The organism is Rathayibacter sp. AY1E3 (assembly GCF_002932235.1).
Classification (GTDB): domain Bacteria; phylum Actinomycetota; class Actinomycetes; order Actinomycetales; family Microbacteriaceae; genus Rathayibacter.
The window spans coordinates 1-55642 of the sequence record NZ_PSVN01000011.1; the positions used below are offsets into that span (position 1 = coordinate 1).

Below are 55642 nucleotides of genomic sequence, written 5' to 3' on the forward strand. Positions count from 1 at the left end.
CCGCTTCGACGCGGTCGTGCTCGCCGGCGGACGCGCTTCCCGCCTCGGCGGCGCGTGAGACCCCGCCGCTCCTCCGCCGCCCGCACCGCCACCCCCGTCCGCCCCACCCGAGAGGAGGCGACCGCATGTACGAAGGCATCGTCCAGGAGCTGATCGACGAGCTCGGCCGGCTCCCCGGCATCGGCCCGAAGTCCGCCCAGCGCATCGCGTTCCACATCCTGCAGACCGAGACGTTCGACGTCACCCGGCTCGCCGAGATCCTGCTCGAGCTGCGCGGCCGTGTGCACTTCTGCGACATCTGCGGGAACGTGGCGGAGGAGGCGACCTGCGGGATCTGCCGCGATCCGCGCCGCAGCCGCGCCGTCATCTGCGTCGTGGAGGAGGCGAAGGACGTCCCGGCGATCGAGCGCACCCGCGAGTTCCGTGGGCTCTACCACGTGCTCGGCGGCGCGATCAGCCCGATCGACGGCATCGGCCCGGATCAGCTCCGCATCCGCCAGCTGCTGCAGCGGCTCGCGGACGGCGAGGTGCAGGAGGTCATCATCGCGACCGACCCGAACCTCGAGGGCGAGGCGACGGCGACCTACCTCTCGCGCATGCTCAGCACCCTCGGCATCCGCATCACCCGCCTGGCCTCCGGGCTGCCCGTCGGCGGAGACCTCGAGTACGCCGACGAGATCACCCTCGGCCGCGCCTTCGAGGGCCGCCGGCTCGTCGAGAACTGACGCGGCCGCCGGAGTCGCATGACCGCTCCGGCATGCGGTCGACCGGTAGACTCGCCCGTCGGGTCGCGACGGCGGTCCAGCCACCGACACGGGAGCAGCACGTGAGCCTGATCGTCCAGAAGTTCGGCGGGTCCTCCGTCGCCGACGCGGAGAGCATCAAGCGGGTCGCGAAGCGGATCGTCGCCACCAAGCAGGCGGGCAACGACGTGGTCGTCGCCGTCTCGGCCATGGGCGACACCACCGACGACCTGCTCGAGCTCGCCCACCAGGTCACTCCCATCCCCGCCCCCCGCGAGCTCGACATGCTGCTCTCCTCGGGCGAGCGCATCTCGATGGCGCTGCTGGCGATGGCGATCAAGAGCATGGGCTTCGAGGCCCGCTCCTTCACCGGCAGCCAGGCCGGCATGATCACGGACGCGCAGCACGGCGCCGCCCGCATCGTCGACATCACCCCGGTCCGCCTCCGCGAGGCGCTCGACGAGAACGCCGTCGTCATCGTCGCGGGCTTCCAGGGCTTCAACCGCGACACGAAGGACATCACCACCCTCGGCCGCGGCGGCTCGGACACCACCGCCGTCGCGCTCGCCGCGGGACTCGGCGCCGACACCTGCGAGATCTACACCGACGTCGACGGCGTCTTCACCGCCGACCCGCGGGTCGTCAAGAAGGCCCGCAAGCTCGACCGCATCACCAGCGAGGAGATGCTCGAGCTGGCCGCCGCGGGCGCGAAGGTGCTGCACATCCGCGCCGTCGAGTTCGCCCGCCGCCACGGAGTCACGCTCCACGTGCGCTCCTCCTTCAGCCCCAACGAGGGCACCATCGTCTACAACGCCGAGACCGCCGGCGCCGAGCAGAACGGACAAGCCGTGGAAGAGCCCATCATCGCCGGAGTCGCCGCCGACCTGAACGAGGCGAAGATCACCGTCGTCGGAGTCCCCGACATCCCGGGCAAGGCCGCGCAGATCTTCACGATCGTGGCCAAGACCGGCTCGAACATCGACATGATCGTGCAGAACGTGTCGGCTGCGGCCACCGCCCGCACCGACATCTCGTTCACCCTGCCCAAGGCCGACGGCCAGACGGTCCTCATGGCTCTCAACGCCGAGAAGGACGAGGTCGGCTTCGAGTCCCTGCAGTACGACGACCAGATCGCCAAGCTCGCGCTCGTGGGCGCCGGGATGCGCACCAACGCCGGCGTGTCCGCGAAGCTGTTCCGCTCCCTCTACGAGGCCGGGATCAACATCGAGATGATCTCCACGAGCGAGATCCGCATCTCGGTCGTCACCCGCGCCGACACCGTGAACGAGGCCCTGCGCGTCGTGCACACCGCCTTCGGGCTCGACGCCGAGGACGAGGCCGTCGTCTACGCCGGCACCGGCCGCTGACGGCCGGACACCCTCGCGATCCGGCCGTTCCTCCCGAGCGGCCGGAGCGACCGGTACCCTCTCCCTCGATCCCCCCGCCACGAGCGGCCCGCGCGCCGCACGGACGAAAGAGCACAGCATGAGCAGCACCCCCCTCCACGTGGGCGTCGTCGGCGCGACCGGCCAGGTCGGGAAGGTGATGCGCCGCCTCCTCGAGGAGCGCGACTTCCCGATCGCGTCCATCCGCTTCTTCGCCACCGCCCGCTCGGCGGGCACGACGCTGCCGTTCCGCGGCGAGGACGTCGTGGTCGAGGACGTGGAGACCGCCGATCCGTCGGGGCTCGACATCGCCCTGTTCTCGGCCGGAGCCACGGGCTCGCGCGCGCAGGCGCCCCGCTTCGCCGCGGCCGGCGTCACCGTGATCGACAACTCCAGCGCGTGGCGGATGGACCCCGAGGTCCCGCTGGTCGTCAGCGAGGTGAATCCCCACGCCATCGACCAGGCGGTCAAGGGCATCATCGCCAACCCCAACTGCACCACGATGGCCGCGATGCCGATCCTCAAGGTCCTCGACCGCGAGGCGGGGCTCACGCGCCTGATCGTCAGCACCTACCAGGCCGTGTCCGGCAGCGGACTGGCCGGAGCGAACGAGCTGGCCGGCCAGGTCCGCGCCGCCGTCGCCGACGAGCACCTGCTCGACCTGGTGCACGACGGCTCGGCGGTCGACTTCCCCGCGCCGGACAAGTACGTCGCCCCGATCGCCTTCGACGTCATCCCCTTCGCGGGGAGCCTGGTCGAGGACGGCTCGAACGAGACCGACGAGGAGAAGAAGCTCCGCAACGAGAGCCGCCGCATCCTCGAGCTCCCGGAGCTGCTGGTCTCGGGCACCTGCGTGCGCGTCCCCGTGTTCACCGGCCACTCGCTCTCCGTCAACGCAGAGTTCGCCTCCGCCCTCAGCCCCGAGCGTGCTCGCGAGCTGCTGGCCGACGCGCCCGGCGTCGTGCTGCGCGAGGTGCCGACTCCGCTGGAGGCCGCGGGCAAGGACCCGAGCTTCGTCGGCCGCATCCGCGCCGACGAGGGTGCTCCGGAGGGACGCGGCCTCGCGCTCTTCATCAGCAACGACAACCTCCGCAAGGGCGCGGCACTGAACGCCGTGCAGATCGCCGAGCTCATCGCGGCGAAGCAGCCCGTGTCCTGACCGGCGTGGACGGGGCCGGCGCCGAGCGCTCCGGCCCCTTCCGGGTGGAAAAGCCGCGAATTTGATGGGGGAGCGGGGCCCCTCCCCGCCGCGGCGTGCTCGGGCGAGCGTAAACTCGACTCTCGTGAACTCCTCGGAACCGGTCGACGTCGCCCTCATCGGTGGGGGCATCATGAGCGCCACGCTCGGCGCCCTCATCACCCAGCTGCAGCCCGACTGGACGATCGCCGCCTACGAGCGCCTCGGCGACGTGGCGCAGGAGTCGTCGAACCCGTGGAACAACGCGGGCACCGGTCACGCGGCCCTCTGCGAGCTGAACTACATGCCCGAGGCGGCCGACGGCTCCGTCGACCCGGCCAAGGCGATCCAGATCAACGAGCAGTTCCAGATCTCGCGCCAGTTCTGGTCGAGCCTGGTGGAGTCCGGCGACATCCGCGAGCCCTCCAGCTTCATCAACCCGGCGCCGCACATGACCTTCGTGCACGGCGAGGCCAACGTCGAGTACCTCCGGAAGCGCTACGAGGCCCTCAAGGACCAGCCGCTGTTCGCCGGCATCGAGTTCACCGAGAGCGTCAAGACCATCCACGAGTGGGCGCCCCTGCTGATGGAGCAGCGTCCCGCCGGCGGCGGCCCCTACGCGGCGACGCGCATGCCGGCCGGCACCGACGTCGACTTCGGCTCGCTGACCCACCAGCTGTTCGACCACGTCGTCGCCCACGGCGGCACGCTCGACACCGGCCGCGAGGTCACCGACATCACCCGGCAGAAGGACGGCACCTGGCGCCTCGACCTCAAGCAGGTCGTCGGAGGCACGCCCCAGTCGGTGACCGCCCGCTTCGTCTTCGTCGGCGCCGGCGGCGGTGCGCTGCACCTCCTGCAGAAGTCGGGCATCCCCGAGATCAAGGGCTTCGGAGGCTTCCCGATCTCGGGCCAGTTCCTCCGCACCGACAACCCCGAGCTGGTCGCCCGGCACAAGGCGAAGGTCTACGGCAAGGCCGCGGTCGGCGCGCCCCCGATGTCGGTGCCGCACCTCGATGCGCGCGTCGTCGACGGCGAGTCGTCCCTCCTCTTCGGCCCCTACGCGGGCTTCACGCCCAAGTTCCTGAAGCGGGGCTCGTGGCTCGACCTGCCCCTGTCGATCCGGCCGCACAACATCGGCCCGATGCTCGCGGTCGCCCGCGACAACCTCGACCTGATGAAGTACCTGATCGGCGAGGTGCTCGCCGGCCGTGGCAAGAAGATGAAGGCCCTGCGCGAGTTCCTGCCCACCGCCCGCGACGAGGACTGGTACCTGATCACCGCCGGCCAGCGCGTCCAGGTGATGAAGAAGGACGAGAAGAAGGGCGGCGTGCTGCAGTTCGGCACCGAGGTCATCACCGGAGGGGACGGCACGATCGCCGGCCTGCTCGGCGCCTCGCCCGGAGCCTCGACCGCCGTGCCGATCATGCTCGACATCGTGCAGAAGTGCTTCCCCGACCGGATGAAGGCCTGGGAGCCGCGGATCCGCGCGCTGGTGCCGAGCTACGGCTCGACACTCAACGACGCGCCCGAGAAGGCCGAGCAGACGGTCACCGCGACCGCCGAGACGCTGGAGCTGTCCGCCTCGGTCTGATCGGCTGCGACCCGCTCGAACGTATGTTCTAATGGCTCCATGAGGTGGAGCGGGCAGTCGATCGGCACGGCCGACGAGGCCGCGCTGCCCGGGCTCGTCAAGCTCACCGACCTGGTGCGGACGGTGCGCACGCCGGAGTTCGAGGGCATCACCTTCTACGAGGTGCTCGCGAAGTCGGCGCTCAACCGCGTGCACACCTCCTCGAAGATGCCGTTCGGCTGGAGCATCAACCCGATGCGCGGCTGCACCCACGCCTGCACCTACTGCTTCGCCCGGCCCACGCACGAGTACCTCGAGTTCGACGGCGGCCGCGACTTCGACTCGCAGATCGTCGTGAAGGTGAACGTCGCCGAGGTCCTCACCCGGGAGCTCGCGAAGCCGAGCTGGGAGCGGCACCCCGTGGCACTCGGCACCAACACCGATCCGTACCAGCGCGCCGAGGGCCGCTACCGGCTGATGCCGGGCATCATCGCCGCGCTCGCCGCCTCGGGCACCCCGATCTCGATCCTCACGAAGGGCTCGCTGCTGCGGCGAGACCTGCCGCTGCTCCGCGAGGCCGCCGAGCACGTCCCGGTCGACCTCGGAGTCTCGATCGCCGTCTACGACGAGGGCCTCCAGCGCTCCGTCGAGCCGGGTGCGCCGACCGCGGCGGCCAGGCTGGCGACGGTGACGGCGGCACGGGAGGCCGGCTTCGACTGCTCGGTGTTCCTCATGCCGATCCTGCCGTTCCTCACCGACACACGGGCGCACCTCGACGAGTCGCTCCGGGCCTGCCGCGAGGCGGGCGCCAGCACGATCATGTACTCGACCCTCTACCTCAAGCCCGGGGTGAAGGAGTGGTTCCTGCAGTGGCTCGGGCAGGAGCACCCCGAGCTGGTCGACAAGTACCGAGCGCTCTACCCGGGCCGCGACGCCTACGCGCCTCTCGAGTACCGGCGCTGGCTCTCCGCGCGCATCCGCCCGCTGATGCGCGCGCACGGGCTCGAGCGCGGCGAGGAGGACCCGGCCACCGGCTCCGTCAAGTCCTCCGCCCTGAATTCGCTGGGGACGCTGCGGACCCTCGGCGGCGAGCGGCGCTCCCTCCAGCACGACGGGCTGCTGGTCGGGGAGCTCGGACCGGAGCGCGCCGCGATCCTGCCCGGCGTCGGGCAGCCGACGCTGTTCTGAGCCGGGGGCGGGCCCGGCCGCGGCTAGGATCGTCCGCATGGTCACCCGCTCCGGTGAGCCCTCGGGCTCCTCCGCCCGGAGCGCCCGCGACGCGGCACCCCGTGCGGTCCGGCTCGGCCTGCTCGACCCGCGCGAGGACCTGCTCGCGGCGACGAGCGCGTGGATCCGCACCCACGCCCCGGACTTCGAGGTCGTCGTGGCCGCCTCCACCTGGCACGACCTGGTGACGAGCGCTGTCTTCCCCACCCAGGTGGTCGTGATGGACGCCGAGCTGCGCGAGCCGATCTCGATCGAGGCGCGGATCCGGACCTGCCGGGCGGCCGGAGCCGCGGTCGTGGCGCTCTCCGCGAGCGAGGACGACGAGGTCCGCGAGCGCGCCCTGAAGGCCGGAGCCGTGCGGCACCTGGCGAAGTCGCGCCCGCTCGCCGAGGTGATGGAGCAGACCCGCGCCGCTCTCGAGATGCGCTCTGCCGACGTCTCGTCCGCGCAGTGGCGGCCCCTGCCGTCCGGAGTCGCGGCGCAGCAGCGCCCACGGCTCAGCGCCGGCGAGCTGGAGGCGCTGCGCCTCTACGCGTCCGGATCGAGCACCCCCGAGGTCGCCGCCAAGATGAACGTGCAGTTCGAGACCGCGAAGACCTATCTGCAGCGCGTGCGCCGCAAGTACGTCGCCGTCGGCAGGCCCGCGAGCCGCCGGGCCGATCTGATCCGCCGCGCCGGCGAGGACGGGTTCCTCCCGTGACCGGCCCCTGCTCACCCCGGGGGCCCCGCCTCCGGACCCGCCCCGAGGAGACCTGATGGCCAAGCTGTACTTCCGCTACGGAGCGATGAACAGCGGGAAGAGCACGTCGCTCCTGCAGGCCGCGCACAACTACGAGGAGCGCGGGCACCGGGTGCTGCTGGCCAAGCCGGCCGTCGACACGAAGGGCGAGGAGCTGATCGTGTCGCGGCTCGGCGTGACCCGTCCGGTGGACATCCTGTTCGAGCCCGACGGGGACCCGGTGGCCGTCTTCACCGCCGCCCGGGCCCGCGTGCTGGCCGAGTCGAAGCGCGACGTGAGCGCTCTGCTCGTCGACGAGGCGCAGTTCCTGCCGGAGTCGCACGTCGATGATCTGCTCCGGATCGCCATCCTCGAGAACGTGCCCGTCCTGGCGTACGGCATCCGCACGGACTTCCGCACCGCCGCGTTCCCGGGAAGCAGGCGGCTCCTGGAGATCGCCCACAGCCTCGAGGAGCTGAAGACGATCTGCCGGTGCGGGCGCAAAGCGATCTTCAACGGGCGCGTCGTGGACGGCCGCTTCGTCTTCGACGGCGATCAGGTCGCGATCGACGGAACGGCGGTCACCTACGAGTCGCTGTGCGGCGCGTGCTACCTCCAGGAGAGCCGCGGCCGGCTCCGCGGGTGACCGGTCGAGCGTTCCTCACCGGCGCGACACCCCTCCGAAACGAGGAAGTGGGTAGCCTGACGACGTGACAACACCGGAAACGGAATTACGCCTTTCGAAGCAGCAGGAAAGGTCGGGGGAAACGATGACGGCGCAAGGGGCACCGCTGAGGCGTCGGCCGTCGTGGGAGCAGGACTACCGGCGACGGCTGCTCATCACGGACGTCGTCGCGATCGTCCTCTCCGTCTTCGGCACGCAGCTCTTCTGGTTCGACCTGAACCTGAACTCTGATCTGGGGTTCAAGAATCCCGCCGACATCGCGGTCAGCTACACCTGGGTGTCCGTCGCCCTGTCGGTCGGCTGGCTCCTCGCCCTCCAGATCTTCGACACGCGCGACCGCCGGATCGTCGGCACCGGCTACGTCGAGTACCGACGCGTCGTCGACGCCTCCATCTGGCTCTTCGGCATCGTCGCGATCATCGCCTACCTGCTCCAGATCCTGCTCGCGCGCGGCTACATCATCACGGCGTTCCCCGCCGGGATCGTGCTGATCTGCGTCGGCCGCCTGGTCTGGCGCTCCTGGCTCACCCGGCAGCGCCGGGCGGGCCGCTTCTCGAGCCAGGTCGTGCTCCTCGGCTCCCGCGCGAGCGTCCTGCACACCGCGCGCGAGCTGCGTCGCGGCACCGAGGCCGGCTACAAGCTCGTCGGCGCCGTCTCGACCTCGGTCGGCGGTGCGGACGCGCTGCGGAGCGAGCAGGAGCTCTCGGGCCTCGCGGTCCACGGGTTCACCGGGATCGACGGCGTCCGCGCCGTAATGGACGCCACCGGTGCCGACACGGTGGTCGTCACGAGCTCCGACGAGCTGGCGCCGCAGCGGATCCGCGAGCTGAGCTGGACGCTCGAGCCCGGGCGCGAGCACCTCGTCGTGGCGCCGAGCCTCACCGACATCGGCGGTCCGCGCATCCACACCCGCCCCGTCGCGGGCCTTCCGCTGATCCACGTCGAGACCCCGCGCTTCGACGGCCGCCAGCGGTTCGCCAAGCGCCTCTTCGACATCCTGGCGTCGACCATGCTGATCATCCTCAGCGCGCCGGTGCTCGTCGTCATCGCCGTGCTGGTCAAGGTCACCAGCCCCGGGCCCGTGCTCTTCCGGCAGGAGCGCATCGGCCTGAACGGCGCGACCTTCGAGATGCTGAAGTTCCGCTCGATGGTCGTCGACGCGGAGGCGCGACTGGCGGCTCTCGCGTCGCAGCAGCGTGCGGAGGGGAACTCGATCCTCTTCAAGATGGCGAAGGACCCCCGCGTCACCCGGGTGGGTGCGATCCTCCGGCGCTTCAGCCTCGACGAGCTGCCCCAGTTCCTGAACGTCTTCCGCGGCGACATGTCCCTGATCGGCCCCCGCCCGCCGCTGGCCCGCGAGGTCGAGCAGTACGAGGAGCACGTGCACCGCCGCTTCCTGATGAAGCCGGGCATCACCGGGCTCTGGCAGGTCAGCGGACGCTCGAACCTCTCGTGGGAGGACACCGTCCGCCTCGACCTGTACTACGTCGAGAACTGGTCGATGACCGGCGACATCGTCATCCTCTTCAAGACCGCGCGCGCCGTCCTCGCCCGCGACGGGGCGTACTGATCGCCGGGGGGAGGGGCGCCGAGCCCCGCACCCTGTCCGTCTCGGTCCTCGAGACCCCGTTCCGCGTGGTCTTCGGACGCGGCGTCGGCGACGAGGACGCGGCGCGGATCGCCGACAGCTGGGCCGCCTGCGCGTCCGAGCCCGACGCGGGAGCACGCGACGTCCTCGCCGAGGTGGGGCACGATCCCTCCGTCCCGGTCGACGGCTCGCCCCGGGTCTCGAGCGCCACGCTCGCGCAGCTCGAGGAGTCCCTGACCTCGACCCTGACCCTCGAGGCGATCGGCGCCCGGCGCGCCGACCTGCTGATGCTCCACGCCTGCGGGATCTCCGACGAGTCCGGCCGCGTGCTGGCCTTCGTCGCCGCCTCCGGGACCGGCAAGACCACCATCGCCCGGACGCTCGGGTCCCGCTTCGGCTACGTCACCGACGAGACGGTCGGCGTGACCCCGGAGGGGCGCGTCCTGCCCTATCCCAAGCCGCTGTCGGTGAAGCCGCTGACCGGATCGGCGCCGAAGGCGCAGCTGGCCCCCGGGTCGCTCGCCCTCCGACCGGTCCCGGAGGCGCCCCTGCGTCTGGCGGGCGTCCTGCTGCTCGAGCGCCGCGACGGCGTCGGGACGCCCTTCCTCGAGCACGTCGACCCGGTCGACGCGATCGAGGATCTGGTGCCGCAGACCTCGTACCTCTCGGCCCGACCGCGGCCGATCGCCGATCTCGTCCGCACCCTCTCGGCGCTGGGCGGCGTCCGGCGACTGGTCTACTCCGAGGCCGCAAGCGTGGTGCACCTGGTCGAGGAGGTCTTCGCGTCCCTCGGCGCCGAGGCCCCGTCCGCCTGGTCCGAGGTGGTCTCCGTGCAGCTCGACCCTGTGGGCGAGGCCCTGCCCGGCACCGTCCTGCGCACCCCTGCGGACGACGCGGTGGAGCTCGCCGACGGCCAGCTGCTCGTGTTCTGCGGCGGCACCCTCGTGCGCCTGTCCGGCATCGGCCCGACGATCTGGCGCCACGCCGGCCGGGGCTCCGATCTGCCCGGTCTCGTCGCCGCGGTGCTCGAGGAGGCGGGCCCGCCGCCCGCCGGCGTCGATGCGGAGGCGGTCGTCGAGTCGGCGGTCGTCGAGCTCGAGGGCCGCGGAGTGATCACGAGAGGGACTCCGCCGCAGCCCACCCCCGACGGGTGGCACGGTTGACGCGCCTGGCGCCGAGGGCGCGGAAGCGCTGTGTCAGAATTCGGAAGAACCCGTCGCCGGCGCCCGCCGCGTGATCCGTACCAGCGAAGGAAATCTGACTCTGTGGAACTTCGAGACGTCCTCCGGCTGCTGCGCGACCACTGGATCCCGATCGTCGCGGCGATCCTCCTCGGCACTCTCGTCGCCTTCGGCTGGTCGCTGACGCAGAAGCCGCGGTACGTCGCCGACTCGCAGGGCCTGGTCTCCGTCGCCACCACCGGTGCCGACGACAGCCAGGCGATCTACACGCAGCAGATCGCGCAGTCCGTCGCCAAGTCGAGCCTCGCCACGTACGTCCCGATCGCCACCTCGCGCGACGTGGCGCAGATCGCGATCGACAGCCTCGGCCTCGACGTCTCGCCCGCCACGCTGATCTCGGCGATCACGGTGCAGGCCGACACGGTCGCCCCGGTGATGAAGGTCAGCGCCACCGCCTCCACCCCCGAGGGCGCGCAGAAGCTCGCCGACGCCTGGGTCGCGGCCATCGCCACCAAGGTGCAGCAGGTCAACCAGGAGACGGGCGTCGGCGACACGGTCTCCCTCACCGTCCTGCAGGCCGCGGCGCTCCCGTCCTCGCCGGCGTTCCCGAACCTGCGCCTCGTCCTCGCGGTCGGCGCGCTCGCGGGCCTCGTCCTCGGTCTCGTCTACGCGTTCGTCCGCAACACGCTGGACCGGCGCATCCGCACCGCCGAGATGGTCGAGCGCCTGTTCGACCTCCCCGTGGTCGGCACCCTCCCCGTCGACAAGCGCCTCAGCGAGACCAACCGCATCGTCCCCGAGGCCGACACGACCGACTACATCAAGGCCGACGGCAAGCACGCACTCGCCGAGGCGCTGCGCGAGCTCCGCACGAACCTGCAGTTCATGAACATCGACAGCCCGCCGCGCATCATCGTCGTGACGAGCCCGCTGCCCTCGGACGGCAAGTCGACGGTGACCGCGAACCTCGCGGTGACGCTCGCCGCCTCCGGCCAGCGGACCGTCGTCGTCGATGGCGACCTCCGCAAGCCCACCGTCGCCAAGTCGTTCGGCCTCGTTCCCGGCGTCGGCCTGACCGACCTGCTGATCGGCAAGGCGGAACTGCAGGACGTCCTGCAGCCGTGGGGCCCGTCCGGCAACCTCTGGGTGCTCGGAGCCGGGTCGATCCCGCCGAACCCGTCCGAGCTGCTCGGCTCCAACGGCATGGACATCCTCCTGCACGAGATCGCTCGCGAGGCCATCGTGCTCGTCGATGCGCCGCCGCTCCTGCCCGTCACGGACGGCGCCATCCTCACCGCCCGCACCGACGGCGCGCTCGTGGTCATCTCCGCGGGCAGGACGACGACCGACGAGCTGGGCAAGGCGATCCAGAACCTCGAGCGGGTCAGCGGCCACACCCTCGGCGTGATCCTCAACCGCGTGCCCGCGCGCGGCCAGGTCGGCCGGGGCTACGGCTACTACTACACGAGCTACTACGGCTCCGAGCGATCGGGTGCCCGCCCGGACACGGCCGTCGAGCCCGAGCCCGCGTCGACCTCGGCCTGAGCGCCCCGCGATGATCTTCCCGGGAGACGACTCCGCCCGCCCCGCCCGCCGGAGCTGGCGACCGGACGAACCGGTCGCCGCCTCCGCCGCCCCCGTCTTCACCGTGCTCTCGGTCTGCACCGGCAACATCTGCCGGTCGCCGATGGCGGAGCAGCTGCTGCGCGCCGCACTCGCCGACGCGACATCACCCGCGGGAGGTCCGCTCTTCGCGTTCACGAGCGCCGGAGTGAGGACGCGCGACGGACTGCCGATGGACCCGGTCTCGGCCCGCTTCTCGGCTCAGCACGGGGGAGACCCGGCCGCGCACACGAGCGCGGTGCTCGGCGACGCGATCGCCGGCGACGCCGACCTCCTGCTCACGATGACGCGCGACCACCTGGTCGACGCCTCCCGGCGCTTCCCGTCGCTCCTCCTCCGCGGCTTCACGCTGCTCGAGTTCGCCCGCGTGCTGCCGTTCGTGCTGCGGGAGGTGCCGCTGCCGACGGTCGAGGACCCCGCCGCGCGGCTCCGCGCCGTCGTGCGGCTCGCCGCCGCCCACCGCGGGCGCGCCCCGCGGGGCGAGGGCGGCGACGACATCGAGGACCCGATCGGCCGCAGCGAGGCCGTGCACGAGCGCGTGGCGGCGCAGATCGCGGCGGCTGTCGCCGACGTCTCCCGCGATCTGAGAGCATTGGCGCGGCGGTAGTCGCGCGTCCGCGGGCGCGCTGACGCCTCGCCGCATCGCATCGCTCCTCCTCACCGTCGCGACCGCGACACGAACCCGCCACGATTCGGAGAACCCCTGTGAAGCTTTCTGTCATCGGCTGCGGCTACCTCGGTGCCGTCCACGCTGCCGCCATGGCCGAGCTCGGCCACGACGTCATCGGCATCGACGTCGACCAGAAGAAGATCGACGCCCTGGCCGCCGGCACCGCGCCGTTCTTCGAGCCCGGCCTCCCGGAGCTGCTGTCCTCCGGCGTCGCCTCCGGGCGCCTGCGCTTCTCGACCGACATGGCCGACGCCGCCGGTGCGGCCGTGCACTTCGTCGCCGTCGGCACCCCGCAGAAGCCGGGGGAGAACGCTGCGGACATGACCTACGTCGACTCGGCGATCGACGGTCTCCTGCCCTACCTCGAGGCGGACTCCCTCGTCGTCGGCAAGTCGACCGTCCCCGTCGGCACCGCCGCCCGCCTGGCCGACCGCATCGCCTCCTCCGGTGCGACCCTCGCCTGGAACCCCGAGTTCCTCCGCGAGGGCTTCGCGGTCAAGGACACGATCAGCCCCGACCGGCTCGTCTACGGCGTGCCCGCGGGCGAGGCCGGAGCAGCGGCGAAGGCGACCCTCGACGAGGTCTACGCGACGGCGCTCGCGGCCGAGACCCCGCTCGTGGTCACCGACTACGCCACCGCCGAGCTGGTGAAGGTCTCGGCCAACGCCTTCCTCGCGACCAAGATCTCGTTCATCAACGCGATCGCCGAGATCGCGGAGGTCACCGGCGCGGACGTCACGCAGCTCGCCGACGCGATCGGCTACGACGTGCGGATCGGCCGCCGCTTCCTGAACGCGGGCATCGGCTTCGGAGGCGGCTGCCTCCCGAAGGACATCCGCGCCTTCTCGGCCCGCGCCGACGAGCTCGGCGTCGGCGAGTCCGTCGCCTTCCTCAAAGAGGTCGACGCGATCAACCTGCGTCGCCGGCAGCGCGTCGTCGACCTCGTCACCGAGGGCCTGGGCGGCTCCGTCGAGGGCCGCCGCATCGCGGTGCTCGGTCTGGCGTTCAAGCCGGAGTCGGACGACATCCGCGACTCGCCGTCGCTCGACGTCGCCGCTCGCCTGCACGACCTCGGTGCGACCGTGGTCGCGACCGACCCCGAGGCGATCGAGAACTCGCGCCGCCGCTACCCCGAGATCACCTACACGACCGACGTCGACGAGGCGCTGGCCGGTGCCGACGCCGTGGTCGTCGTGACGGAGTGGAAGCAGTTCCGCGCCCTCGACCCCGCGGCCACGGCGGCGAAGGTGGCCAACACCTTCCTCGTCGACGGTCGCAACTGCCTCGACCCCGCCGCCTGGCGTGCGGCCGGCTGGGAGTACCGCGGCCTCGGCCGCTGACGCGGCGGAGCCGTCGTCTCAGCGGACGCGGCTCGGCTGATCCGCCACGACGCCGGAGGTGCCGCGGAGGGGGATGTGCGCGAAGGCGTCGTCCCACTCCGCCGCCCTCCGGCGTCGTCGTGCGCGGACGACCATCCGGAGCAGGACGCCAGCGACCGCGCCGAGAAGCGCGCCGGAGGTGTTCATCACGACGTCGTCGACGGTCGCGAAGCGCGCCGAGAGGAAGAGCAGCTGGCCCGCCTCGATGAGCGAGCTCACGACGGCGCCGACGGCGACGGCGACCCACGCCCTCCGGAGCCGCAGGTTGAGGGCCAGGAGCAGCCCCAGGGGCACGAACAGGGCGATGTTGGCAGTCGACTCGATGAACGCGTAGTCGACCATCGGGAGGCCGTGCCGGGCGAACCAGGAGGTCACCCGGCCGAGATCCCCCCGCACTCCCGCATCGACGGGCGTCGGCCAGAAGGCGATCGCTGCGAGCGCGACCACGTAAGGCACGCCGATGGCGAGGGTGAGGCGGGTGAGCGACCGGGTCACGGTGCTCCTCTCGTCGGTCGTCGGGCGGGGGCGGCGACGACGGCGGAAGAACAGTCTCGCTCCCGGCTGCTGGGATCGGGCCGGGAGGCGCGGGGGAGTGGGCTGGAGGCACGCCCGTGCGCAGGACGCTCGGGACGCCGACAGGGGTGCTCGAGCCGGAGAGCGCGGGGCGGTGATCGCGCCGGCTCCGTCGTCGACCGGGCTCCGGCCCGGGCGAGCATCCGCCTGCGGGCGAGCCCCGCCACAGCAGAATTCCGAGAACGCCCCGGGAACGACGAAGCCCGGCCGGATCATCGATCCTGGCCGGGCTTCTCACCGGTCGGGGTAGCGGGATTCGAACCCACGACCTCCTCGTCCCGAACGAGGCGCGCTACCAAGCTGCGCCACACCCCGGTGTGCTCGTCACGGAGAACCGCTCACGAGCCTCGACAATAGTAGCCGATTTCCGGACCGCCGTCGGACACCCCTCGTCAGGCCGCCGGAGTGAGCGTGACGAGGGTCACCTCGGGCCGGCAGGCGAAGCGCACCGGTGCGTAGATCGAGGTGCCGACTCCGGCGGACACGTTGAGGTACGAGCTGCGCAGTCCGTTGTCCCACGTCGTCGAGCCGGCGACCTTGTCGCGCGGGATGTCGCAGTTGGTGACGAGGGCGCCGAAGCCCGGGACGCAGACCTGCCCGCCGTGCGTGTGCCCGGCGAGGATCACCTCGGCGCCGCGGGCGACGAAGTCGTCGAGGATGCGCTGGTAGGGCGCGTGCGCCACGCCGATGCTGACCCCGGCCGGTCCGTCCTCCGCGCCGCGCAGCTCGTCCACGGCTCCGGCGACGAGGTCGATGCGGTCGAGGCCGATGTGCGGGTCGTCGACGCCGAAGAACTCGATGCGCGTCCCCTTCACCGTGATGCTCTCGGCGCGGTTGTTGAGGTCCACCCACCCGAGCCCGTCCGAGAAGAAGCCGGTCAGCCCGTCGGTGTCGAGATCGGCCTCGTGCTGCTTGGGGTTCTTGGAGGGGCCGACGAAGTAGCGGAGCGGGTTCTTGATCCGAGGGCCGAAGTAGTCGTTGGATCCGTTGACGAAGGCGCCGGGGATCCCGGCGAAGGGCTCCAGAGCCCGGCGGATGCCGAGCACGCCGTCGCGGTGGCCGAGGTTGTCGCCGGTGTCGACCACGACGTCGGGGGCCAGGGCGAGGAGCGAGCGGATCCACTCCTGCTTCTTCGTCTGCCACGGGGCCATGTGCAGGTCAGACACGTGCAGGACGCGGATCGGCTCGGAACCCGCGGGCAGCACCGGGAACGACGTGCGCCGGACGGTGAACAGCGTCCGCTCGACGCCGATGCCCCAGGCCGCGGCGACGGCTCCGGCCGCGGCGACGGTCGCGAGGGCGGTGGTCAGGGGGCGACGGGTGCGTCCGGTCATGGGTCCTTCTCTCGCACGTCGGCCGCGAGCGCGGTCGCGTTCATTCTGCCGGACGCTCCCTCGGGAGCAGCCGGGGGTGCCGGGGCTCAGCCCGCGCGGGGCGGGGCGCCCGGTCCGGCACTGATCTTCAGGGTGATCTCCGCGCCCCGGGAGACGCGCGACCCGGCGGGCGGGTTCGTCTGCGCGACCGTCCCTGTCGGGCGGTCGGAGGGGACCGGAGAGGTGTCGACGCGGACCGTGAAGCCGACGGAGCGCAGGCGTGCGGCCGCCGCAGAGGGGCTCTGGCCGGTGACCTGGGGCACGGCCTCCTGCGGAGCGTCGACGAGCGAGCGGACCGGAGCCGGGAACGCCGTCCCGCCGTACTTCGCGTCGGCGACGCGCATGATGCGCGGCCAGATCTGGTGGCGCACCTGACCGGCGTTCACCCGGTTGAGACTGAACCCGCGCATGGAGGTGAAGCCGGTCACGTTGCCGACCCAGGTGGCGGTGGCGACCTCGGTGCTCGCGCCGACCATCCACGTGTGCAGCGCGTCGTCCGTGGTGCCGGTCTTGCCGATGTGCGGCACCCCGGTGCGGGGGTTGGAGGGGGCGCCGGTGCCGCCCGTCACCACCTGCTGCAGGGCGTAGCCGGCGGTCGCGGCCACCTCCTCGGACATCCCCTGGCTGCACTCGGAGGCGGGCGGCGCGACGTCCGCGCCCGTGCGGTCGACGATCCGGTCGATCGCGATGGGCGTGCAGACGGTGCCCTTGTTCGCGAAGCCGGCGAAGGCCGTGGCCATCGTGAGCGGAGCGATCTCGTTGGTGCCGAGGATGGTCGGCGCGAGCTTCTGCAGCTCGGTCCCGTCGGCACGGTGCACGCCCATCGCCAGCGCCGTGTTGCGGATGCCGCAGAGGTCCAGCTGCTGGGCCATGGCGGCGAACGAGGTGTTGATCGAGCCGGTCGTGGCCTGCAGGGCCGTGGTCACTCCTCCGTTGCCGCCCTCGTCGTTCCCGGGGTTCCAGGACTCGCCGTAGTAGACGCCGTCGGGCTCGCAGCTGTCACGGAAGGTCGTGTAGGCGCGGCGGGTGCCGTCGACGCTCTCGCCGAGCGAGTGCCCCTCCTGCAGCCACTCCGCGAGGGTGAACACCTTGTAGGTCGAGCCGACCTGGAATCCCGAGGAGCCGCCGTACCCGAAGTCGGTGTTGTAGTTGACGCTCGTGTAGTTGGGGCCCGTCAGGTCCGGATCGTTGGAGTAGTCCTTGTTCTGGGTCATCGCGAGGATGCGGCCGGTGCCGACCTCGACCGAGACGCTCGCGCTGCCGATGTTCACGTTCGCCATCGACTTGGGCACCCAGTCGTCGGTGGCCGAGACGGCGGCCTGCTGCAGGTCGGAGTCGAGGGTCGTGTAGATCCGGTAGCCGCCGCGCTTGAAGGTGGCGTCGCGCTCGTCCTGGCTCGCACCGAACGCGTCGTCGTTCTTGATGACCCAGGTGACGTAGTCGCAGAAGAAGGCCGCGACTCCGGCCGTCTGGCAGCCGGTGCTCGGCTCGGTGATGTTCGGCGTCACGGGCTCGGCGACGGCCGCCTGCGCCTGCTCGGACGTCACCTTCGACTCGAGGTCCATGCGGGTCACGATGTAGTCGCGCCGGTCCCGGGTCTGCGGGTAGCCCTCCGCGGCGGGGTTCGCCGGGTCGCCGGGCCGGTCGAAGCGGAACTTCTCGGGGTTGTTCACGATCGCGACGAGCGCGGCGGACTGCGCGAGCGAGAGGTCCTTCGCGCTCACTCCGAAGTAGTAGCGGGCAGCCGCCTCGACGCCGTAGACGGTGCCGCCGAACAGGGCGATGTTGAGGTAGCCCAGCAGGATGTCGTTCTTCGGATACTCCTTCTCGAGCCCGATGGCGAGCCGCATCTCCGCGACCTTGCGCTCCGGAGTGGTCTCCGTGGCCTCGCGGTAGGCCGCGTCGCGCTCGATCGGATCGCTGAGCGCCTCCGCCTTCTGCACGAGCACGTTCTTGACGTACTGCTGCGTGATGGAGGAGCCGCCCTGGACGTCCCCGCCCATGGCCGTCGTCGCGGCCGCGCGGACGGTGCCGAGCAGATCGATGCCGCCGTGCTCGTAGAAGCGGGGGTCCTCGGATGCGACCACGGCGTCCTTCACGAACGGCGAGATCTCGTCCCAGCCCACCTCGACGCGGTTCTGGGCGTAGAAGGAGGCGAGCAGCACGTCGCCGCCGGAGGAGTCCTTCGCGTACACGTCGCTCTTCTCGGCGAGCGTGCCGATCTCGAGGTACTCGGGGAGGTTGTCGAACATCTCCACCGTGTTGCCGGCGGCCATGCCGCTCAGCGCGATCGCCGGCGTCACCGAGGCGGCCACCAGGACTCCCGCGACGACGCTCATGGCGACGATGCCGATCAGACCGCCGACGGCGCCCCCGATCGTCTTCACGACTCTGGTCCCGCCCTGCCCCGACATAGAATCAGCGTAGTCGCCGCGCTCGGACGAGCCGCGGCGCTCATCCCGCCGACGCGCGGCGCTCAGCAGTCGTCCCGCACCGGCCGCACCCGAGGAGAGCCATGTCCGTCCCGCGCTGGGAGTACATCACCACCCCGCTGATGATCCACAACACCACGGCGATCCTGAACACCTGGGGATCCGAGGGCTGGGAGCTGGTCCAGATCGTGACCGGTCCCGAGGGCGGCCTCGTCGCGTACCTCAAGCGCCCCGTCGCCGAGGCCGGCGCGTGATCGCCGAGCGCCTCGCGGAGCTCGGCGTCGAGCTGCCCGCGGTCGCGGTCCCCGCCGGCGCCTACGTCCCTGCCGTCGTGCACGGCGGCCTCGTCTACACGGCGGGGCAGATCCCCTTCGTCGACGGCGCTCTGCCGCTGGTCGGCAAGGTCGGCGACGAGGTGTCGCCCGAGCAGGCGAAGGAGCTGGCCCGCACCTGCGCCCTCAACGCGCTCGCGGCCGTCGCCGACGCGATCGGATCGCTCGACCGGGTGACGCGGATCGTGAAGCTCACCGGCTTCGTCGCGTCCGCCTCCGGCTTCACCGGGCAGCCCGGCGTGATCAACGGCGCCTCGGAGCTGCTCGGCGACGTGTTCGGCGAGCCCGGCCGTCACGCGCGCTCGGCCGTCGGGGTGGCGGAGCTGCCCCTCGGCGCTCCCGTCGAGGTCGAGCTGATCGTCGCCTTCGACTGACGCACCGCCCCCTCCGGCCCACGCGGCGGGAGGGGGCGGCGCCCGGTCAGTCCGCGGCGATCGCGGAGGAGATCACCGCCATCACCTGCGTGTCCGCGAGCGTCGTCGTGTCGCCCACGGCGCGTCCCTCCGCCACGTCGCGAAGCAGCCGGCGCATGATCTTCCCCGAGCGGGTCTTGGGCAGCTCCTGCACCACGAAGATCCGCTTCGGGCGGGCGATCGCGCCGATGTGCTCGGCGACGTGCGCCTTCAGGGTGGCCTCGAGCTGTTCGTGTCCGTGGGCCAGCGCCTCGGCCTGGCTCGCCTTCGCGATCACGAACGCGACCACGGCCTGGCCGGTGGTCTCGTCCGCGGCTCCCACGACGGCCGCCTCGGCGACGACCGGGTGCGAGACGAGGGCCGACTCGATCTCGGCGGTCGAGAGGCGGTGGCCGGAGACGTTCATCACGTCGTCCACGCGCCCCAGGAGCCAGAGGTCGCCGTCCTGGTCGCGACGCGCTCCGTCACCCGCGAAGTAGCGGTCGCCGAACTTCGACCAGTAGGTCTCGACGTAGCGCTCCGGGTCGCCCCAGATGCCGCGCAGCATCGCCGGCCAGGGCTCGGTGATCACGAGCAGTCCGCCCTCGTCGGCGCCGACCGGCGTCCCGGCGTCGTCGACCACGTCGATCGAGATCCCCGGCAGAGCGACCTGCGCGGACCCGGGCTTGAGAGTCGTCACCCCGGGCAGGGGGGACACCATCATCGCGCCGGTCTCGGTCTGCCACCACGTGTCGACGATGGGGGTGCGGCCGCCGCCGATGACGTCGCGGTACCAGACCCACGCCTCCGGGTTGATCGGCTCGCCGACCGATCCGAGCAGGCGCAGGCTCGAGAGGTCGAAGCGCTGCGGGATCTGCCGGCCGAGCTTCATGAAGGAGCGGATCGCCGTGGGCGCCGCGTAGAGGATCGTCACGCCGTGCTTCTCGACGATCTCCCACCAGCGGCCGGGATGCGGGCTGTCCGGAGTGCCCTCGTACATCACCTGGGTGGCGCCGTTGGCGAGCGGGCCGTAGACGACGTAGCTGTGTCCGGTGATCCAGCCCACGTCCGCGGTCGACCAGTAGACGTCCGACTCGGGGTGCAGGTCGAAGACCGCGCGGTGCGTGAAGGCGACCTGGGTGAGGTACCCGCCGCTGGTGTGCAGGATGCCCTTGGGCTTCCCGGTCGTGCCGCTCGTGTAGAGGATGAAGAGGGGCTGCTCGGCGGGGAACGGCTTGGCGACGTGGTCGGCGTCGACCGCCACGATCTCCTCGTGCCACCAGAGGTCGCGCCCCTCGTGCCAGGCGACCTCGTTGCCTCCGCGGCGCACGACCAGGACGTGCTGGACGCTGGACTCGCCGCCGAGGGCGAGCGCGGCGTCGACCGCCGGCTTCAGGGGCGAGACGGCGCCCTTGCGCCAGCCGCCGTCGGCGGTGATGACGAGTGTCGCCTCCGCGTCGTCGATCCGCGCGCGGAGGCTCTCGGCGCTGAAGCCGCCGAAGACGACGGAGTGGACCGCCCCCAGCCGGGCGACGGCCAGCATCGCGATGACCGCCTCCGGGATCATGGGCAGGTAGATCGCGACGCGGTCGCCGGCGCGGACGCCGAGGCTCGTGAGCAGATTCGCGGCGCGCTTCACCTCGGCGGTGAGCTCGGCGTAGGTGATCGAGCGGGAGTCGCCGGGCTCGCCCTCCCAGTGCAGGGCGACGCGGTCGCCGTGGCCGGCCAGGACGTGGCGGTCGAGGCAGTTGTAGGCCACGTTCAGCTCGCCGTCGTCGAACCACTTCGCGAACGGGGGCTCGCTCCAGTCGAGCGTGCGCGTGAACGGCCGGTGCCAGTGCAGGAGCTCGCGGCTCCGGTCGGCCCAGAAGGCGAGGCGGTCGGCCGCGGCCTCGTCGTAGAGCGCGGCGGTCGCGACCGCTCCGGCGGCGAGATCGGCCGGCGGCGGGAACCGGCGGGTCTCGTGGAGGAGGTTGTCGATAGCGTTCCGGTCGGCGGCCGGGGCGTCGGGGGGAGTGGACATCTGCGATTCGCTCCTTCGCGAGTGAGACGTTCGCCGGCCCGCGCGGTCGGCGTCGCACCACCGTAGCGCCCGCCTCCAGCGCGGATCGCCGAGCGCCGCAAGCTGGGTGCGGGGCGGGTGTCGGATAAGAGTCCGCAGAGAACAGGATCCGGGCTTGGCGAATCGCGATCCGTCCCCTACAGTTGCATACGGCCGAATGAACTTCGGCCCAGCGGCGCAAGTGATTCCCCCCAATCCAGCGCCGCCGAGGCGGCACCTGTTCCCCCCAATGGGTGCCGCCCCCTTCTTCCCGCCGGCTCCGGCGGAGGGACGCCCCCGCTCGAGCCCTGCTCGCGGGGGCGTTTCCGCGTTGCCGGGACGTCTTCTCGTCGACTGGGCTTCTCTGCGCCGTGGGGCCCCTCCTCGGAGCGGCTCCCTGCCGAGAGCCCCGGGCCGCCCCTGCGCGCGCGTCCGGCCCGGGTCGTTCCTCCACAGGCGCCGACGCGGGCGTCTCTCCTCCGATCGGGCAGGGAGCGCCCCGGCGCGCGGAACGGGCTCCTAGCGTGCCGGGATGACCCGCGACTTCGTCCCCCTCGTCCCCGCCGAGCACCGCCGCGACCCGCTGCCGGTGCGGCCCGCCGCCGCCGGTCTCGGGCTGCTCGCGCCGCACGCCGCGGACCCCGCGGTGACCGACCTCTTCGTGAACGGCGGCGCGGGCCTCTGGATCGACCGGGGCGGTGGTGCGGAGCGGGTTCCGGAGTGGACGCTCGACGCCGCCGGAGCACGGCGGCTGGCCGTCGCGCTGGTCGCGGCCGGTGGACGGCACGTCGACGAGGCGAGCCCGTGCGTGGACGTCAGGCTCCGCCACGGGGTCCGCGTGCACGTCGTGCTGCCGCCGGTGGCGACCGGGGGAGCGCTCGTGTCGGTGCGGGTGCCGCGGTCGGACTCCTGGACGCTCGGGGAGCTGCAGGCGGCCGGGATGCTGGACGACGACGGAGTGCGGCTTCTGCGCCGGGCGGTCCGCGAGCGGTGGAACCTGCTGATCACGGGAGCCGGTGGATCAGGCAAGACCACCCTGCTCGGCGCCCTGCTCGGGTGCGCGGCGCCGACCGAGCGGATCGTGGCCATCGAGGACGTCGGCGAGCTCCGGCCGGCGCACCCGCACGTCGTCTCGCTCGAGGCGCGGCAGCCCAACCTCGAGGGCGCCGGTGCCGTGGGCCTGGACCGGCTCGTGCGGGAGGCGCTGCGGATGCGTCCGGACCGCCTGGTCCTCGGCGAGTGCCGCGGCGTCGAGCTGCGCGAGCTGCTGTCCGCGCTGAACACCGGGCACGACGGCGGTGCGGGGACCCTCCACGCGAACTCCCTCGAGGACGTGCCCGCGCGTCTCGAGGCGCTCGGGGTCCTCGCGGGGCTCGGGCCCGAGGCGATCGCCCGCCAGACGGTCAGCGCGATCGACCTGGTGCTCCACCTCGAGCGCCGCGACGGTCGGCGGCGGCTGGCGGCGTCAGGGACGTTCGCGCTCGACGCGGCCGGACGCTTGAGGGTCGAGGACGGCTCGCTCCCGAGCGCCTCGAGGTCGGGCGCGTGACGGGCCGCGACGGGCTGGACGAGGTCGCGACCGTCGTGCACCGACTGGCCGTCCTCCTCGCGGCGGGAGTGGCTCCCGCGTCGGCTCTCGGGCATCTCGCGGGGGCGGAGGGGGCGGACAGCGGGGACGCGCGGCGGCGGCGACTGCTCCGGGCGGTGTCGGAGGAGGCCGGCCGCGGGGGCGACGTGACGGAGGCGCTGCTGCGCGGGACGCCGGTTTCGCGGCGGAGCGGCTCGGAGCGGAAGCGGCCGCGACGGCGAGCGCCGGACACCGGTGAGGCGACCGCGTGGGCGGCGCTGGCCGCCGCGTGGCGGGTGGCCGCCGACTCCGGCGCGCCGGTCGCCGCCGCTCTCGGCGAGCTGGCGGAGTCCCTGCGCGAGCTGGCGCGCGCCCGCCGGGACATCGAGGTGGCTCTGGCCGGTCCCTCCGCCACCGGGAGGGTCGTGAGCGCGCTGCCGCTGGCGGCGCTGGGTCTGGGGGCACTGCTGGGCTTCGACGTGGTCGGCGTGCTCCTCGGGACGGTGCCCGGTGCGGTCTGCCTGGTCGGGGGAGCCGGGTTGATGGCGGCCGCGCACGCGTGGACGCGGCGCCTCGTCCGAAGCGCGGCCCCGGCCGATCCGGCGCCCGGGCTCGCGCTCGACCTCCTCTCGGTGGCGCTGGCCGGTGGCGGCTCGATCGAGTCGTCGCGCGCCCGGGTCGTGGCGGCGCTCGCCGAGTGCGGGCTCGACTCGGGCGAGCGTGTGCTCTCCGACGCGGACCCGGTGCTCGCCCTCTCCGCGGCGGCGGGCGTGCCGGCCGGACGCCTGCTCCGGAGCGAGGCGGCTCTGGTCCGGGCACGGGCGTCCTCCGGGGCGCGGGAGCGAGCCGCTCGGCTCGGCGTGACCCTGATGCTGCCGCTCGGGATCTGCGTGCTGCCGGCGTTCCTGCTGCTCGGAGTGGCTCCGATGGTCGTCTCGGTGCTGCTCTCGACGTTCTCGGTGGCGGCGTGACGCGGTCGACCGCTCCTCCACAGGGGCGGGATCGGGAGGCGTCTCCACGGATCGGCCGGAGGGTCGATCGGCGGGATCGGGAGTCAGCGATCCTCGGAGGAGGGGCACGGAGCGGGGCGGAACGGAGCAGGACGGATGAGAAGTGACACGGCGATCAGCGGCGGGGGAGTCTCCCGGAGTCGAGGACTCGGTAGGAGCAGGGATGCGGGAAGTGGTGTGCCCGGAACGAGCCGGGGCTCGAGGAGCGGCGGAGGTGCGGCGTCCGGCGGAGGAACGGGCATCGACGTCTCCGCGGGGCGCGTCGAGTGGCGCCGACCCGGGTGGGGAGGTCTCGGCGCTCTGGGCGACGAGGAGGGGTCGGCGACGGCGGAGTACGCGATCGCGACGATGGCCGCGGTCGGTTTCGCCGGGCTGCTGGTGGTCATCCTCAAGGGCGACGAGGTGCGGAGCATCCTGACCGACCTGGTGACCCGCGCGCTCACCGCGGCGGGATGAGAGGCCTTCCGCTGCTGCGCGGGCGGCTCGTCCAGGAGGAGGGCTCGGCCACGGCCGAGCTCGCGCTCGTGCTCCCGGCGGTGGTCGCGGTGCTGGCGCTGTGCCTGGGGTCGGTAGCGGCCTCGGCGCAGTACGTCCGGCTCGTCGACGCGGCCGCCGACGCGGCCCGGTCCGCGGCCCGGGGCGACGACCCCCGCGCGCCGCTCGCCCGGGTGACGGGGGCGTCGCTCACGGCGGGGGAGCAGGACGGACTGGTCTGCGTCGACGTCGCGGCCCGGCTGCGCCCGCTCCCGGCGGTCTCGCTCCCGGTCTCGGTCCGGTCCTGCGCGCTGGGCGGGGGCGGATGATCCGCCGGCTCCCCGGGGCTGTCCGCGACCGGGAGGAGGGATCGGCCGCGGTCGTGGCGATCGGAGTCGTCGCGGGCACGATCCTGGTGACGGCCGCCGTCCTCGCCGGCTGCGCAGGAGTCGTCGGGCACCAGCGAGCGGTCGCCGCCGCGGACGCCTCGTCCCTGGCAGCGGCCGACGTCGCCTCCGGCCTGCTGGCCGGGGATCCGTGCGGACGTGCCGCCGCCGTGGCCCGCGCGAACGGCGCCGAGCTCGTCCTCTGCGACGTCGACGGGGGCGTCGCGAGAACGGAGGCGGCCGTCGCCGCGGGTCCGCTCTCCCTCACGGCGCGGTCGAGGGCCGGCCCGCCGCCCTGAGGGCGGAGGCAGCAGCGGGCGTCGTCCGGACCGAGGTCCGGACGACGCCGCGGGAGCGCGTCAGTCGGAGGAGAGTCGCTGGTACCGGTATGCGGCGGCGGTCGGCAGGGCGCCCGCGCCCTCGTCGTGCTCGAGGCCGCCGGCGAGGAGGTAGATATAGCGGGAGCCCGCCCTCGCCCCGGGGATTTCGAGGCGTGCGGCGGGGGCCTGATCGTCGCCGTATCCCCGGCGGAGGGTCTTGCCCTCCAGCGGTCCGTCGAGGAGCTTGGCCGTGTAGGCGGAGGTCGTGGTGGTGTGCGTCGTTGCCATGCCTCATCATGCGCCGATCGGCGCCGCGCGTCACCCCCGTCGACGGCAGGCCGGGCAGGCGGCTCCGAGGCCGTGTCCAGCGTCCTCCCGAGGTCCCCGTGTCCTCGGGAGGGGGCAAGACGTCCGGGGTCAGTGTGTATGGTGTGCCTGTCGGGCGCCCCCGCCGATGGGGACGCGTCGCCGTTCCCCGCACCACGTCGCCGCGCACCGTCTCCCCGCAGCAGGGGACGTCGGACCACTGGTCGTCCGACCCGACAGCACCAATCGAGGAGAACTGTGTCCGGCACGAAGAAGCTGGTGATCGTCGAGTCGCCGGCGAAAGCCAAGACCATCGCCCAGTACCTGGGCGACGGCTACGAGGTGCTCGCCTCCGTCGGGCACATCCGCGACCTCATCGAGCCGAAGAACCTCCCCCCGGAGCTGAAGAAGGGCCCGCTGGGCAAGTTCTCCGTCGACGTCGACAACGGCTTCGAGCCCTACTACGTCGTCTCCGACCAGAAGAAGAAGACGGTCGCCGACCTCAAGCGCGCGCTGAAGAACGCCGACGAGCTCTACCTCGCCACTGATGAGGACCGCGAGGGCGAGGCCATCGCGTGGCACCTCCTCGAGGAGCTCAAGCCCAAGGTCCCCGTGCACCGCATGGTCTTCCACGAGATCACGAAGGACGCGATCCAGAAGGCGCGCGACAACACCCGGGACATCGACACCTCCCTGGTCGACGCCCAGGAGACCCGCCGCATCCTCGACCGCCTCTACGGCTACGAGATCTCGCCCGTGCTGTGGCGCAAGGTCGGCCCCGGGCTCTCGGCCGGTCGGGTGCAGTCGGCCGCGACCCGCCTGGTGGTCGACCGCGAGCGGGAGCGCCTGGCGTTCGTGTCGGCGAGCTACTGGGACCTCGCCACCGTGCTCGCACCCGAGTCGGACGCCGCGGCGGGCTTCGACGCCCGCCTGGCGCGGCTCGACGGCAAGCGGATCGGAAGCGGCCGCGACTTCGACGACCGCGGTCAGCTGAAGGGCGACGTCACCGTCCTCGACGAGTCCACCGCCGGTGCCCTCGCCGAGGCGCTGCGCGACCCCGCCACCACGGTCCGGGTCTCGAACCTCGAGTCCAAGCCGTACTCGCGCCGCCCCGCCGCCCCGTTCACCACGTCCACGCTCCAGCAGGAGGCGGCGCGCAAGCTCCGCTTCTCGGCGCGCCAGACGATGAGCGTCGCGCAGTCGCTCTACGAGAACGGCTTCATCACCTACATGAGGACCGACTCGCCCGGGCTCTCGCAGCAGGCGCTGAACGCCGCACGCACTCAGGCCGCGTCCCTCTACGGAGCCGAGACCGTCCCGGACAAGCCCCGCCTGTACTCCGGCAAGAACAAGAACGCGCAGGAGGCGCACGAGGCCATCCGGCCCGCGGGCGAGACCTTCCGCACCCCGGACCAGCTCTCGGGCACCCTCCGCGGCAACGACCTCCGCCTCTACGAGCTCATCTGGAAGCGCACCGTCGCCTCGCAGATGGCCGACGCCAAGGGCTCGACCGCCACCGTGACGCTGCTCGCCGAGCCGGCCGGCGACGTCGCGAAGACCGCCGAGTTCACCGCCTCCGGAACCGTCATCACCTTCCGCGGATTCCTGCTCGCCTACGAGGAGGGGCGCGACGAGGAGCGTCACGGCGCCCGCGACGAGAAGGACGCCAAGCTGCCGGTGCTCGAGGTCGGCCAGAGCCTGGTCGTCGCCGAGGTCGAGGCCAAGGGCCACGAGACCTCGCCGCCCCCGCGCTACACGGAGGCGAGCCTGGTCAAGGCGCTCGAGGAGCTCGGCATCGGCCGGCCCTCGACCTACGCGTCGATCATCTCCACCATCGTCGACCGCGGCTACGTCACTCCGCGCGGGACCGCCCTCGTGCCCAACTGGATCGCCTTCTCGGTGGTCCGGCTGCTCGAGGACTTCTTCTCCGACCTGGTGGAGTACGACTTCACCGCCGAGATGGAGGGCGACCTCGACCGCATCGCCGGCGGCGAGGAGGACCGCGTCGCCTGGCTCAACCGCTTCTACTTCGGCGGAGGCACGCACCCCGGGCTCCGACACGTCGTGGACAACCTCGGCGAGATCGATGCGAAGAGCATCAACTCCGTCCGGATCACGGACGACATCACCCTGCGCATCGGCAAGTACGGCCCCTACCTCGAGGTGGCCCAGGAGGAGGGGCAGGAGACGCCGCGTCGCGTCAACCTGCCGCTCGAGCTGGCTCCCGACGAGCTCACGCCCGCCAAGGCGCAGGAGCTCGTCGACGCCCCGGTGCAGACCGACCGCGTGCTGGGAAGCAACCCCGACTCGGGCAAGACCGTCGTCGTCAAGGACGGGCGCTTCGGCCCCTACGTGACCGAGGTCGATCCGGAGCCGGAGACCGCGGCGGATCCCGCCACCGGGGAGGTCGTCGAGCCCGTGCCCGCGAAGCGCGGCGCGAAGAAGCCCGCTGTCGTGAAGCCGCGCACCTCCTCCCTCTTCAAGTCCATGGACGTCGCGTCGATCGACCTGGCGACGGCGCTGCGCCTGCTCGACCTGCCGCGCACGGTCGGTGACGACCCCGAGAGCGGCGAGCCGATCACGGCTCAGAACGGTCGGTACGGCCCGTACATCAAGAAGGGCACCGACAGCCGGTCGCTCACCAGCGAGGACCAGATCTTCGAGGTCGACCTGCCGACGGCGCTCGAGATCTTCGCTCAGCCGAAGTACGGGGCGCGACGCGCGTCGAGCGCGCTGAAGGAGTTCGAGGCGGACCCCGTCAGCGGCAAGCCGATCCGGATCCGCGACGGACGTTTCGGCGCCTACGTGACCGACGGCGAGACCAACGTCACGATCTCCAAGGGCCTGACGATCGAGGAGATCGACTTCGAGCAGGCGGTCCAGATGCTCGCCGACAAGCGCGCGAAGGGCCCGGCCAAGAAGGCTCCGGCCAAGCGCGCGCCGGCCAGGAAGCCCGCGGCGAAGACGACCGCGCCCAAGACGACGGCGGCCAAGACCACGGCGGCCAAGACGACGGCGGCCAAGACGACGGCGGCCAAGACGACGGCGGCCAAGACGACGGCGGCCAAGACGACCGCGGCCAAGACGGCCGCGGCCGCCAAGAAGACGACCGCAGCGAAGAAGCCCGCCGCGCCCCGCGCCACCGCCGCGAGCCGCGCGGCCGCGGCGGCCGCCGCCGAGACGTCGGACGCGACGGAGTCGTGACCGGGCTGTTCGTCACCCTCGAGGGCGGGGACGGCGCGGGCAAGACCACGCAGGCCCGGCTGCTCGAGGAGTGGCTGGGCACGCGGGGCGAGACCGTCGTCCGCACCCGCGAGCCCGGAGGCACCGAGGTGGGCCTGCAGATCCGCGAGATCGTTCTGCACCACCGCGGCGAGATCGATCCGCGGGCCGAGGCCCTGCTCTACGCGGCGGACCGCGCCCAGCACATCGGGACGCTCGTGCGACCGGCGCTCGAGCGCGGCGAGGTCGTCGTGCAGGACCGCTACATCGACTCCTCCGTCGCCTACCAGGGAGCCGGGCGGGTCCTCGACGCCGTCGAGGTCCGGCGGCTCTCGGAGTGGGCCACTCACGACCTGAGGCCCGACCTCACCGTCCTGCTCGACCTCGACCCCGCCGTCGCGCGGGGCCGGCTCGACGCGGCCCGCACCCGCTTCGACCGGCTGGAGGCCGAGAAGGCGGAGTTCCACGGGCGCGTGCGCGAGGCGTTCCTGGCGATCGCCGAGACGGACGCCGAGCGCTTCCTCGTCGTGGACGCCGCTCTCCCCGTCGAGGAGATCGCGGCCGCGGTGCGGGAGCGGGTCGCCGTCCTCCTCGACGGCGCGTCGGCTGTCGGTGCTCGCGGTTAGCCTGGTGGCATGACCGTCTGGAGCCAGCTCGTCGGGCAGGAGCACGCCATCGGCGCCCTGCAGGACGCCTCAACGCCCCGGGACGACCGTGGCCGGGAGTCGTCGTCGATGACGCACTCCTGGCTCATCACCGGTCCTCCCGGGTCCGGCCGCTCGAACCTCGCCTACGCGTTCGCCTCCGCACTGCTCTGCCGCCACGGCGGCTGCGGGGAGTGCCCCGACTGCCGCCAGGTCGCCGCGCGCTCCCATCCCGACCTCGCCGTGCTGACCACCGAGCGCGTGATCATCTCGATCGACGAGGTGCGGCGGCTGGTCAGCAGCTCGCAGTACTCGCCCTCGGTGTCGCGCTACCGCGTCATGGTCATCGAGGACGCCGACCGGATGAGCGAGCGCACGTCCAACGTGCTGCTGAAGGCGCTCGAAGAGCCGCCGGAGCGCACGGTCTGGATCCTGTGCGCCCCGAGCGAGGCCGATCTGCTCCCCACCATCCGCTCCCGCGTCCGCTCCGTGCGGCTCCGCGTGCCGAGCGTCGAGGACGTCGCCGGTCTCCTCGAGCGCCGCGACGGGGTCGACCCCGAGACCGCCGAGCGCGCCGCCCGCCAGGCTCAGAGCCACATCGGGATGGCGCACCGCCTGGCGACCGACGCGAACGCGCGCGAGCGGCGCGAGGAGACGCTCCGCATCGCCCTGCGCCTCCGCGGCGTCTCGGACGCGGTGCTCGGCGCTGCGCGGATGATCGAGGTCGCGACCGAGGACGCCAAGGCGATCACCCTCGAGCGCGACGAGGCCGAGCGGCAGCAGGCGCTGCGCTCGCTCGGCGTCGAGCCCGGGGGCACCGTGCCCGCGCAGCTCCGCTCGCAGCTGCGGGCGCTCGAGGAGGACCAGAAGCGACGCGCGACGCGGAGCCTCCGCGACGGCCTCGACCGGATCCTCGTCGACCTGCTCTCCCTCTACCGCGACGTGGTGCGCCTCCAGCTCGGAGCGCCCGGCGGCGTCATCAACGAGGAGGTCCGGACAGAGATGACCGCGCTCGCCGACGCGACTCCGCCCGACCGCACGCTCGCCGTCCTCGACGCGATCGCGACCGCCCGGCAGCGGATCGACGCGAACGTCTCCCCGGTCCTCGCTCTCGAGGCGCTGCTCGTCGTCGCGGCGCGCCGTCCGGTGGCCGCGTGAGGCGGGGGCGCCGGTCGGCCGTCGTCGTCGCGCTCGTCGCGGCCGCGTCCCTCCTGACCGGCTGCTTCGCGCCCGGCCCGAGCGTCGACCGGACCTCCACCCCCTACCCGCAGACCGTCGACGACTCCCTGGAGCGCTACTACTCGCAGGTGCTGGTCTGGGACGACTGCGGCGACGGCGCTCTCTGCACCGACGCGACCGTCCCGCTCGACTGGGACGACCCCTCGGGGGAGACCGCGTCGATCGCTCTGGTGCGCCGACCCGCGACGAAGGGCCCGGCGATCGGCTCCCTGCTCGTGAATCCGGGCGGACCGGGAGCGTCGGGCGTCGACTTCATCCGCGACAGCGCCGACTACGCGGTCGACTCCGCGCTCGCCGCCCGGTACGACGTCGTCGGCTTCGATCCGCGCGGAGTGGGCGCCTCCACCGCGGTCTCCTGCCTCGACGCCGCGGGGCTCGACTCCTACCTCTACGACATCACGCCGGGGGAGCGGGGCAGCGACGAGTGGATCCAGGCGCAGCGCACGACCGCTGCCGCGTTCGCCGCCGCCTGCGAGGAGCGCAGCGGGCCGCTGCTGCCCGAGGTCGGCACCCCGAGCGCCGCCCGTGATCTCGACGTGCTGCGCGCGGCGCTCGGCGACGAGACGCTGCACTACCTCGGCTACTCCTACGGCACGTTCCTCGGAGCGACCTACGCCGGGCTGTTCCCGGACCGGGTCGGCCGCCTCGTCCTCGACGGCGCGATCGACCCGGCGGCCACCTCGTTCGACGTGGTGCGCGAGCAGGCGAAGGGGTTCGAGAGCGCACTGCGCGCCTACCTCGCCGACTGCCTCCGCTCGGACGACTGCCCGTTCACCGGCACCGTCGACGCGGGGATGGCCCAGCTGAAGCGCATGCTCGAGGACGTGGACGCCTCGCCGATCCGCGCCGCCGACGGCCGGGAGCTCGGCGCGAGCACGCTGTTCACCGCGATCGTCTACCCGCTCTACGACGCCACGGCGTGGGGAGCGCTGAGCGAGATGCTGGCCGGCGTCCGCCGGGGCGACCCCGCGGTCGCGTTCCAGTACGCGGACGCCTACAACGGGCGCGACGCGGACGGCCGGTACGCGGACAACACCACCGAGGCGTTCCTCGCGATCAACTGCGTCGACTACTCCTACGACGCCGACACCGCCTCGATGCGCGCCGACGAGGCCGCTCTCGAGCAGGCCGCGCCGACCATCGGCCGCTACATGGCCTACGGCGACATCCTCTGCAGCGAGTGGCCGGCGGCGTTCGAGGGCTCCCGCGAGCCGATCACCGCGGAGGGCTCGGCGCCCATCCTGGTCGTGGGCACCACGAACGATCCCGCGACGCCCTACGTATGGGCGCAGGCGCTCGCGGGCGAGCTCTCCGCCGGTCACCTGGTCACCTACGACGGCGAGGGCCACACGGCCTACAACAAGTCGACGTCCTGCGTGAACGACGCGGTCGACGCGTACCTGCTCGAGGGGACCGTCCCGGAGGTGGATCCGCAGTGCTGACCGAGCAGGAGCGGTCCCGCGAGCAGCAGCCCGGGCTCCGCGAGCGCAAGCGCCTGGCCACGCGGCGGGCGATCGAGATCGCCGTCCTCCGCCTCGCTAGCGAGCGCGGGCCGGAGCGCGTGACCATCGACGACGTCTCGCGCGCCGCCGACGTCTCCACGCGCACCTTCTTCAACTACTTCGCCTCGAAGGAGGACGCGCTGGTCGGCGGGCTCCCGGTCATCGCCGACGAGACGGCGGCGGCGTTCGTCGCGGGCCGGGGCGCCGTGCTCGAGGACCTGCAGCGGGTCTTCGTCGCCGCGATGGAGGAGCCGCTCGAGGAGGACCGGGAGCTGCACGTCCTCCGCCGCGCGCTCTTCCGCGAGCACCCGCATCTGGTCGGTCTGAAGATCGCGGGCATGCGCGAGTTCGAGCTCGCGGTCGAGGGGCTCGTCGCCGAGCGTCTCGGCCAGGAGGACGACGACGCGGAGCGGGTGCGCAGCCGGGCGCGGATGCTGACGCTCCTCGGGCTCGCCGCCGTCCGCCACGCCTGGGCGGCCTGGGTCGATCACGACGGCCGGGAGGCCCTGCCCGGACGCATCGCCCGCTCCTTCGAGGAGCTCCGCGGCGCGCTCGCCTGAGCCGAGCGCGGCGGTCGCCGCCGCCGCCGCGGAGCCTCTGCTCGACCGCGCCGTCCTGATTCACGCCCGGGGGCGCGAGCAGGCTATGCTGTGTAATCGTGTCCGGGGCTCAGGCCCCGCGTGCACGCCGCCTTAGCTCAGTCGGCAGAGCGTCTCACTCGTAATGAGAAGGTCGTGGGTTCGATTCCCACAGGCGGCTCCCTCTCCCGTCATCCGCGACGTCCCGGCCGGATCCGCGAGTTCCCGGCCTCATCCGCGACGTCCAGGTCGCGTCGAACTCGCGTCGCTACCCTGTTGCGGATGACCGACACGCCTCCTCCCCGCCGTCGCCGCACTCTCGTGGTCGCCGCGGTGCTCGTGGCCGCCGTGCTCGGTGGCGGCGCCTTCGGCGTGGGGACGGCCCTCGGCAGCGCCGCGGAGCCCGGGGCGCTGCCCGTCGTCTCGACCCCGACCGCCACCGCGACTCCCACACCGACGCCGACGGCCACGGCGCGGCCCACCGCCGAAGCGGCGGCCGAGGCACTCCGCACCTGCTCGGTGGCGGGGCTCGCCGCCGACCCGCGCCTGGGCTCGATGCAGGCGCGTGTGGTCGACGCCGCGACGGGCGAGGTCCTGTTCGACCGCGGGGGCGGGACCGCGTCCCGCACCGCCTCCGCCCTCAAGATCCTCACGGCCGCGTCGGCGCTCGCGGTCCTCGGCCCGGACACGCGAATCGCCACCACCGTGGTCCGGGGGAGCGAGCCCGGAAGCGTCGTCCTCGTCGGCGGGGGAGACCTCACCCTGACCCGGCTCCCGACCGGCCGGGAGTCGACCTACGCCGGAGCGGCCCACCTCGACGACCTCGCGGCGCAGGTCGAGAGCGCCTGGGAGGCGGACCCGTCCACCGCCGGGACGCCGATCACGTCGCTGGTGCTCGACTCCTCTCTCTACTCGGGCGAGACCTGGCAGCCGAGCTGGAACCGCAAGGAGCAGGTCGACGGCTACATGCCCGAGATCACGGCGCTCCAGGTGGACGGCGATCGCGAGGACCCCACGGCCTCGACCTCCGAGCGCGGCACGGATCCGGTCGGCCGGGCCGGAGAGGCGTTCGCCGACGAGCTGGACGGCTCGCCCGTGGTCTCCACCGGGACCGCTCCCGCGGGCGCCGCGGTTCTCGGCACGGTGGAGTCGGCTCCGGTCGGCACGCTCGTGCAGCAGATGCTGCTCGTCTCCGACAATGCGATCGCCGAGATGCTCGCGCGGCTCGTCGCGATCCGCACCGGCGCGGGCAGCGACTTCGCTGCCGAGCAGGCCGGTGTGCTGCAGGGGCTCGCCGGTTACGGCGTCGACACGTCCGGGATCGCGATCGTCGACGGCTCCGGCCTGAGCGACGACAACGCGGTCGCGCCGGCGTACTTCACCGAGCTGCTCCGGAAGGTGCAGGCCCGCGAGGGGCAGCTGGGGATCCTCCTGGACGGCCTGCCGGTGTCGGGCCGGACGGGCTCGCTCTCCTACTCCGACCGCTTCGCCGGCGACAACGCCGCGGCCGACGGCGCGGTGCGCGCGAAGACTGGCTGGATCGACACCGGCTACACACTGGCCGGCGTGGTCACCGCGGCGGACGGCACCGAGCTGACTTTCGCGGTCTACGCTCTCGGCGACGTCTCCGACTCGGCGAAGACCGCGATCGACACCCTCGTGACGGGCGTCTACCGCTGCGGATCCTCGCTCTCCGACTCCTGACCCGGACGGGTCGACCTCCCGCTCCTCCTCTCCACCTCCTCCCGGAAGGCCCACGATGACCACCGCACTCCTGATCGTCGACGTGCAGAACGACTTCACCGAGGGCGGCGCGCTCGCCGTCACAGGCGGCGCGGCCGTCGCCCAGGGCATCACCGCGCATCTGGCGGCGCACGCCGACCGGTACTCCGCGGTGCTGGCCTCCCGCGACTGGCACGAGGGCGACTCCGACAACGGCGGCCACTTCGCGGTGGAGCCGGACTTCGTCGACAGCTGGCCCGTCCACTGCGTCGCCGGCACGGACGGCGCGCGGTTCCACCCGGCCCTGGACACCGCTCGGATCGACGTGCAGATCCTCAAGGGGCAGGGCCGCCCCTCCTACTCGGCCTTCGAGGGCACGACGGAGGCGGGCGAGGAGCTCGGCGCCGTGCTCGCGGAGCGGGGCGTCACCGCGCTCGACGTCGTGGGACTCGCGACCGACCACTGCGTGCGCGCCTCGGCACTCGACGCGCGACGGGCGGGGCTCGAGGTCCGCGTGCTCGAGGACCTGATCGCGGGCGTCTCCGAGGAGGCGAGTGCCGCGGCGCTGCGCGAGCTCACGGAGGCGGGAATCCGCGTCGAGCGGTCCGTCTGAGGGCTCGTCCCTCCACAGGGCTCAGGGAGGCGCAGGTCCTCGAGGCTCCCGGCGACCCCGCCCCCGGAGCGATCGCCCGTCCTACACTGGGAGGACGAGAAGCTCCTCCCGGCGCGGTCTGCGCGCTCCGATCCGAAGAAGTGGTTCCCTCCTGTGACTGATTCCGTCGCGTCCCGCGCCGCCGAGACCGCTCTGCTCGCCCGCATCCCCACGCAGCTGCTGATCGGCGGTGAGTGGGTGGACGCCTCCGGCGGCGGCTCGATCGACGTCGAGGACCCGGCCACCGGAGCGGTCCTGGTCTCGATCGCCGACGCGACTCCGGAGGACGGGGTCCGGGCGCTCGACGCCGCCGTCGCCGCCGGTCCGTCGTGGGCCGCGACGGCGCCGCGGAAGCGGGGCGAGATCCTCCGGCGGGCGTTCGACCTCCTGCAGGAGCGCACCGAGGAGTTCGCGCTCCTGATGGCGCTCGAGATGGGCAAGCCGGTCGCGGAGGCGAGGGGCGAGGTCGTGTACGGCGGCGAGTTCCTCCGCTGGTTCAGCGAGGAGGCGGTGCGCATCAGCGGACGCTACGGCGTCTCGCCCGAGGGCAGCGGCCGGATGATCGTCTCGCAGCACCCGGTGGGCCCCTGCTACCTGATCACCCCCTGGAACTTCCCGCTCGCGATGGCGACGCGGAAGATCGCTCCGGCGCTGGCGGCGGGCTGCACCGTCGTCGTGAAGCCGGCCGAGCTCACTCCGCTCACCACGCTCGCCTTCGCGGCGCTGCTCGCCGAGGCGGGGCTCCCCGACGGCGTGCTCAACGTGGTCACCACGTCCTCGGCGGGAGCCGTGTCGGCTCCGATCCTGTCGGATCCCCGCCTGCGGAAGGTGTCCTTCACCGGCTCCACTCCCGTCGGGCGCACGCTGCTGCAGCAGGCGTCCGAGAACGTGCTGCGGACCTCGATGGAGCTGGGCGGCAACGCGCCCTTCGTCGTGTTCGAGGACGCCGACCTCGACCGGGCGGTCGAGGGCGCGATGCTCGCGAAGTTCCGCAACATCGGCCAGGCCTGCACGGCCGCCAACCGCTTCTTCGTGCACGAGTCGATCGCCGAGGAGTTCGCCGCGCGGATCGTGGAGCGCGTGCGCGCTCTGCGCGTCGGCCGCGGCACCGAGGACGGAGTGACCATCGGCCCGCTGATCGACGAGCGCGCGGTCGAGAAGGCGTCCGCGCTGGTGGAGGACGCCGTCTCCCGCGGCGCGCGCCTGCTCACCGGCGGCGATCGGATCGAGGGGGCCGGCCACTTCTACCGGCCGACCGTGCTCGCGGCGGTCGACCGGGAGAGCGAGATCCTGCGCACCGAGATCTTCGGTCCGGTCCTCGCGATCGTGCCGTTCACCGACGAGGACGACGCCGTCGCGCTCGCCAACGACACCGAGTACGGACTGGTGTCCTACGTCTTCACGCGCGATCTCGCCCGCGGTCAGCGGATGATCGAGCGGCTCGCCACCGGGATGATGGGCCTCAACGTCGGGGTGGTGTCGAACGCGGCGGCGCCCTTCGGCGGGGTGAAGCAGTCGGGCCTCGGCCGCGAGGGCGGACTCGAGGGGATCCACGAGTACCTCAGCACCAAGTACACGCTCACCCCCGACCCCTTCGCCTGATCCGGTGGAGCGGATCGAGGTCACCGCGCTCGACGACCCGCGGCTGCGCGACTACGCGCACGCGACCGACGTCGCGCTGAAGAACGCCCGCGGCCCGCACGGCCTGTACATCGCGGAGTCGGCGCTCGTGCTCGAGCGCGCGATCGCCGCCGGGCACCGGCCGCGCTCGGTGCTCGCCCTCGGCGGTTCGGCCGGCGAGGCCGAGCGCCTGGTCGGCCGCTTCGACGTGCCCGTCTTCACGGGCCCGGGTGAGCTCCTGGCCGAGCTCACCGGGTACACCCTGCACCGCGGCCTGATCGCGGCGATGGACCGGCCCGTGCTGCCCGACCCGGCCGGCCTGCTCGCGGGAGCGCGCCGCGTCGTCGTGCTCGAGGACGTGGTCGACCCGACCAACGTCGGCGCGATCTTCCGCTCCGTCGGGGCCATCGGAGCCGATGCCGTGCTGGTGACGCCGCGCTGCTCCGATCCGTACTACCGTCGCGCCATCCGCGTGAGCATGGGAACGGTCCTCCAGGTGCCCTGGACGCGCGTCGGCGACTGGCCGTCGACGCAGCGGCTCCTGCGCGGAGCGGGCTTCACGATCGCGGCGATGGCTCTGACCCCGGAGGCGGTGCCCCTGCGGGACTTCGCCGCCCGCGCTCCGGAGCGCGTCGCCCTCGTGCTCGGCACCGAGGGGCAGGGTCTCACCGCCGAAGCGCTCGCCGCCGCCGATGTCGCCGTCCAGATGAGGATGCGGCACGGGATCGACTCGCTCAACGTCGCTGCGGCGTCGGCGGTCGCGATGTGGGCGCTCGCCGAGCCCTCCTGAGAGGCGAGTCTGTGCCCCGTTGGGGGCGCCACTGAGACGTGAGAGCGCGCCCAGCGCTCGCCGGAAGCACCGACTGCGCTACCGTGGCCGCACTCCTGCCCGCAGCCGTCACGAACGAGGTCGTCCATGCTCCTGCGCACGACGCTCCGCCCGCCCGTCGCGCTGCTCGTCGGAGTCGCGCTCGCACTGAGTCTCACCGCCTGCTCCGGTCCCGCCGCGGAGGTCCCGGACGGGACCGTCCGCGACTCCGGCTCCGTCGCGACCGCCGCCCCGGCGCCCACCGGCACAGCCGATCCCGAGAGCGGCGCGCGCATGACCCGCCTGATCAGCGACTGCCTCGCCCGCTACGGCCTGAGCGACCGGCCGCCGCTCGCGAGCCCGCTCGCGGAGGAGGAGGTCCGCCTGGCGGCGCAGCGCGCCCGGGACGCGTACGACGCCACCCTGACCGACTGCTCGGCGCAGGCGCTCGCGTCCGGAGAGCCGAGCAGTGATCCGACGGGGGAGCCCGGCAGCGAGCCGACCGACGATCCCGACGCCGACTCCACCCCCGCTCCGGCGGGTTGACCGTGCGACTCGAGGGGACGTCCGCGCTGATCGCGGGGGGAGCGTCCGGACTGGGAGCCGCGACGGCGACGGCGCTCGACGCCGCAGGAGCGCACGTGGTCGTGCTCGATCTGCCGCACGCGGTGGAGGCCGCGCGTCTGCCCGCCTCCGTGCAGCTGATCGCCGGGGACGTCCTCGATCCGGACGCCGTCTCGAGCGCCGTGGAGGCGGCGGGGGAGCTGCGCGTCGCCGTGAGCTGTGCGGGCGTGGCCACACCCGGGCGGCTGCTCGGACGCGACGGGCCGCTGCCGCTCGAGCAGTTCGAGCGGGTGCTGCGGATAAACACGACCGGGACGCTCAACGTGCTGCGCCTCGCCGCGGCGTCGATCGCCGAGCGGGAGCCGGTCGACGGGGAGCGGGGAGTCCTGGTGACGACCGCCTCCGTCGCCGCCTTCGAGGGGCAGATCGGGCAGGCGGCCTACGCCGCGTCGAAGGGAGCCGTGGCGGCGATGACCCTGCCGCTCGCGCGCGAGCTCGCGGCCCGGCTCGTGCGCGTGGTGTCGATCGCACCGGGCACGTTCGACACGCCCCTGCTCGCCGGGCTGCCGGACAGGGCCCGCGAGGCGCTCGGCTCGGCGACGCCGCATCCGGCTCGCCTCGGACGCCCCGAGGAGTTCGCGGCCCTGGTGCGGCACATCGTCGAGAACCCCATGATCAACGGCGAGACCATCCGGCTCGACGGGGCTCTGCGGCTGCCGCCGCGCTGAGGGACGAGCGGGCGCAGGCTGCCGGTCGAGACGTGCGGGCGTCTCGACACGCCGCTGCGCGGCTGGTCGACCGGCATGAGGCAGCGGCGGTCGCGAGACGCCGCTGCGGCGTCCGTCAGACGAGCAGCTGGTGCTTGGCGAGGTCCCGGTAGAGCGGCGTCGACTCGACGAGCTCGGAGTGGGTGCCGACTCCCACGACCTCGCCCTTCTGCAGCACGACGATGCGGTCGGAATCGACCACCGTCGACAGGCGGTGCGCGATCACCAGCAGGGTCCGGTTCTCGGCGACCGCGTCGATCGCCAGGCGCAGGCGCTGCTCGTTGAGTCCGTCGAGGCTCGACGTGGACTCGTCCAGCAGCAGGATCGGCGGGGCCGCCAGGAGCGCGCGGCCGATCGCGAGGCGCTGACGCTCACCGCCCGAGAGCATCACTCCGCTCTCGCCCACCGGCGCGTGCAGGCCGAGCGGGTTGCGCTCGAGCACGTCGGTCAGGTTCACCGCCTCGAGCACCCGGAGGCAGTCGGCGTCGTCGGCGTCAGGGCGGCCGAGGACGAGGTTCTCGCGGATGGTGCCGGCTAGGACCGGGGCGTCCTGCTCGACGTAGCCGATCTGCGCGCGGAGCGCGTCGCGGTCGATGGCCGTGATATCGACACCGCCGAGTCGGACGACGCCGGCCTCCGGGTCGTAGAACCGCTCGATGAGGGCGAGGATCGTGCTCTTGCCCGCTCCCGACGGCCCTACCAGGGCGGTGCGCTTGCCGCGCGGCACGGTGAAGGAGACGCCGCGCAGGACGGTGCGGTCGCGCTCGTCCGCTACGGCCGCCGCGTCGGGCACGGCGCCCTCCTCGTAGGAGAACACCACGTCCTCGAAGGAGATGGCCTCCTCCGCCACGCCGGCGCCGAGGCCGCCCGCGGAGGCGTCGCCGTCGCCCTCGATCGGCAGATCGATGATCTCCTGGATGCGGCCGAGGGCGCCCAGCGCCGAGTTCACCGAGGTGATGGCGCCGATGAAGTTGCCGAGCGGCATCACCATCATGAAGAGGAAGAGGATGAACGAGACCAGCTGGGCGATGTCGATCGCGCCGGACGCGACGCGGTAGCCGCCGACGCCGAGGACGGCGAGGAAGGCGACCTGCATGGCGATCCCCGCCACCGGCACCACGAGGGCCGAGACGTGCGCGACGCGGATCCCGAGGCGGTACGCCTCCGTCGCGTGCTGGTCGACGACCGCGATCTCGCGATCGGTGGCTCCGGCGGCACGGATCGTCCGGACGGCGCTGATGGCGCGCTCGACGGCCGCGGCCAGATCGCCGACCTTCTCCTGCGCCTTGCGGCTGGCGGTGCGGATGCCGCGGCCGAGGGTCAGCGCGAGCCCGAGGGCCACCGCCACCACCGCCACGATGATCAGCAGCAGCACCCAGTCGATGACGGCCATCGCGATGATCGCGCCGACGAAGACGAGGGAGCCCGCGATCGAGTCGACGAGCCCCTGGGTCAGCACCGCGCGCAGGAGCGTGGAGTCGGAGCCGACGCGCGAGACGAGGTCGCCGGTGCGGCGCGCGTCGAACTCCCGGATGGGGAGGCGCAGCAGCCGTGCGACGAGGCGGCGGCGGCTCGAGAGCACGATCCCCTCGCCGGTGCGCTGGAGCAGGTAGTGCGCGAAGCCCGAGATGAGCCCGGAGGCCACGACCAGGCCGACGAGGGCCCACACCAGCGGGCCGAGATCGAGACCGGACTGGACCCGGGTGATGACCTGGCCGACGAGCAGGGGCTGGCCGAGGCTCGCCGCCGCTCCGAACAGACTGAGGACCACGACGACCGAGAGGATGCCGCGGTGCTCGAGCAGGTAGGGCACGAGCTGCGAGAAGGAGGCGCGGGGTCCGTCGTCGCGGGAGGGTCGTCGTCCGCCGCGCCGGGAGGTGGTGGTGCTCATCGCCGTCCATTCTGCCCCGTCGTCGCTGCGAGCAGGCCGCCAGAGGGCGGGCCCGGTGCTCAGGGAGGGAGCGGAGACGCGGACGGCCCGCCGGGGGATCCCGTCGGGCCGTCCTCTGCAGGGAGTCCTACGAGACGTTGTCGTGGTACGACGCGTTCTTCGTCTCCTTGGAGAGCAGGAGCGCGATCAGCGTCAGCACGGCCGCTGCGCTGAGGTAGAGGCCGACCAGCACGGTGCTGCCGCCCGCCGCCCTCCACAGCGCGACCGCGATGATCGGCGCGAGGGCCGCTCCGAGGATCGATGCGAGGTTGTACGCCATCGCCGAGCCGGTGTAGCGGACGTTGGTCGGGAACAGCTCGGGGAGGACGGCGCCCATCGGGCCGAAGGTCAGGCCCATCAGCGTGAAGCCGAGGATCAGGACCGCCATGACGCCCGCGAAGCCGGCGCTGAACAGGGGCACGAAGAGCAGGCCGAAGACGAGGATCGCCGCGGTCACCACGAGCAGCGTGCGCCGGCGGCCGAAGCGCTCCGCGAGCGGGCCGGAGACGAGCGTGAAGATCCCGAAGAACACGACGCCGACGATCAGCATGACGAGGAAGTCGTTGCGCGTGTAGCCGAGGCCCGGAACCGCGCCGTCGACGGGCGAGGTGCCGTAAGTCAGCGTGAACGTGGTCATGAGGTAGAAGAGCACGTAGGTCGCCAGCATGATGAAGGTGCCCAGGATGAGCGGGCGCCAGCTGGTGACGAAGACGCGGGCGAGGGGCAGCTTGGCGACCTCGCCCTTCTCGACGACCTTCTGGAACGCGGGCGTCTCGACGAGCTTGAACCGCACGTAGAGCCCGATGATCACGAGCACGGCGCTCGCCAGGAACGGCACGCGCCAGCCCCAGGCCGCGAATGTCTCGTCGCTCATCGTGCTCGCGAGCACCAGGAACAGGACGTTGGCGACGATGAAGCCGATCGGTGCGCCCAGCTGCGGGAAGGTGCCGTAGATGGCGCGCTTGCCGGCCGGTGCGTTCTCGGTCGCGAGCAGCGCGGCTCCGGACCACTCGCCGCCGAGGCCGAGGCCCTGGCAGAAGCGCATCACGACGAGCAGGAACGGAGCGAGGAACTCCCAGCCGGGCGTGAGCGCGGTGGGCAGGCAGCCGATCAGGAAGGTCGCGACGCCCATGGTGAGCAGCGAGGCGACGAGGGTGCCCTTGCGGCCGACGCGGTCGCCGAAGTGGCCGAAGATGATCGACCCGATCGGGCGCGCGATGAACGCGACGCCGAAGACGGCGAAGGAGGCGAGGAGGGCCGTGGCCGGGTCCTCGTTGACGAAGAAGAGCGACGGGAAGACCAGGACGGCGGCGGTCGCGTAGGCGTAGAAGTCGTAGAACTCGATCGAGGTGCCGATGAGGCTGGCGAGGATGACGCGGCCGCGGGAGTTCTGCGGGGCGGCTGCTGGCGCGTCGGAGACGGCGGGAGAGGACATGAGGGAGGGGCTCCGTGTGGACGGCGACTCCCCCTGAGCCGGCGGGGCGGGGCGTCGATCGGGCGTCGCGGACCGCTGGGGCGAGGGGGAGGAGAGAGGGGTCGCTCGTGACGACCCGACCACTTTACTCCGTGTTCTCCCAGGTTCGTGTGCGGGCGGCCCCAGGACGGGGGCCGCCCGCAGTGGTTCAGCTGCGCAGCGAGCGGAGGAGCAGAGCGGTCGAGACCGCCGCCTCGGCCGCCTCGCGCCCCTTGTCCTCCTTCGAGCCGGGAAGGCCCGCGCGATCGATGCCCTGCTGCTCGGTGTCGAGGGTGAGCACGCCGAAGCCGACCGGCTTGCCCGTCAGGATCGAGACGGTGGTGAGCCCGGAGGTGGCGGCGTCCGAGACGTACTCGAAGTGCGGGGTGCCGCCGCGGATGATCACGCCGAGGGCGACGACCGCGTCGGCCCCCGCCTCCAGGGCCGCCTTCGAGGCGACGGGCAGCTCGAACGAGCCGGGCACGCGCACGAGCGACCAGGACGCTCCGGCCTCGTCGAGGGCTCGGCTCGCTCCGGCGATCAGGCCGTCGCTGATCTGCTCGTGCCAGGTGCCCGCGATGACGACGACGCGCAGTCCCGCGCCGTCGAGAGGGGAGGTGGTGGGGGCGCCGCTACCGGCCATTGCTACTCCTTCGTGGTGGCGCCGGCGATCCCGGCGTCGAGGGCGAGGCCGGAGATCCCGGCGTCGAGGGGGTCGTGGTCGAGGACGCTGTCGAGGGTGTGGCCCATGCGGTCGCGCTTGGTCTCGAGGTAGCCCTCGTTGAAGGCGCCGACTCCGACGACGAGCGGCACGCGCTCGGCGACGACGATGCCGCGGTCGGTGAGCTGGCGGACCTTCTCGGGGTTGTTGGTGAGCAGGCGCACCTCGGTGAGGCCGAGGTCCTCGAGGATCCCGACCGCCGCTCCGTAGTCCCGCGCGTCGGCGGGGAGCCCGAGGGCGAGGTTCGCGTCGAGGGTGTCGAGGCCGTCCTCCTGCAGGCGGTAGGCGCGCAGCTTGTTGATCAGGCCGATGCCCCGGCCCTCGTGACCGCGGAGGTAGACGACGACGCCGCCGTCCCGCTGGATCGTGTCGAGGGCGGCGTCGAGCTGGGGCCCGCACTCGCACTTCAGCGAGCCGAACGCCTCGCCGGTCAGGCACTCGGAGTGCACGCGCACCAGGGCGGGCCGCCCCGCGGCGACCTCTCCCGCGAGGATCGCGACGTGATCCGCTCCGGTCTGCCGGTCGCGGTAGGCGCGGATCCGGAACGGGCCGTGGGTGGTCGGCACCGTGGTCTCGACCTCGAAGCTCACCCGCGCGCTCTCCGGAACCGCGACCGTGACGGGCACCTCCGCGTCGCAGTGGAACTCCTGCAGGTACGCGATGAGGGCCGCGACCGTGGTCACCGGCACGCCCTCGCGCTCGCCCAAGGCGATCAGGCCGGGCAGCCGCATCATCTCGCCGTCCTCGGCGACGATCTCGGAGATCGCGCCCACGGGGTACAGGCCGGCGAGCTTCATCAGGTCGACCGCCGCCTCCGTGTGCCCGTCGCGCTCGCGCACGCCGCCGTCGACGGCGCGCAGCGGCAGGATGTGGCCGGGGCGGTTCAGGCGGGAGGGGGTCGCCCCGGGGTCGGCCAGCACGCGGAGGGTGTGCGCGCGGTCGGAGGCGCTGATGCCGGTGGAGAGCCGGTCGGCCGCGTCGACGGACAGCGTGTAGGCGGTGCCGCGCGGGTCCTCGTTCTCGACCACCATCAGCGGCAGGGCGAGGCGGTCGGCGATCTCGTTGGTCATCGGCGCGCAGATGAACCCGGAGGAGTGGCGGACCATCCAGGCGATCGTCTCCTGGCTGGCGAGCTGGGCCGAGACGATGACGTCGCCCTCGTTCTCGCGGCCCTCGTCGTCCGCGACGATGATCGGGCGCCCGGCGCGCAGCGCCTCGACGGCCTCGGGGATGGTGGCGAGGCTCATGAGCGGGCCTCCGCGATCGAGCGCAGCGCGAGCATCCGCTCGACGTGGCGGGCCAGGACGTCGGTCTCGATGTTGACCTGATCGCCGATCGCGCGCGCGCCCAGCGTGGTGACGGCGAGCGTCTCGGGGATCAGCGAGACCTCGAACCACTGCTCCGGCTCGGCGGCGGGGCTGATCGCCGAGACGGTCAGCGAGACGCCGTCCACCGCGATCGAGCCCTTGTCGACGACGAGCGGAGCGATGCCGGTCGGCAGCGAGAACCGCAGCACCCGCCAGGCCTCGCCCGGTGCGATCGCGAGCAGCGTCGCCGTGCCGTCGATGTGGCCCTGGACGATGTGGCCGCCGAGCCGGTCGCCGACCAGCGCGGCGCGCTCGAGGTTCACAGGGTCGCCGACGCCCACGGTGTCGAGGGTCGACATCCGCAGGGTCTGCGCCATGACATCGGCGGTGAAGCCCTGGTCGGTGTGGTCGACCACGGTGAGGCAGACGCCCGAGACCGCGATCGAGTCGCCGTGCCGCACGCCCTCGACGGCGAGGGGCCCGCGGATGCTGAGGCGGATCGCGTCGGCGCCCGCCTCGACAGCGGTCACGACGCCCTTCTCCTCGATGATTCCGGTGAACATCAGTGGGTCTCCATCTGCAGGGCGTGGGGGAGGCGGGCCGGGGTGCCGGCACCGCCCGCGGGGAGGACGTCGGGGCGCGCGGTCACGAGGAGGTCGTCGCCGAGGATCTCGACCGAGCGGAGGGAGAGGCGCCGGGCCCCGCCGATGCTCTCCACGCCGAGGTCGCCGAGCGCGAGGCGGGGGCCGCCGAGGAGCGCGGGCGCGAGGAACACGAGGTACTCGTCGACCAGTCCGGCGGCGACGAGCGCGGAGGCGAGGGTCGGTCCGGCCTCGACGTAGACGCTGCGGATCTCGGCGGAGTAGAGGTGCGCGAGGACCGCGGCGAGGTCGCGGGTGCGCTCGACCACGACGGCGCGGGGGTGCTCGTGCAGGCGGGCGCCCGGCGGCACGGGGCGCGTGCCGACGACGACGGGCACCGGCTGGTGGGCGAGGAGCTCGCCTCCGTCGCCGCGGGCGGTGAGCGCGGGATCGTCGGCGAGGACGGTCCCGGTGCCGACGAGGATCGCGTCGTGCGCGGCACGCTGCTCGTGCACGCGCTGCCGGGCCGCCGCTCCGGTGATCCAGCGGCTGCTGCCGTCCGCCGCCGCGGTGCGGCCGTCGAGGGTCGAGGCCCACTTGAGCGTGACGAAGGGGCGGTGCAGGCGGGTCGCGGTGAGCCACGGGTGGAGGAACTGCTCTCCCTCCTCGGCGAGCACGCCCTCGATCACCTCGACGCCGGCCTCGCGGAGGGTGCGACCGCCGCCGGCCGAGCGCTCGCCCGGGTCCGGCACGGCGTAGACGACGCGGGAGACGCCCGCCTCGATCAGGGCGCCGCTGCAGGGACCCGTGCGCCCTGTGTGGTCGCACGGCTCGAGCGAGACGACGGCCGTCGCGCCCTCGGCGGCGCCCGCCGCGACGTGCGACAGGGCGTCGACCTCGGCGTGCGCGGTGCCGGCTCCGTGGTGCCAGCCCTCGCCGAGGACGGTGCCGTAGGGCGCGAGGATCACGCAGCCCACGCGCGGGTTGGGTCCGCGGGCGGGCCCGCGCTCGGCGAGCGCCAGCGCCCGGCGCATCGCGTGCTCGTAGTCGATCGTCATTCCCGGTTCTTCCGTTCGTCGCCGAACTCCGGGGTCTCGATCGACGGTGCGCGGGCACCGTCGCTCAGCATCGCGCGGTGATGCGCGACGCTCGTGCTGCCTCTCCTCCGGACTTTCACCGTCGGTCCTGGAGTTCCACCAGGTCAACCGCCGCCCCTCTCGAGGGGCTGCGGCTCGCGGACTGTGACCGCCGGTTCGGAATTCCCACCGACCCCGGAGCACGTGCTGTCCGGTCAGCCTACTCACCCGCCGCCCGGAGGGAGCCTCCGCGCGTCACACTCCCGGCGCACGGTCGGCTCCGTGCGTCCCGGAGCCCGTCGGCGCTGCGGTCGCCCGTCGTCTCCGCACGGTGGACGGCCGCGCTGCGTCCCCTCCGTCGATCACTCTTCGTTTGCCGTAGATGTCGGTTGCATCCCAAATTGGATAGTCCGATCGTTCGACTCCGGTTGGCGTATACCGGCCGGGCTGGTCAGACACGGAATGTCCTCCACCGGCGACGGAGATTTTCGCCGCTCAATGGCGCGACGAGAATCTCCGTCGATCGAGGCTCCGAGGTCAGCTCTCCCGCTCCTCCGCGCGCATGCGCCTCCTAGCGCGTCGAGCTACCTCCACGGTAAAAGCAGTGAGGACCAGTCCCGTTCCAGGCCCGACGAAGGGCGTGAGAGCGGCGCGTGCATCGGTGAACCAGAACAGAAGCAATAGAACCGCTGTACCGCCGAACAGCAGAAGCGCCAATCCTCCAAGGATGGGATTGCGCAATTCTCGGCGCATCGCCCGACTGAGATCGTGATCAGAGGCCATTGAATCTCCTTCGCTGTTCTTCGCGCGCTCTAACAGCGCTGGATGACCGGGTGCAGAGAGCCACCTATAGTGAGGTAGCGTGCGCCGAGGCACTGGCCAGAGTTGTTCGCTTGAACTGCGGCGACGTGGAATACGGCGCCGTAAGCGCCGCACACCGCTCCGAGGGGGGCGAATGCGGCCGTCATTGATCCGCACAGTAATCCTGCCGCTGCTGCGGTAGATTGCGACGCGGTTTTCGTCTCGGTTCTGTTAAGCATGATTGTACAGAATGCGATGTCACAGGCGAGGCTGGGGTCGGCGACCACGGGATAGGATGCGCCCGTGTGATGCACTCTCTGCACCAGCGTGCCGCCGTCGATCGAGAAACTGGTCCTGACAGGAGCGCCGGTGGAATCTGAGGCCCAGGCCGGATTTATGAAGTTGACGGTCCGTCAGTGTGAATCCTTCACCGCAACCGAGTGGTCGATGAACTCAAGGATGGCGGGTTCTCCATCCACGGTCACGTCGAATCTGTAATCAGATGGGGCTGCCTGGTCCTTGATGAGAGCAAAGCCCGCATTGAGAACATGGCCTGCCCCTGTGAACGCGTAATCGTAGGAGTCGCTCATGTTGTAGACGAGCGCGCCTGAAGGCCCGACGCTCGCCGATCGGACAGCGGTTCCTGGAGTGATGACGACGCTGTGGTTCCTGTATTCGACCGTGAGGCCGGACTTCGTCGAGAGGGAGCCGCTCGGCTCCAGGTGCTCTGATTCGGAGCTTAGTCGAGCGGCGCGTTCACTGGAGGCGGCGATAGGCGTGAGCAAGCCGAAAGATTGCATTGTCGATTCTGCTGTTCGGGTCGCTGTGGCGACTCCCGGATCGGCCGTCGCAGGTGTCGCGACCAGTGAAGTGAAAGCAAGTACGGTGCCCATGAGCAGCGCTCGAACCGATCTTCTGGTGCCTGGCAAGAACATCTCTTTCTCTCAACGTCATCTTTGACACCAGTCACAATTGCAGGGTTATCGCAGATCATCAATGATCGGGCGGGTTCCAGAAGTCCGATGGCGCGTTCGGAGGACCATTCGCCTAATGGTGTCCTCGGCGGGTCGCTCTCGTCGAGTCCCGCGCGACGGAGGGCGCTCGGTTCAGTTCCGGTGCTCGTCCACCCAGCGCGGGAACGGGTCCGCGTACTCCGCCCAGGCGGCGGGGCCGGCCAGCAGCTCCTCGGGGGTGAGCAGGCAGCTCTGCAGGACGGCGGTCAGCCTCCCGGTGTCCAGGCCCGTCCCGAAGAAGGCGAGCTCCTGGCCGAGAGGCGCGTCCTCGTCCCAGCTGAGCAGGCTGGTCGGGTCCAGCGTCAGCACGTCGCCGGCGACCGACCACGAGCCGACCCGGTCGGCGCGCGTCGCCAGGCGCACCAGGCCGCGGGAGCGGAGGATGCGGCCCACCTTCTCCGCCACCAGCTCCCCGTGGACCGCCGTGCTCAGGCGGCCGGGGTGGAAGGGCAGCGGATCGCGGAACACGAACTCCTCGACGGTCGTGCCCGAGGCGCGGCGCCGCGAGGTCCCGTTGAGGGCGCACTGCCAGCCCATCGAGGAGGCGATCGCGTGCGCGCGCCGGGGGTGGAGCCTCCGTGGCGCCGCCGGGAGCTCACCGGCGGGGACGAGGTCGGCGGAGGGGGCGAGCGCTCGCAGGATGTCGCGGACGAGCGCGGTCCGCTCGGGGTCGCTCTCGGAGAGGGGCTCGGCGAGGGCGATGAGGCTCGAGAACTCCAGGCGGGCGGCGAGGCGCTCCGCCGAGTCGAAGGAGGGGCCCGCGCCGCCGCAGAGCACGCGCAGGATCTCCTCCGTCGACGTCACGGCGACCACGTCGAGGATCGCGATGCGGGTGTCGGCGGGATGCCGCTGCGCGCAGAGGTGCTCGAGCACGAGTCCGATCTCGAGCGGGTCGGCCTGGCCATCGAGGGCGACGACCGTGTGACCGCGGTGGCCGTCGTCGGCGTCGGCCGCGAGGCGCCGGTGGAGCTCCTCGGCGAGAGCGGGACCGTCGGCGCCGGGCGGATCGACCTCGAAGGCGATCCGGGACTCGGGCCTGCCGGCGAGGAGCGCGGCGGTCCGCCCGGCGTCCCGGGGGTCGGTCGCGCTGACGAGGGTGACGGCGAGGACGGGGGGTGCGGGGTGCTGGGGCTCCATGGACCGCTACTCTATCGATAACAGTTCTCATTAACGACAGGAGCATCCGTGAAGGTCCGCAACTCCCTCAGGTCGATGAAGGCACAGCCCGGATCGCAGGTCGTCCGCCGCCGGGGCCGCGTCTTCGTGATCAACAAGCTGAACCCGCGCTTCAAGGCCCGTCAGGGCTGAGCGCCGACCGGAGGGTGCGAGCCCTCCCGCCGCGCACGGCCTCAGTGCTCGTCGTAGTGGCCGGAGTGAGCGGCGTGCTTGTGGCCGTCGTGGACGAAGTCGACGTGGTCGTCGTGCTGCACGGTCTCGTGCCCGCAGGCGTCGCCGTGCTCGTGGTCGGCGGTCGAGTGCTCGGCCTCCGACTCGTGCTCGTCGTAGTGGTCGCCGTGCAGGGCGTGGTGGTGCGTGCCGTGGACGTAGTCGACGTGGTCCTCGTGCTGCACGGCCGGGTGGCCGCAGCCCTCGCCGTGCTCGTGCTCGGTGACGGGGTGCTCGGCGTGGAGATCGGTGGTGCTCATTGTGCTGCCTTTCCGGATGCGGGGGCCGCGGACGCGACGGGCTCCATTCGACCAGATCCATAAACGCATTGCAATGGATGCGCCTAATCGAGAGCGATCATCGTTCCCGACAGGGACGGAGGTCACCCCTCCAGGGCGTGCCGGACAGCGTCGTCGACGATGTGCGTGACGTGGGTGTCGGCGACGGAGTAGTGCGCCTCGCGGCCCACGCGCTCGACCGCGACCAGCCCGGCGGTGCGGAGCATCCGAAGGTGCTGCGAGACCAGCGGCTGCGAGAGCCCGGTCACCTCGGCCAGCCGCCCGACCGTCGACGTCTCCTCGGCGAGGGCCCGGAGCAGGCGCAGCCGGGAGGAGGAGGACAGCACCTTGAAGAGCTCGGCGGCGGGTTCGAGGTCCTCGGTCATCTGCTCATGTAAGCAGAGGTGCATGCGCCGTGTCCGCGCGGCGCCCCGCGCGCCTCCGGCTACCCTCGGTGCGATGGACGAGGACAGGTACGGGCAGGACGTGCTCGCCGGCGACTGGCGCGCCCGCGGCAGGGTCGAGGTGGCGGTGGTCGAGGCCGAGCGCGATCTGGTGGTCGAGGAGGTCGCCTCCGGCTTCGTGGGTGCCGTGCTCGGCGTGGAGCTGCGGATGGTGCGGCTGGAGGACCGGTTCGGCAAGGTCCGCGTGTTCCCGCTGGGGCCCGGGTTCCTCCTCGAGGGGAAGCCCGTGTCGCTGAAGGCGCCCGGGCTGAAGCGCGACGCCGGCCTCGGTCGCGCGCGCTCCGCCTCCGGCTCCTTCCACGTCGCCGACGCGAAGGCGCGGGTCGCCCTGCCCAGCCGCATCTACGTCGAGGGCCGGCACGACGCCGAGCTGGTCGAGAAGGTCTGGGGCCACGACCTGCGGGTCGAGGGCGTCGTCGTCGAGTACATCGAGGGCGTCGACAACCTCGACGAGCTGGTGCGAGAGTTCCGGCCCGGTCCGGGGCGCCGCATCGGCGTGCTCGTCGACCACCTGGTGCGCGGCTCGAAGGAGTCGCGGATCGCCGAGCAGGTCGCCGCCGGTCCGCACGGCGCCCACGTCCTCGTCGTCGGCCACCCCTACATCGACGTCTGGCAGGCCGTGAAGCCCGGCCGGATCGGCCTGGAGCGCTGGCCCGAGATCCCTCGCGGAACCGAGTGGAAGCACGGGATCTGCGAGGCGCTCGGCTGGCCGCACGAGGAGCAGGCCGACATCGCGCGCGCCTGGCAGCGCATCCTCGGCCGGGTGCGCACCTTCCAGGACCTGGAGCCGGCGCTGCTGGGCCGGGTCGAGCAGCTCATCGACTTCGTGACGGAGCCCGCATGACCCGGCACGCGGGGCTCGGCCTCGCCCTCGACGCCGTGCTCGTCCTGGTCTTCGTGCTGATCGGCCGCGGGAGCCACGACGAGGGGTCGGCGCTGATCGGCCTGCTCACCACGCTCTGGCCGTTCCTGGCGGCGCTCCTGCTCGGCTGGGTCGTCACGCGCTCGTGGCGCTCCCCGGACCGGATCGTGCCCGCCGGGCTCGTCGTCTGGGCGGTGACCGTCGCGGGCGGGATGCTCCTGCGGATCGCCTCCGGGCAGGGCGTGCAGTGGAGCTTCGTGATCGTGACGGCCGTCGTGCTGGCCGTGTTCCTCCTCGGCCGCCGCGCTCTGACGCGGCTGATCGCCCGCCGGCGCTAGGCGGACCGGCGGCTCAGCCGACCCGCACCCCGAAGTGCTCCGCGAACAGCGGCAGCAGGAGGCTGAGCTGCAGCTCGGAGAGGGTGGCGCCGCGGAGGCCGTCCAGCCCGGTGAGCACGTGCAGCTCGGCGCCGCGCAGATCGAGGTGCTCGATCCGGGCCCGGGAGAGATCGAGGGAGCGGACGTCGCAGTCGACCAGGCGCAGCCGCGTGCCGGTCGCACCCGCCAGGTCGAGCTCGTCGATCGTGCAGCGCTCGAGCAGCACGTCGCGCACCGCGGCGCCGCGGAGGTTCAGGTAGCCGAGCTTGCAGTCGGCCACGCGCACCTGCTCCCAGGTGCTCTCGTAGAGCTCGGCCGAGCCCAGCCGCGAGGCGAGCAGCTCGACGGATCGGAGCCGGCTCCGCGGCGCCGAGAGCCCGGGGACGTCCAGCCGCTCGAGCCGCGACTCCGCGATCGACGCGGCCCGCAGCTGGGCGCCGTCCAGGACCACTCCCTCCAGCGCGCACTCGCTGAAGGAGGCCGCGGTGAGATCGGCGCCGGTGAGGTCGGTGCCGGCGAAGCGCAGCCCTTCGGCGTGCTCCCGGGCGCCCGTGTCCCCGGCGTACCCCTCGGCGAGGCCGTCGAGGAGGAGGGGGTCGAGCCGGAAAGGAGCGGTCGCGTCGCGCACGCGGCGAGCCTAGTGCTGGCACCATGGCGGCATGCCCCGCCTGCTCGCCGTGTGCCGCGTCGCCCGCCTCCTGCCCGACTCCGGCACGGTCGGCGTGACCGCGATCGACAAGCGGCCGGTCGAGGGTCCCGTCGGAGTGCGCGACCTGGGCCTCTACGGCGACGTGCAGGCCGATCGCGCGCACCACGGCGGCCTCGACAAGGCGCTCTACGCCTACTCCGACGAGGACGCGCTTTGGTGGGCGGAGCGCCTGGGGCGGCCGGTTGCCGCGGGGATGTTCGGCGAGAACCTGCGGATCGCGGGCCTCGACGTGAGCGGAGCCGCGATCGGCGAGCGCTGGCGGATCGGCGAGGCGGTCGAGGTCGAGGTGACGATGCCGCGGACGCCGTGCGCGACGTTCCAGCGGGCCCTCGGAGAGCCGCAGTGGGTGAAGCGCTTCGCCGACGAGGGGCGCACCGGCGCGTACCTGCGGGTGCTGCACCGCGGATCGGTGGAGGCGGGCGACGCCGTCGAGGTCCTGAGCCGGCCCGGGCACGGCGTCCCGGTCGACCGCTGGTACCGCGAGCACAGCCCGGCGGACGCGCAGGCGCTCCTCGAAGCGGAGGAGGCGGGTGCGCTCCGGCCGGCTCCGGCGCTGCGGGCGTCGATCGAGCGGGCGCTCGCCTGACCCGGTCTACTCCCCGCGCGCCTCGCGCTTGAGGCGGCGCTTGACCGCTCGCTCCGTGAGCACCGTCAGGTAGTCCTGCACGGGCCGGTCCTGCAGGTCCGCGAGCTCCTCGCGCACGAGCGGCGCGACCTGCTCCTCGGAGTGGTCGGGGAACTTCTTGCGCACGTTCGCGGTCACGTCGCGCACCACCTGGTCGAGATCGAAGTCGGTCGTCATGCGGAGATCCTGGCCCCTCCAGGTGAACAGGAGGGGCACGGAGCCCACGGCCCCGCGCCCCTCCTCCGTGCCGATGGTCAGCTCGCGGCGACGGCGATCTCGTTCGGTGTGACGTCGAGCTCGCCCGTGGCGACGACCTCTCCCGTGGTGAGGTCGACGGCGTGGATGCTGTCGGCGGCAGGGTCGGTCACGTAGGCGATGTCCCCGGCGACCGTGATAGCGGGGTGCGGGTCCTGCCACTCGACCGGGCTCTCCCAGGCGTCGACGACGGGGTAGGAGGCGGTCAGCTCGCCGGTCTCGGGGTCGAGCACGTGGATAGCGCCGTCCGAGGCGATCATGTACGCCAGATCGTCGGGGCCGCGGGCGACGCCGCGGAAGGTGTACTCGACGCCCTCGGGCAGGTCGACGACGTCGAGGGTCTTCGCCTCGGTGTCGATCAGCGCCACGCGGTGCAGGAGGTAGCCCTCGGCGTCGCGGTCGTCCTTGTAGTCGCCGACGATGATCGGGCTGGTCTCGCTGACCCAGGCGTTGCCCATGCGGCCGTACGGCTGGTCCGGCGCCTCGAGCTTCGTGATCTCGCCGCCGTCGTAGACCAGGGCGCCGTTCTCGCAGCCGAAGACGACGACCTCGTTCTCGGCCGTGCCCTCTCCGTGGACACCGGGGCACTGGTCGTTCGTGGCCGTCACGGCGCCGGAGGCGTCGCGCACCTCGATGCCGGTGCGCCCGTCGGCGTCACCGACCGTGGTGAGGAAGGTGCCGTCCTCGAGGACGATCGAGACGCCGTGGTGCGCCTCGACTCCCGGGATGGTCTCGGTCTCGGGCATCCCGTCCGAGGACGCCAGGTCGGCGGTCTCGAGGACGGTCGTGTCGCTCGTGCCGTCGGCATAGAGGACGGTCTTCCCGGCGTGCCGGACGACGTGGCCCGGAGTGTCCGCGGGGAAGACGATGTCCGTCAGCTCCGGCTCGCCGCCGGTGCCGGCGGCGGTGTCGAGGAGCTGGAACCCCTCGCTCATGGTGACCAGGACGTGGCGGTCGTCGCCGGCGGGGTTGAGGCGGGTGAACTCCTCGGAGTCCAGGTCCGCGACGGTCTCGAGGGTCTCGCCGTCGAGGACGAGGATGCCGCCCTCGTAGGCGACGGCGACGCGGGCGCCGGCGGCCGCCGCGGCCTCGGTGGCCGGCGCGGTGGACGCGGAGGACTCGGCGGCCGGGGTCGAGCTCGACGAGCAGGCCGCGAGGACCGTGATCGAGCAGGCGGCGATCAGGCCGAGGCCCGCCCGCCGGACGTGGGGATTCTGCATGGGTGCTTCTTCTTCCTGGTGGTGGATCGGAGGGCTCACGGGGAGAGCCCGGTGGCGATGCGCTGCGTGTTGACGCGCATCATGGCGAGGTAGTCGGGAGCGCCGCCCTCGGGCCCCGTCAGGGACTCCGTGAACAGCTCGACCACCTCCACGCGGATGTCGGCCTCGCTCGCCAGCGCCTGGACCAGGCGGTCGGGAGACGAGGACTCCGCGAAGATCGTGGGGACGCCGGTCTGCTCGACCGCGTCGACGAGATCGGCGAGGTCGGAGGCGGACGGCGCCGCGAGGGTCGTGCCTCCCGGGATGACGGCGCCGACGACGTCGAAGTCGAAGCGGTCGGCGAGGTACCCGAAGACGTGGTGGTTGGTGACGAGGGCGCGGCGCTCGGCGGGGATCGCGGCGAACGCCGCGGCCATCTCGGAGTCGAGCCGCTCGAGCTCGGCGCGGTAGCCGGCCGTCCGGTCCCGGACGGCGGCCGGATCGACGCCGTCGAGCGCGGCGAGCACGGGCCCGAGGGAGTCGACGACGTCGATCATCCGGCCGGGGTCCGTCCAGAAGTGCGAGTCCGGGCTCCCCTCCGCGTCGCCCTCGCTGTAGTCGAGGACGTCAACGGCGTCGCCGGCGACGAACGCGGGGACGTCCTCACCGGAGGCCTCGTCGAGGTGCTGCTGCAGGCCCTCCTCGAGTCCGAGGCCGTTCGAGACGACGAGGTCGGCGGAGCGCAGGCGCGCCGCCTCCTGCGCCGAGATCTCGAAGGAGTGCGGGTCGGCGTCGGGCTTCATCAGCGTGACGACCTGCGCCTCGTCGCCGACGAGCTCGCCAACGACGTCGCCGAGGATGTTGGTGGAGACGATGACGAGGGGCCTCTCGTCCTCCTCCGCGGACGTGCAGCCCGACAGGAGCAGGACCGCCGCGGCGGACGCGACGGCCCAGCGGCGCCTCATCGGCCCGTCTCCGCCGTGAAGGCCGGCTCGGTGGCGGTCTCGAAGGTGCGGGCGAGGCGCGCGCCGTCCGCGTAGTCGATCTCGTGCAGCTTCCGCTCGGCGGGCGCGCTGAGGTAGGCCCGCTGCTGGTCGGCGATCAGGACGGGCCGCGAGCCGTCCGCGGTCGTGTCCGCGACGAGGGGCGCGGTCTCGGCGAGGACCGCACCGTCGGAGCCGTCGAGCACCAGCACGCGGCCGTCGGCGGCGAGGGCGAGGACGGTCTCGTCCGCGTCGTCCACCGCGGTGACCTGCGCCAGCGGGGCGGGAGAGGGGAGGAGGCTCCAGGAGCGCTCCCGGGTGTCGAGGAGCCAGATGCCCGCGTCCCCGGCGAGGCCGGCGACCGTGGGGCGGCCCTCGCGGTTGTCGAAGGAGGCGGCGGGTGGCGCGGTGGTGCCGGCGGGGTAGGGGATCCGCTCGACGATGAGCTCCTCGTCCTCGATCGACGCCAGGAGTGCGCCGTCGGAGCAGCCGATGACGGCGCCGACGCGGGTGGTGATCGTCCCGGCGGGGTCGGGGCAGGCCTCGCGGAGGCCCGTCGGCTCGCCGTCCGAGTCGTAGCCGGCGACGGCCGCTCCGGATCCGGACCCCTCGGTCACCAGAGCGGACGAGCCGACGGGCACGACCATCCCGGGTCCGGGCTCGACGTCCTTCCGGAACCGCTCGACGATCGCCCCCTTCGACAGCGCCTCGGTGTCGAGGAGGACCGCCTCGCCGGAGTCGGGGAAGAAGAGTCCGGTTCCGCCGGTGGTCGAGAGGTTCGTCGTGGCGACGACGGCCGTCCCGGAGCCCTCGACCGTGCCGATCAGGCGGGGGTCCGCGCGGTAGTAGTGGAAGTGGTCCACGTGGTCCCAGGTCCACACGCCGCTGTCGACGATCTCGACGCCCGCATCGGTCTGGGCGAAGAGGTAGCGGCCGTCGGTCGTCATCGCGCTCGGTGCGCCGATGGTGCCGAGGCCGGTGACCGTCTCGTCGAGGAGGTCGAGGTGCGACACGGCGCCCGACGGGTCGATCGACGTCAGCCCCAGGCGCGGCTCGGCGAGCTCGGCGGCGTTCGCGACGGCGCCGTGGCCGGAGCCCGTGTCGTCCGCGGCCGGCGCGGAGGCATCGGTCGAGCAGGCGGCCAGGCCC

General features: G+C 72.6%; 55 protein-coding genes, 2 tRNA genes and 1 riboswitch (1 of these 58 cut by a window edge). Of the genes, 35 read left to right on the forward strand and 22 right to left on the reverse strand.

The window, feature by feature from the left end:
- Positions 1-125: 125 nt before the first annotated feature.
- The 12 genes from recR to C5C53_RS10605 all read left to right on the forward strand — a co-directional run bounded on the left by recR (position 126) and on the right by C5C53_RS10605 (position 13910).
- Positions 126-725, forward strand: a complete 600-nt coding sequence (gene recR, locus C5C53_RS10550) for a recombination mediator RecR (protein ID WP_104222157.1) — start codon at positions 126-128, stop codon at positions 723-725.
- Between the two features lie 101 nt (positions 726-826).
- Positions 827-2110: an aspartate kinase gene (locus tag C5C53_RS10555; protein ID WP_104222160.1), complete on the forward strand. Its 1284-nt coding sequence runs from the start codon at positions 827-829 to the stop codon at positions 2108-2110.
- Positions 2111-2228: 118 nt separating this feature from the next.
- On the forward strand, positions 2229-3287 hold the full coding sequence (locus C5C53_RS10560) for an aspartate-semialdehyde dehydrogenase (RefSeq protein WP_104227259.1): 1059 nt from the start codon (positions 2229-2231) through the stop codon (positions 3285-3287).
- Positions 3288-3351: 64 nt separating this feature from the next.
- Positions 3352-4899 carry a malate:quinone oxidoreductase gene (locus tag C5C53_RS10565; protein WP_104233746.1) on the forward strand — a complete coding sequence of 516 codons (1548 nt, stop codon included), beginning with the start codon at positions 3352-3354 and terminating at the stop codon, positions 4897-4899.
- Positions 4900-4938: 39 nt separating this feature from the next.
- Positions 4939-6066: an Rv2578c family radical SAM protein gene (locus C5C53_RS10570; protein WP_104222165.1), complete on the forward strand. Its 1128-nt coding sequence runs from the start codon at positions 4939-4941 to the stop codon at positions 6064-6066.
- Positions 6067-6103: 37 nt separating this feature from the next.
- Positions 6104-6805, forward strand: a complete 702-nt coding sequence (locus C5C53_RS10575) for a LuxR C-terminal-related transcriptional regulator (protein WP_104267500.1) — start codon at positions 6104-6106, stop codon at positions 6803-6805.
- A gap of 55 nt (positions 6806-6860) precedes the next feature.
- A complete protein-coding gene (locus C5C53_RS10580; RefSeq protein ID WP_104227256.1) occupies positions 6861-7469 on the forward strand; it encodes a thymidine kinase in 609 nt (202 codons plus the stop codon).
- 124 nt (positions 7470-7593) lie between these two features.
- Positions 7594-9078 (forward strand): sugar transferase, encoded by a 1485-nt coding sequence (locus C5C53_RS10585; protein ID WP_104267501.1) that lies wholly within the window; start codon positions 7594-7596, stop codon positions 9076-9078.
- A gap of 65 nt (positions 9079-9143) precedes the next feature.
- Entirely contained in the window at positions 9144-10259 is a 1116-nt protein-coding gene (locus C5C53_RS10590) for a hypothetical protein (protein WP_104267502.1), read from the forward strand.
- 102 nt (positions 10260-10361) lie between these two features.
- On the forward strand, positions 10362-11822 hold the full coding sequence (locus tag C5C53_RS10595; protein WP_181127754.1) for a polysaccharide biosynthesis tyrosine autokinase: 1461 nt from the start codon (positions 10362-10364) through the stop codon (positions 11820-11822).
- Positions 11823-11832: 10 nt separating this feature from the next.
- Positions 11833-12507, forward strand: coding sequence for a low molecular weight phosphatase family protein (locus C5C53_RS10600; protein ID WP_104267504.1), 675 nt, complete (start codon positions 11833-11835; stop codon positions 12505-12507).
- Positions 12508-12605: 98 nt separating this feature from the next.
- Positions 12606-13910, forward strand: coding sequence for a UDP-glucose/GDP-mannose dehydrogenase family protein (locus C5C53_RS10605; protein ID WP_104222179.1), 1305 nt, complete (start codon positions 12606-12608; stop codon positions 13908-13910).
- An 18-nt stretch (positions 13911-13928) separates the two neighbouring features.
- Here C5C53_RS10605 and C5C53_RS17460 read toward each other — a convergent pair whose 3' ends face one another.
- The 4 genes from C5C53_RS17460 to C5C53_RS10625 form a co-directional block, all read right to left on the reverse strand.
- Positions 13929-14444 carry a VanZ family protein gene (locus C5C53_RS17460; RefSeq protein ID WP_244229599.1) on the reverse strand — a complete coding sequence of 172 codons (516 nt, stop codon included), beginning with the start codon at positions 14442-14444 and terminating at the stop codon, positions 13929-13931.
- 319 nt (positions 14445-14763) lie between these two features.
- Positions 14764-14837, reverse strand: a tRNA-Pro gene (locus C5C53_RS10615).
- Positions 14838-14914: 77 nt separating this feature from the next.
- Positions 14915-15856, reverse strand: coding sequence for a metallophosphoesterase (locus C5C53_RS10620; protein WP_104222183.1), 942 nt, complete (start codon positions 15854-15856; stop codon positions 14915-14917).
- Positions 15857-15942: 86 nt separating this feature from the next.
- Complete coding sequence (locus tag C5C53_RS10625; RefSeq protein ID WP_104267506.1) at positions 15943-18309, reverse strand: transglycosylase domain-containing protein; 2367 nt, start codon at positions 18307-18309, stop codon at positions 15943-15945.
- 101 nt (positions 18310-18410) lie between these two features.
- Between C5C53_RS10625 and C5C53_RS17145 the strand changes: the two genes are divergently transcribed.
- Both C5C53_RS17145 and C5C53_RS10630 read left to right on the forward strand, forming a co-directional pair.
- Positions 18411-18581, forward strand: a complete 171-nt coding sequence (locus C5C53_RS17145) for a hypothetical protein (RefSeq protein WP_164861113.1) — start codon at positions 18411-18413, stop codon at positions 18579-18581.
- A complete protein-coding gene (locus C5C53_RS10630; protein ID WP_219812178.1) occupies positions 18578-19033 on the forward strand; it encodes a RidA family protein in 456 nt (151 codons plus the stop codon). The genes C5C53_RS17145 and C5C53_RS10630 overlap by 4 nt, the downstream gene beginning before the upstream one ends.
- Positions 19034-19079: 46 nt before the next feature.
- Here the strand turns inward: C5C53_RS10630 and acs are convergent, their stop codons facing one another.
- Positions 19080-21074: an acetate--CoA ligase gene (acs, locus tag C5C53_RS10635; RefSeq protein ID WP_104267507.1), complete on the reverse strand. Its 1995-nt coding sequence runs from the start codon at positions 21072-21074 to the stop codon at positions 19080-19082.
- Between the two features lie 550 nt (positions 21075-21624).
- Between acs and C5C53_RS10640 the strand changes: the two genes are divergently transcribed.
- From C5C53_RS10640 to C5C53_RS10660, 5 genes are all read left to right on the forward strand, one after another.
- Entirely contained in the window at positions 21625-22641 is a 1017-nt protein-coding gene (locus tag C5C53_RS10640; protein ID WP_104267508.1) for a TadA family conjugal transfer-associated ATPase, read from the forward strand.
- The gene (locus C5C53_RS10645) at positions 22638-23630 is read left to right on the forward strand and encodes a type II secretion system F family protein (protein WP_104267509.1); all 993 of its coding nucleotides are present in this window, start codon (positions 22638-22640) and stop codon (positions 23628-23630) included. The genes C5C53_RS10640 and C5C53_RS10645 overlap by 4 nt, the downstream gene beginning before the upstream one ends.
- 216 nt (positions 23631-23846) lie before the next feature.
- On the forward strand, positions 23847-24125 hold the full coding sequence (locus C5C53_RS10650; protein WP_244229600.1) for a DUF4244 domain-containing protein: 279 nt from the start codon (positions 23847-23849) through the stop codon (positions 24123-24125).
- Positions 24122-24472, forward strand: a complete 351-nt coding sequence (locus tag C5C53_RS10655) for a TadE family type IV pilus minor pilin (RefSeq protein WP_104222193.1) — start codon at positions 24122-24124, stop codon at positions 24470-24472. The genes C5C53_RS10650 and C5C53_RS10655 overlap by 4 nt, the downstream gene beginning before the upstream one ends.
- Positions 24469-24828: an Rv3654c family TadE-like protein gene (locus C5C53_RS10660; protein ID WP_104222195.1), complete on the forward strand. Its 360-nt coding sequence runs from the start codon at positions 24469-24471 to the stop codon at positions 24826-24828. The genes C5C53_RS10655 and C5C53_RS10660 overlap by 4 nt, the downstream gene beginning before the upstream one ends.
- A gap of 60 nt (positions 24829-24888) precedes the next feature.
- On the opposite strand, the gene C5C53_RS10665 is transcribed toward C5C53_RS10660, so the two are convergent.
- The gene (locus C5C53_RS10665) at positions 24889-25137 is read right to left on the reverse strand and encodes a hypothetical protein (RefSeq protein WP_104222197.1); all 249 of its coding nucleotides are present in this window, start codon (positions 25135-25137) and stop codon (positions 24889-24891) included.
- 276 nt (positions 25138-25413) lie between these two features.
- On the opposite strand from C5C53_RS10665, the gene topA reads away from it, so the two are divergent.
- The 12 genes from topA (at position 25414) to C5C53_RS10725 (ending at position 38434) form a co-directional block, all read left to right on the forward strand.
- Positions 25414-28359, forward strand: coding sequence for a type I DNA topoisomerase (gene topA / locus C5C53_RS10670; protein ID WP_104267510.1), 2946 nt, complete (start codon positions 25414-25416; stop codon positions 28357-28359).
- Positions 28356-29003, forward strand: coding sequence for a dTMP kinase (gene tmk, locus C5C53_RS10675; protein WP_104267511.1), 648 nt, complete (start codon positions 28356-28358; stop codon positions 29001-29003). Before topA ends, tmk begins: the two co-directional genes overlap by 4 nt.
- Positions 29004-29012: 9 nt before the next feature.
- Positions 29013-30179, forward strand: coding sequence for a DNA polymerase III subunit delta' (locus C5C53_RS10680; RefSeq protein WP_104222203.1), 1167 nt, complete (start codon positions 29013-29015; stop codon positions 30177-30179).
- Entirely contained in the window at positions 30176-31702 is a 1527-nt protein-coding gene (locus C5C53_RS10685) for an alpha/beta hydrolase (protein WP_104267512.1), read from the forward strand. The genes C5C53_RS10680 and C5C53_RS10685 overlap by 4 nt, the downstream gene beginning before the upstream one ends.
- Positions 31696-32322, forward strand: coding sequence for a TetR/AcrR family transcriptional regulator (locus C5C53_RS17150; RefSeq protein WP_181027157.1), 627 nt, complete (start codon positions 31696-31698; stop codon positions 32320-32322). Before C5C53_RS10685 ends, C5C53_RS17150 begins: the two co-directional genes overlap by 7 nt.
- A gap of 126 nt (positions 32323-32448) precedes the next feature.
- Positions 32449-32521 (forward strand) — tRNA-Thr (locus C5C53_RS10695).
- Between the two features lie 101 nt (positions 32522-32622).
- Positions 32623-34044 (forward strand): D-alanyl-D-alanine carboxypeptidase/D-alanyl-D-alanine-endopeptidase, encoded by a 1422-nt coding sequence (dacB, locus tag C5C53_RS10700; protein WP_104247330.1) that lies wholly within the window; start codon positions 32623-32625, stop codon positions 34042-34044.
- A 55-nt stretch (positions 34045-34099) separates the two neighbouring features.
- On the forward strand, positions 34100-34675 hold the full coding sequence (locus tag C5C53_RS10705; protein ID WP_104227241.1) for a nicotinamidase: 576 nt from the start codon (positions 34100-34102) through the stop codon (positions 34673-34675).
- A 153-nt stretch (positions 34676-34828) separates the two neighbouring features.
- Positions 34829-36316 carry an NAD-dependent succinate-semialdehyde dehydrogenase gene (locus C5C53_RS10710; RefSeq protein ID WP_104267514.1) on the forward strand — a complete coding sequence of 496 codons (1488 nt, stop codon included), beginning with the start codon at positions 34829-34831 and terminating at the stop codon, positions 36314-36316.
- A gap of 4 nt (positions 36317-36320) precedes the next feature.
- Positions 36321-37124, forward strand: a complete 804-nt coding sequence (locus C5C53_RS10715) for an RNA methyltransferase (RefSeq protein WP_104267515.1) — start codon at positions 36321-36323, stop codon at positions 37122-37124.
- A gap of 126 nt (positions 37125-37250) precedes the next feature.
- The gene (locus C5C53_RS10720) at positions 37251-37688 is read left to right on the forward strand and encodes a hypothetical protein (protein ID WP_104227238.1); all 438 of its coding nucleotides are present in this window, start codon (positions 37251-37253) and stop codon (positions 37686-37688) included.
- Between the two features lie 2 nt (positions 37689-37690).
- Positions 37691-38434, forward strand: coding sequence for an SDR family NAD(P)-dependent oxidoreductase (locus C5C53_RS10725; RefSeq protein ID WP_104267516.1), 744 nt, complete (start codon positions 37691-37693; stop codon positions 38432-38434).
- A gap of 115 nt (positions 38435-38549) precedes the next feature.
- On the opposite strand, the gene C5C53_RS10730 is transcribed toward C5C53_RS10725, so the two are convergent.
- From C5C53_RS10730 to C5C53_RS10765, 9 genes are all read right to left on the reverse strand, one after another.
- Positions 38550-40364 (reverse strand): ABC transporter ATP-binding protein, encoded by a 1815-nt coding sequence (locus C5C53_RS10730; RefSeq protein WP_104233721.1) that lies wholly within the window; start codon positions 40362-40364, stop codon positions 38550-38552.
- 127 nt (positions 40365-40491) lie between these two features.
- Complete coding sequence (locus C5C53_RS10735; RefSeq protein ID WP_104222221.1) at positions 40492-41838, reverse strand: MFS transporter; 1347 nt, start codon at positions 41836-41838, stop codon at positions 40492-40494.
- A 187-nt stretch (positions 41839-42025) separates the two neighbouring features.
- The gene (gene ribH, locus C5C53_RS10740; RefSeq protein WP_104250609.1) at positions 42026-42499 is read right to left on the reverse strand and encodes a 6,7-dimethyl-8-ribityllumazine synthase; all 474 of its coding nucleotides are present in this window, start codon (positions 42497-42499) and stop codon (positions 42026-42028) included.
- Between the two features lie 2 nt (positions 42500-42501).
- Complete coding sequence (gene ribA / locus C5C53_RS10745) at positions 42502-43824, reverse strand: GTP cyclohydrolase II (protein ID WP_104267517.1); 1323 nt, start codon at positions 43822-43824, stop codon at positions 42502-42504.
- Entirely contained in the window at positions 43821-44447 is a 627-nt protein-coding gene (locus tag C5C53_RS10750; RefSeq protein ID WP_104267518.1) for a riboflavin synthase, read from the reverse strand. The genes ribA and C5C53_RS10750 overlap by 4 nt, the downstream gene beginning before the upstream one ends.
- Positions 44447-45523, reverse strand: coding sequence for a bifunctional diaminohydroxyphosphoribosylaminopyrimidine deaminase/5-amino-6-(5-phosphoribosylamino)uracil reductase RibD (ribD, locus tag C5C53_RS10755; protein WP_258075409.1), 1077 nt, complete (start codon positions 45521-45523; stop codon positions 44447-44449). Before ribD ends, C5C53_RS10750 begins: the two co-directional genes overlap by 1 nt.
- 91 nt (positions 45524-45614) lie before the next feature.
- Positions 45615-45747: riboswitch (FMN riboswitch) on the reverse strand.
- 331 nt (positions 45748-46078) lie between these two features.
- The gene (locus tag C5C53_RS16800; protein WP_146084666.1) at positions 46079-46324 is read right to left on the reverse strand and encodes a hypothetical protein; all 246 of its coding nucleotides are present in this window, start codon (positions 46322-46324) and stop codon (positions 46079-46081) included.
- 431 nt (positions 46325-46755) lie between these two features.
- Positions 46756-47235 carry a hypothetical protein gene (locus tag C5C53_RS10760; protein ID WP_146084667.1) on the reverse strand — a complete coding sequence of 160 codons (480 nt, stop codon included), beginning with the start codon at positions 47233-47235 and terminating at the stop codon, positions 46756-46758.
- Positions 47236-47448: 213 nt separating this feature from the next.
- Positions 47449-48492 carry a GTP-binding protein gene (locus C5C53_RS10765; protein ID WP_104267520.1) on the reverse strand — a complete coding sequence of 348 codons (1044 nt, stop codon included), beginning with the start codon at positions 48490-48492 and terminating at the stop codon, positions 47449-47451.
- Between the two features lie 48 nt (positions 48493-48540).
- Here C5C53_RS10765 and ykgO point away from each other — a divergent pair, with 48 nt between their 5' ends.
- Entirely contained in the window at positions 48541-48663 is a 123-nt protein-coding gene (gene ykgO / locus C5C53_RS10770) for a type B 50S ribosomal protein L36 (protein WP_104226896.1), read from the forward strand.
- A gap of 41 nt (positions 48664-48704) precedes the next feature.
- Here the strand turns inward: ykgO and C5C53_RS17465 are convergent, their stop codons facing one another.
- Positions 48705-49001 carry a hypothetical protein gene (locus C5C53_RS17465; protein ID WP_104257641.1) on the reverse strand — a complete coding sequence of 99 codons (297 nt, stop codon included), beginning with the start codon at positions 48999-49001 and terminating at the stop codon, positions 48705-48707.
- Positions 49002-49123: 122 nt separating this feature from the next.
- Complete coding sequence (locus C5C53_RS10780) at positions 49124-49405, reverse strand: helix-turn-helix transcriptional regulator (RefSeq protein ID WP_104222235.1); 282 nt, start codon at positions 49403-49405, stop codon at positions 49124-49126.
- A 73-nt stretch (positions 49406-49478) separates the two neighbouring features.
- Here C5C53_RS10780 and C5C53_RS10785 point away from each other — a divergent pair, with 73 nt between their 5' ends.
- The gene (locus tag C5C53_RS10785) at positions 49479-50327 is read left to right on the forward strand and encodes a DUF3097 domain-containing protein (RefSeq protein ID WP_104226898.1); all 849 of its coding nucleotides are present in this window, start codon (positions 49479-49481) and stop codon (positions 50325-50327) included.
- Complete coding sequence (locus tag C5C53_RS10790) at positions 50324-50683, forward strand: DUF3054 domain-containing protein (protein ID WP_104233715.1); 360 nt, start codon at positions 50324-50326, stop codon at positions 50681-50683. Before C5C53_RS10785 ends, C5C53_RS10790 begins: the two co-directional genes overlap by 4 nt.
- A gap of 13 nt (positions 50684-50696) precedes the next feature.
- Here C5C53_RS10790 and C5C53_RS10795 read toward each other — a convergent pair whose 3' ends face one another.
- Positions 50697-51350: a pentapeptide repeat-containing protein gene (locus tag C5C53_RS10795; RefSeq protein ID WP_104267521.1), complete on the reverse strand. Its 654-nt coding sequence runs from the start codon at positions 51348-51350 to the stop codon at positions 50697-50699.
- A gap of 31 nt (positions 51351-51381) precedes the next feature.
- Between C5C53_RS10795 and C5C53_RS10800 the strand changes: the two genes are divergently transcribed.
- Positions 51382-52017 carry an MOSC domain-containing protein gene (locus tag C5C53_RS10800; protein WP_104267522.1) on the forward strand — a complete coding sequence of 212 codons (636 nt, stop codon included), beginning with the start codon at positions 51382-51384 and terminating at the stop codon, positions 52015-52017.
- Positions 52018-52023: 6 nt separating this feature from the next.
- On the opposite strand, the gene C5C53_RS10805 is transcribed toward C5C53_RS10800, so the two are convergent.
- The 4 genes from C5C53_RS10805 to C5C53_RS10820 form a co-directional block, all read right to left on the reverse strand.
- Positions 52024-52233 (reverse strand): three-helix bundle dimerization domain-containing protein, encoded by a 210-nt coding sequence (locus C5C53_RS10805; RefSeq protein WP_104262881.1) that lies wholly within the window; start codon positions 52231-52233, stop codon positions 52024-52026.
- Positions 52234-52310: 77 nt separating this feature from the next.
- Positions 52311-53531 (reverse strand): zinc metallochaperone AztD, encoded by a 1221-nt coding sequence (gene aztD / locus C5C53_RS10810; protein WP_104255825.1) that lies wholly within the window; start codon positions 53529-53531, stop codon positions 52311-52313.
- 35 nt (positions 53532-53566) lie between these two features.
- The gene (gene aztC, locus C5C53_RS10815) at positions 53567-54475 is read right to left on the reverse strand and encodes a zinc ABC transporter substrate-binding protein AztC (protein ID WP_104267523.1); all 909 of its coding nucleotides are present in this window, start codon (positions 54473-54475) and stop codon (positions 53567-53569) included.
- Positions 54472-55642, reverse strand: partial view of an ABC transporter gene (locus C5C53_RS10820; RefSeq protein ID WP_104250618.1) — the 3' portion only. It continues 50 nt past the right edge of the window; 1171 of the gene's 1221 nt are visible here — the last part of the coding sequence; its start codon lies off the right edge, out of view; it ends in the stop codon at positions 54472-54474. Before C5C53_RS10820 ends, aztC begins: the two co-directional genes overlap by 4 nt.

Excerpts from the sequence above, each read along its gene's own strand:
- recR (WP_104222157.1), top strand. The coding sequence starts at position 126 with ATGTACGAAGGCATCGTCCAGGAGCTGATCGACGAGCTCGGCCGGCTC.
- C5C53_RS10560 (WP_104227259.1), top strand. The coding sequence starts at position 2,229 with ATGAGCAGCACCCCCCTCCACGTGGGCGTCGTCGGCGCGACCGGCCAG.
- C5C53_RS10565 (WP_104233746.1), top strand. The coding sequence starts at position 3,352 with ATGGGGGAGCGGGGCCCCTCCCCGCCGCGGCGTGCTCGGGCGAGCGTA.
- C5C53_RS10570 (WP_104222165.1), top strand. The coding sequence starts at position 4,939 with ATGAGGTGGAGCGGGCAGTCGATCGGCACGGCCGACGAGGCCGCGCTG.
- C5C53_RS10575 (WP_104267500.1), top strand. The coding sequence starts at position 6,104 with ATGGTCACCCGCTCCGGTGAGCCCTCGGGCTCCTCCGCCCGGAGCGCC.
- C5C53_RS10580 (WP_104227256.1), top strand. The coding sequence starts at position 6,861 with ATGGCCAAGCTGTACTTCCGCTACGGAGCGATGAACAGCGGGAAGAGC.
- C5C53_RS10585 (WP_104267501.1), top strand. The coding sequence starts at position 7,594 with ATGACGGCGCAAGGGGCACCGCTGAGGCGTCGGCCGTCGTGGGAGCAG.
- C5C53_RS10600 (WP_104267504.1), top strand. The coding sequence starts at position 11,833 with ATGATCTTCCCGGGAGACGACTCCGCCCGCCCCGCCCGCCGGAGCTGG.
- C5C53_RS10620 (WP_104222183.1), bottom strand. The coding sequence starts at position 15,856 with ATGACCGGACGCACCCGTCGCCCCCTGACCACCGCCCTCGCGACCGTC.
- C5C53_RS10625 (WP_104267506.1), bottom strand. The coding sequence starts at position 18,309 with ATGTCGGGGCAGGGCGGGACCAGAGTCGTGAAGACGATCGGGGGCGCC.
- C5C53_RS17145 (WP_164861113.1), top strand. The coding sequence starts at position 18,411 with ATGTCCGTCCCGCGCTGGGAGTACATCACCACCCCGCTGATGATCCAC.
- acs (WP_104267507.1), bottom strand. The coding sequence starts at position 21,074 with ATGTCCACTCCCCCCGACGCCCCGGCCGCCGACCGGAACGCTATCGAC.
- C5C53_RS10640 (WP_104267508.1), top strand. The coding sequence starts at position 21,625 with ATGACCCGCGACTTCGTCCCCCTCGTCCCCGCCGAGCACCGCCGCGAC.
- C5C53_RS10655 (WP_104222193.1), top strand. The coding sequence starts at position 24,122 with ATGAGAGGCCTTCCGCTGCTGCGCGGGCGGCTCGTCCAGGAGGAGGGC.
- C5C53_RS10660 (WP_104222195.1), top strand. The coding sequence starts at position 24,469 with ATGATCCGCCGGCTCCCCGGGGCTGTCCGCGACCGGGAGGAGGGATCG.
- C5C53_RS10665 (WP_104222197.1), bottom strand. The coding sequence starts at position 25,137 with ATGGCAACGACGCACACCACCACGACCTCCGCCTACACGGCCAAGCTC.
- C5C53_RS10680 (WP_104222203.1), top strand. The coding sequence starts at position 29,013 with ATGACCGTCTGGAGCCAGCTCGTCGGGCAGGAGCACGCCATCGGCGCC.
- dacB (WP_104247330.1), top strand. The coding sequence starts at position 32,623 with ATGACCGACACGCCTCCTCCCCGCCGTCGCCGCACTCTCGTGGTCGCC.
- C5C53_RS10705 (WP_104227241.1), top strand. The coding sequence starts at position 34,100 with ATGACCACCGCACTCCTGATCGTCGACGTGCAGAACGACTTCACCGAG.
- C5C53_RS10720 (WP_104227238.1), top strand. The coding sequence starts at position 37,251 with ATGCTCCTGCGCACGACGCTCCGCCCGCCCGTCGCGCTGCTCGTCGGA.
- C5C53_RS10730 (WP_104233721.1), bottom strand. The coding sequence starts at position 40,364 with ATGAGCACCACCACCTCCCGGCGCGGCGGACGACGACCCTCCCGCGAC.
- C5C53_RS10735 (WP_104222221.1), bottom strand. The coding sequence starts at position 41,838 with ATGTCCTCTCCCGCCGTCTCCGACGCGCCAGCAGCCGCCCCGCAGAAC.
- ribH (WP_104250609.1), bottom strand. The coding sequence starts at position 42,499 with ATGGCCGGTAGCGGCGCCCCCACCACCTCCCCTCTCGACGGCGCGGGA.
- ribA (WP_104267517.1), bottom strand. The coding sequence starts at position 43,824 with ATGAGCCTCGCCACCATCCCCGAGGCCGTCGAGGCGCTGCGCGCCGGG.
- C5C53_RS10750 (WP_104267518.1), bottom strand. The coding sequence starts at position 44,447 with ATGTTCACCGGAATCATCGAGGAGAAGGGCGTCGTGACCGCTGTCGAG.
- ribD (WP_258075409.1), bottom strand. The coding sequence starts at position 45,523 with ATGACGATCGACTACGAGCACGCGATGCGCCGGGCGCTGGCGCTCGCC.
- C5C53_RS16800 (WP_146084666.1), bottom strand. The coding sequence starts at position 46,324 with ATGGCCTCTGATCACGATCTCAGTCGGGCGATGCGCCGAGAATTGCGC.
- C5C53_RS10760 (WP_146084667.1), bottom strand. The coding sequence starts at position 47,235 with ATGGGCACCGTACTTGCTTTCACTTCACTGGTCGCGACACCTGCGACG.
- C5C53_RS10765 (WP_104267520.1), bottom strand. The coding sequence starts at position 48,492 with ATGGAGCCCCAGCACCCCGCACCCCCCGTCCTCGCCGTCACCCTCGTC.
- C5C53_RS17465 (WP_104257641.1), bottom strand. The coding sequence starts at position 49,001 with ATGAGCACCACCGATCTCCACGCCGAGCACCCCGTCACCGAGCACGAG.
- C5C53_RS10780 (WP_104222235.1), bottom strand. The coding sequence starts at position 49,405 with ATGACCGAGGACCTCGAACCCGCCGCCGAGCTCTTCAAGGTGCTGTCC.
- C5C53_RS10785 (WP_104226898.1), top strand. The coding sequence starts at position 49,479 with ATGGACGAGGACAGGTACGGGCAGGACGTGCTCGCCGGCGACTGGCGC.
- C5C53_RS10790 (WP_104233715.1), top strand. The coding sequence starts at position 50,324 with ATGACCCGGCACGCGGGGCTCGGCCTCGCCCTCGACGCCGTGCTCGTC.
- C5C53_RS10800 (WP_104267522.1), top strand. The coding sequence starts at position 51,382 with ATGCCCCGCCTGCTCGCCGTGTGCCGCGTCGCCCGCCTCCTGCCCGAC.
- C5C53_RS10805 (WP_104262881.1), bottom strand. The coding sequence starts at position 52,233 with ATGACGACCGACTTCGATCTCGACCAGGTGGTGCGCGACGTGACCGCG.
- aztD (WP_104255825.1), bottom strand. The coding sequence starts at position 53,531 with ATGCAGAATCCCCACGTCCGGCGGGCGGGCCTCGGCCTGATCGCCGCC.
- aztC (WP_104267523.1), bottom strand. The coding sequence starts at position 54,475 with ATGAGGCGCCGCTGGGCCGTCGCGTCCGCCGCGGCGGTCCTGCTCCTG.